A 57671-nucleotide genomic window follows, 5' to 3' on the forward strand; every position below is an offset into this window, starting at 1 on the left:
CTCTTTAAAAGGCACACTCGCGGTGCTATATGCTTCTTCCAATGTTATTTCCTCTTCAAATAGTGGCTGCAATGCTTGCTCGTTTACTTCTTGAAAAGTCGGTGCCATAATAAAGAATGACATAAACAACGCTAGGCCAATTAACACTTGGTTAGGAGGCATCTGCTGTGTAGCCAGCGATGTTCGCACAAATGACAGTACGATTAAAATTCTGGTAAAACAGGTCATTAAAATCAAAATGCTGGGAGCTAAAGACAGAACGGTTAACAGCAATAATAATCGTACGGAAGTTGAAATACTTTCGGAGTCCGCACCGGAAAAAACATCAATCAGCTGAATCGTCATTATTCTTTTTTCCTTCTTTTAGTTTGTGCAGTAATTTCTGTCTGCCTTCTTTCATCGTGTTTAGCTCCTTATTAAACAGAGAAGAAAAGGTTTGATCTTTTGTCGTTTCCTTCTTTGTCTCTGGTGATTTGTTTCGCAATTTTAACGCCATGTTTTTCAAAGAATCAGTCATCTCGTCTTGCTGCCTTTCTAATTGTGCAATCGTATCGTCATCGGTAATTTCCATCAATAACTCTATATTATCTGCTACCCCTATTACATAATAGCGATTGCCTATTTTAACTGTCTGGATCGATTTATTGGCACCCACTGTAATGCCGCCATAATTTTCTATTACATTGTGCTTCTTTAGGAATCCTTTTTTCTTCTGTATAAATTTGGAAACAAAGATAATTAGGCCGATAACTACAGCTAGAGCTAACAACAACTGTATAAAACTTCCTAACAAACTTGGCGCCTCTACCTCAGGACTTCCGCTTCCTTCTTCATTTTCACTACTGATATCTTGCTGCTCTTGAGATTGATCTTTCTGCTGTTCTAACGATTCATCTACCGTTATATCCGCTTCTACCGATACTGGTACACTAAGTACGACGATGCATGCACAAAAGATGCTAACGAGCCATTTAAGGTTAATGCTAATCACCCCATTAACCTAATACTTTAGAAATTGCTTCAATTACACGGTCAGCTTGAAAAGGTTTAACGATAAAATCTTTCGCTCCTGCCTGAATAGCATCAATAACCATTGCTTGTTGGCCCATAGCGGAACACATAATAATCTTTGCATCTTCATTACTTGATTTAATTTCCTTAAGCGCTGCAATACCATCCATTTCCGGCATCGTAATATCCATTGTTACCAGATCAGGCTTTAATTCTTTATATTTCTCGACAGCTTCCTGACCATCCTGCGCTTCTCCTACAACGTCATATCCATTTTTCGTTAAAATATCTTTAATCATCATTCGCATAAATGCTGCATCATCTACTATTAAAACTGAGTGAGCCATTATGTTCATCCTTCCAATCGTCTATTTTAGTTGTTTTAATCTATCTTTCTTGCTTACAATATCTGTGACACGTACACCAAAGTTTTCATCTATGACAACTACTTCGCCTTTGGCAATCAATTTCTGGTTGACTAGAATATCTACTGGTTCACCTGCCAATTTATCTAGTTCGACAATAGAACCTGAAGATAGTTCAAGGATTTCTTTCACGGTTCGTTTCGTTCTGCCTAATTCCACCGTTACTTGTAATGGGATATCCATTAATAAATCCAAATTTCGTTGTTCTGTATGCTGAAGTGGTGCTTCATCAAAATTAGAGAACGATGCGGATTGCACTTCACTATTATTGCTAGTTGTCTGTCCACCTAATTGTCGAGGCTGATGCTGTTGAGCTTCATGCCGGCTATGCATCTCACGTTGACTTGGTGTTGCTTGATGCTGCTCTTGCTGATGTTGATTGGTTTCATATTCAACTTTCGGTTCTGGTTGAGCTGAAGCCACAGTCTCTATCTCATTCGGTGTATTAAATAATTGATCAACCAAATCTTTCGCGAAAGTAACTGGTAGTAATTGCATAATTTGGGAATCTATTAAATTTCCTATTTTTAGCTGAAAAGAAACTTTTATCAGAGTATCATCATCAGGTGTTAATGATTTCGTTTCTTCTGCCGTTACATCCATGATAGATGTAGTTGGTGGAGAAATATCAATTTTTTTATTAAAAACCGTAGACATACTCGTGGCCGCTGTTCCCATCATTTGATTCATCGCTTCCTGTACAGCACTTAAATGAATCTCATTTAGTTCTGTCGTATCCGGATTTCCTGAACCGCCTAACATAAGGTCAGCAATCACTGCTGCATCCTTAGATTCTAAAACAAATAAATTGGCACCAGTGAATCCTTCAGTATATTTCACTTCAACCCCTACGTACGGTTTAGGAAATTCCTCTCTCATGTCTCCTTTATCAATTACACTGATTGTTGGCGTAGTAATTTCTACTTTTTGACTTAGTATCGTTGATAATGTGGTAGCAGAACTGCCAAACGAAATATTTCCGATTTCGCCTAAGGCATCTTCTTCAATTGATGATAAATATTCACCAGTGGAAGAACTTGTTACTTGTCCATCTTCCTCTGCACTGTTTGATCCATTGAGTAAAGCATCAATCTCATCTTGTGATAACATGCCATCATTCATCATCCGAATCCCCTCCCTTAATGTCGTCTAATACTTGTACAGCTAATTTATGCTTTCTTTTACCGGGCTGGACATGAAATTTCGGTTCTTGATCAACATGTAACTGCAGTGGCTGATCAATCGTGTTGTTGAGCACAATGGTATCATCATGATCAAGGAACAGAAATTCTTCCAATGTAATGGATGTCTCACCTAAAACGACCGATAAATCCAAGCTGGTTTGTTTAATATTATGTGAAATAGATTCATATTCTTCCGGCTTACGTTCCTTGGACGTTTCATTTTGCATCCAGTAATGAACCGATAATTTCGGAATGATTGGCTCAAGAACGACATGAGGGATACAAATGTTGATCATACCACTGCTATCACCAATTGTCGTATCTAATGAAACGACAACGACGGTTTCATTAGGCGAGACCAATTGTAGAAATTGCGGATTCACCTCAAAGTCTTCTAGAATCGGATCAATGTCCGCTACACTCCCCCATGCTTCTTGCAAATTGTCTAATGCTTTCTCAAACAGTTGTGACATGAGTGTTGTCTCTATTTCTGTTAAACTATCAATTTTGTTAATACTTCTTCCTCTTCCACCTAGCATTCGATCAAGCATCGCATATGCAATATTAGGGTTAAATTCAAAAATAATTCTGCCATCCAACGGCTCAACACTGTACACATTTAAAATTGTCTTGGTTGGAATCGAACGGATGAATTCTTCATACGGAATCTGATCAACAGATGCCACTGCAATATGTACATATGTCCTTAACTGAGCTGAAAAATAAGTGGATAACAACCGCGCAAAATTATCATGAATTCTTGATATACTTCGTATCTGATCTTTTGAAAAGCGCAAAGCTCGTTTAAAATCATACACTTTTACTTTTTTGTCTTTTTCTTCTTCTTTTAGTTGATTTGCATCCATTTCACCCGATGACAAAGCGGATAATAAGGCGTCAATTTCATTTTGTGAAAGAACTTCATCTGCCATAACTTCACCTCCATTTCGGAGTTATGATTACTGAATGACTTTACTTACAATCAATACATCAATGATTTGACCTTGTGTCATTTGATCATTCATCGCATGCTTCATATTATCTTCTAACTCCGTCAAGTTCTCTTTAAAATCATTTGCCGTCAGGTCTACTGACAATTTAATAAACTGATTTTTGATCTGAAATTCTCTTTTCTGGATTTCTTCTAGTGCATCAGAGCTGTTGGTGATAAATTGGAATTGAATAAGAACAAAATTTCCATCATTCAGATCGGTACGAATCTCTTCAGTTGTATAAGAATATTTCACCATGTCATCGATCGACATTTCTTCTCCTTCTGCAGTAGTCTGATTCATCAGAAAATAAAGAACACCTGCGCCGGCAATGGTAATAAATACTAATATGATGACAAGGATTCTTATTAATTTAGGATTCATTTTGTTGTTCACCTACTTCTCGTTGCAGTTGATATAAACCAATATGCTTATAAAATTCTGTGATTTTTTGTTTCACCACTACTTCCTGTTCTTTCACAAATAATTTCTTCTGATTAATTAAGGTGATCGTTGTATCAGGAAGTGATTCCACTCGCTCTACAAACACCGCGTTGATTGTTAACCGATCACCGTTTAGTTTTGTTAATGTAATCATAGCTGAAGAGAGTCAAGGATATAGAGCTGCCTTAACTCTCAGCCTCCCTTTTTATCGTTTTAGATTTACTAATTCTTGCAAAATTTCATCAGAAGTCGTAATAATTCGAGTATTTGCCTGAAAACCACGTTGTGCGGTAATCATTTCGGTGAATTCTTCTGACAAATCCACATTGGACATTTCTAACGCACCAGATACGACCGATGCTGTACCATCTGATTCAGGTTCAAAGAGGAAGTTACCTTCATCGTCCTCCATCCTTCCAGCGTTCACCGAATTTTGGAACATGTTTGAACCAGTTTTATTTAAACCACCTGGGTTTGAAAACTTAGCGACAAGAATTTGACCAGCTTCTTGTGTTTCTCCATCCTGAATGTAGTTAACAATACCGTTACTTTGAATACTGAAACTCTCCGCTGTATCAGGGATTTTGATTCTGGATGTACCATCAATTGGATTACCATCCGCATCTGTTCCATTTTGACCTAATAAATATTGACCATTAGCATTAACGATATAACCTTCATTATCAAGATAAAGATTACCAGCTCGTGAATAACTGATATCCATTTCCTCTGTTGTTGCGCCATCAATGTTCTCACCAGTAGCAAAAACAAACATTCCGTCCCCTTCAAGCTGCAAATCTAACGGCCGGCCAGTCGTCTGACGGTTACCTTGTGTATGCACATTGTCAATCGACCCAAGCTGAACCCCTGTTCCTACTTGAGAGGGGTTAATACCACCTCTGATATTTGTCGGGCCGCTTGCACCTGATACCGATTGACTCATCATATCCTGAAAGGTAACACGACCTTTCTTATAACCCGTTGTGTTCACATTGGCGATGTTATTTCCGATAACATCCAGCTTTGTTTGGAAACCTTTTAAACCTGAAATACCAGCATACATTGATCTTAACATTGTAAAACTCCTTTTCTATTGATTAATCGGCGTCGCATCTGTCGGTCCGCGACGGTTAAGCCTCTCCTTAATGAGTCCAGCTTATTCCATAATAATTGTGCCTGTAATATTCGTAAAAATCTTACTTTTCAGCTCTGCTATTTCCATAGCAGTAATCACTGTTTTATTGTTCGCATTGACTACAAAGGCTGCCTGATCCGTAATAACAAGTGATTCTTTCACACCTTTTTGGCTTGCTTCTTGCAGCTTACTTTCTATTTTGGTCCACTGTTCATTTGTGACTTCAATGTTTCTTGACTGCATACGTTGCTGAGCATGCTTGCTAATTTGTATCGAGTGCTGCTGGGATAAAACATCTTTAAACGGAACCGCTGAAGATGTACTTGGTGTATTTTTTTTAGTTCCAGGAAGGATAGTGGGATGAAAAGCGTGAATCCTGTTGACCATCGAATCCCTCCCTATACTTCAGTCTCGTCAGTTTTTGTTTCGGAATCTATTTCAGTATCACTGTCTTCTTTTGTTCCAGCCTGTGAGATACGCAGAATTTCATCCGTATAAATCTTCTGACCATTTTCTAGTTCAATCACAGCATAACCTTGTTGTTCCGAAATCGCCACGACATTACTAGTTACGATTTCTTTCGGCTCTGCTATCTCTCCCGTTTCTTCATCAAGTCTGTAATACTCCACTTCTTCTCCTATTAAATGGCTATATTGAATGACAGGTGAAACGGATTGATTAACGACCAAAGACTCGATTGCACTAGACATATTCATCATTTGTTCCAATGAAGAGAAAGTCGCCATCTGCGAAATAAATTCTTTATCTTCCATCGGATTTAATGGATCTTGATTTTGCAACTGTGTCATCAAAATTCTTAAGAATTCATCTTTTCCCAAACTAGAACTCGTGGTTCTTGTCTGTGTCTGATTAGATAAATAATAACTGGAATCAATATTTGTCATTTTTTCACCTACACTTTCGCATCCATTAAAAGATCCTTGAAATTCAACGGATCTTGTTCATCACCTTCTTGGGATTGCTGATCCTGACTATTCGCCTCTTGCTCTTGACCATTTTCATCTGACTGTTCCTGTTCTTGAGACCAGGAAGACTCGTTGCTTGATGTCACCGTATCTTGTCGTTCAATGGCAACCTGATTTGGTGAAAACATGTGGCGCAATTGGTGTAGATTACCCTCTAACAGGTCTTTTGCGCTTTGAGATGCCACCATCATTTTGACCACCATCTCGCCATTTACTTGTGTGAGTCGAACGGTAACATCACCCAATGACTCAGGTTGCAGCCTCAACATCAATTGATTTGTACCATTTGGCAACTTCATAAAGTTACTTTTCTGGATGGCTAGATTAAATTGGTCCAGTAATTGCTTCTGTGCTAATTGCTGATCATCACCTGTATGCTGCACGTGAATAACATATTGCTGCACCTTGGAAGTAACCATTTGTGAAGAAGCTTGCATATCCACTCTGGTTTGCGTCACTTCTTGCTTCGTGGTCCCCCCATACTGCTCGATTGCATTTTGTATCCACTTCGCTATATCTTGCTGTGTTACCTGCTGAGCTTGACCGTAATGTTTGTTCATCACCTGACGATTTTGGAAATTTTTCAACAGCTTGTTCCATACTTGAATTGTAGCGCTCGATTCGTCTTTTTTCAGCATAGCTGTCAGGTTGTTTTGAGTTGATTGATCCTGATTCGACCATTGTCTCAACAGATCGATTAGCTGTTTGTAATCCTGGCTTGTTAATGATTGTTTTTGCAATTGACCCAACATTCTTTCGGTAGATTTTATGATGTTCTCTAATCGTGTTTGATTATCTTCGCCTTGAAACCATTGACTACCCGAAAATTGTAACGACATTGATGTATCAGGATTTCTTGTCAATTTTCCATCAGAAACCACCGATTGGTTCAGTTGATCAATAGTTTGCAAGAGTACTAGATTATCCGGTGCGACTTCACCTTTTTCCATTTGTTGCATGACCTTATCCAAGATATCCTTCAACTCACCCTGATCGAATGTCGACTGTTTTTTTACATCTTTCAAAAATTCTTCTGGCAGTACTTCTTGATCGACTAATTGCTGTAATAATTCTAGAAATGGTTGCTTCAGATCTTGTTCCGCATCGGGCTGAACACGGGCCAAAAATTTTCGAAAACTTCCAGATTCCTGCAGCGTGTTAGTTGCACTCTGTTGTATAGTTGTTTGATTTAATTGAGCCATTATATTTTGCGTGATGTACAATTTTTCACCTCCTTTCAAATCAAATCCCAAAAAATTACTGTGCAAGAAGTTCCGCTGAGTACGTTGCTGCCATTTCGGCTTCCATTTCAGAAAGTATTTCCGCTCGAACTTCCGCATCTAACTGCTCCAATACCGGAATTACAGTAGCTTGCTCCATATTGGCTAGAATGTCAGCGGCATTCTTCGGTTTCATTTCTTCAAACGTGACAGACATTTCCTGAAAGGCTTGATTGTCATCTTCACTTGCTTCTTCTTCGTTACTTGTTTGATTCAGCTGTTCATTTAAGGAGCTAACGGTTGTTTCTAACTCTTCTATCGTATCCGTCTTCGTCTGCACTTCTGCTTCTAGCTCTTCCATTTGTCCCTCTAATTGTGTAATGGTATCCTCTTTTGCTAAGAGTTGATTTTCGTGTAACTCTTCCTTATCTGTTGTTACAGTGTCTTCCAGGAAAGGTATTTTATTAATCGTTTCTTTCGTAAACTTTGTGACATTGACATCCGTCGCAAAGAGAATGATGAATGTCATGATTAAGGCAAAAAGTAAAGATACCACAATGACAACTAACCATTGAAACAAGCCTGGTTTTTTTTCTTTACTCTTCATTGAATTGGTGGCCATTTTTTCACCTGCCCCTACTGTCTGTATACTGACGAATGGAAATCTCATCCATCATCATTGCTTCCTTATGCTGTTCTAATTGCAGAAATTCCAGTTGCTTATGCTGGAGCAAATGATCAATTTTTTTCACTTCCACATATTGCACAGTTACTTGCTCTTGTTGTTGATTCATTTGCTTTCTCGCCTGATCCACTTTACGTTGTACCGATAAAATGGTAGGGGCTAGAAAATCCAAGTATTGCTGATAGGATTGTAACTGATCAATTTGAGTTCGATCTGAGAGCGACGCCACGTATTGTGCTTCGATTCTTTCTTTCTTTTGTAATAATTCATATAAGAGCTCTGCTTGCTTTTCGAAAGTGGCGACAACCTCCTGTAATTTCATCTGGGCTTCCTGTTTCTCGTTTTCTCTCAACATTTTTATCTTTTCGTAACCGACAAGTTGTTTCATTAGGATTGGCTCCTTCTGGCAATTTCCTCTAATTGCGTAATCGCAGTCTTATCATCACATTTGTCATCCATATCCTGTTTTAAGATGTTTAAAATGCTTGGCTGCAACTGAATCGCTTGATCGACAACAGGGTTAGAGCCTCTTTTATAAGCACCAATCTGTATTAGCTCTTCATTGTCTTCATACCTCGCAAGGAGAGTACGGATTTTTTGGATTACGTCAAGCCGTTCTTTGGAAATAATTTGCGGCATCACTCTGCTGACGGACTTCAGTACATTAATCGCAGGGAATTGACCTTTTTCTGCAAGACTGCGATCTAGTATAAAGTGGCCGTCTAAAATCCCTCTCGTCGTATCTGCAATTGGTTCATTAAAATCATCGCCGTCTACCAGTACAGTATAAAAAGCGGTGATAGATCCATTCATACTCGTCCCTGTGCGTTCCAATAATGAAGGTAACATCGCAAAAACTGATGGCGTATATCCTTTTGTTGTCGGCGGCTCACCGATTGCCAGTCCAATTTCCCGCTGAGCCATGGCTACCCTTGTTACCGAATCCATCATTAAGTTCACTTCATAGCCTAAATCGCGAAAATACTCACTAATGGCTGTTGCAGTATACGCCCCTTTAATTCTCATTAGTGCTGATTGATCAGAGGTGGCCACTACTACTATCGATTTTTTTAAGCCTTCAGGACCTAAATCTCGTTCGATAAATTCTTTCACTTCTCGTCCACGTTCTCCGATAAGCGCAATCACATTTATATCGGCACTACTGTTACGGGCGATCATGCCGAGCAATGTACTCTTGCCAACACCGCTTCCTGCGAATATCCCGACACGTTGCCCTTTGCCGACAGTTAACATAGCATCAATTGCCTTGACACCTATTTGCAAAGGAGCTTGAATTCTTGGTCGTTGTAATGGATTAGGTGGTGCTTGCTCCGTTGGAAATAATTTCAATCCTTTAGGCAGATGTGAACCATCTAGCATTTTCCCGGTAGAATCTAGTACTTTTCCAATCAGCCCTCTGCCTATTTTAATTTGCAATGCATTTTTCGTGGCTTCTACTAAACAGCCTGAACCGATATTATGAAGTGATGAATAAGGCATTAGTAAAACTTTCTCATTATAAAACCCAATGACCTCTGCCATGATTTTTTCATCTTTTTTCTTCGTATGGATATAACACACTTCTCCGATTCTTGCTTCTGGACCTTTCGATTCGATGAGCAGTCCAATCACACGATCGACTTTTCCATATCTCTTATACGGATCCAAATGTTGAATTTCATCCAATATCATTTGTGTATTCACGTGTGATCTCCTCCACAACATACGAAAGCTGGTTTCTTATTTCTTCCAGTTGAGTATCTACCGAAGCGTCTATTTTGCCAAAAGGCGTCTCAATCATGATTTGTTCTCCATCCAAGATAGAAGATGGATAAATCATGAACTCGATATCTTTGATCAAAATCGCGCTTAATTCTTCTTTGTATTCCTGAATAACAGGGTAATATTGAGCAGAAACAAACAATGTCACAGAAGGATGTTCTTTGACCTGATTCATTAACGATTTTGCTAGTCCGACGAATTTTGAATGATCTTCATCCAGTGATTGCTGAATGATTTTCTCTGCTACCGCTAAAGATAAATTCAAAATTGTCTCATCACTTTCTGCAACAATTTTATGATATTCCTTGTTGGCGGTCTGCAACACATCCTGCGCCTCCGTTATTAATGACTGAAATTGCGTCGTACTATCCTGTTTCCCCTGTTGAAACCCTTGTTGATAACCCTCTTGTTGAGCCTGTTCTATGTACTGTTGGCGTTCTGCTTCCCAGTTGGTTCGGAGTTTGTCAATTTCTTGTTGAGCTTCGAACTTGAGTTGTTCTGTTTGCTGTAATGTGTTATTCAACTGCTGTTTTGCATTTGCTATTTGTTTACTGATATCTTCTTTTTCTGTCGAAAACCCTTCATATTCTGAGCGAGAAGATGGGGTTTCGACTTTTCGTAATTGAATCTGTCTGGGCGGCAAAGAATGATGATTAGACAATAATATCATCTCCTCCGCCTCTGGCGATGACAATTTCGCCAACTTCCTCCAGACGTCTGATCACGGCAACAATTCGCGATTGTGATTCTTCTACATCACGTAATCGTACTGGTCCCATGAATTCCATCTCTTCTTTAAACGTTTCAACCATACGAGTAGACATGTTACTGAAGACAACTTCCTTCACTTCATCACTTGCCACTTTAAGCGATAAGCGCAGGTCATCGTTTTCGACTTCACGTATTACTCGCTGGATTGCTCTATTATCCAATGTTACGATATCTTCAAATACAAACATCCTTTTCTTAATCTCATCCGCTAACTCAGGATCATCAATTTCCAATGTATCCAAAATGGTCCGTTCCGTACTACGATCGACACCATTTAACACTTCCACTACGGATTGAATACCACCAGTCTGTGTATAATCCTGTGATACAGTAGTAGACAATTTACGCTCCAAAATTTGTTCGACTTCTGCAATAATTTCTGGAGAAGTTGAGTCCATTACCGCAATTCGTTTCGCAATATCTGCTTGCATCTCTTGTGGTAACTCTGACAAAATTTGGGCAGACTGTTCCGCATCCAAATACGATAGAACAAGTGCGATCGTTTGTGGATGCTCGTTTTGAATAAAATTAATAATTTGTCCCGGCTCTGCTTTTCTGGCAAAATCAAATGGTTTCACTTGCAAAGAGGAGGTTAAACGTTTGATGATATCATCCGCTTTATCCTCTCCTAACGCTTTTTCTAAAACAGTCTTTGCGTAACTAATACCACCTTGGGAAATATAGTCCTGCGCCATCGCTATTTCGTGAAATTGTTCGAGTATTTCTTCCTTTTGATTCCCATCCACTTTCTTTACAGACGAAATTTCCAACGTTAGCTTTTCGATTTCTTCTGGCGTTAGATGTTTATAGACTTGAGCAGAAACATCAGGACCTAAAGAGATTAATAAAATAGCTGCTTTTTGTTTGCCTGTTAATGTTTGTCTTTTTGCCATCTTAACTAACCTCCTTTAATCCTCGGAAATCCAGCTTCGCAACAGTTTGGCAAAATCTTCAGGTTTATCTGCTGCATATTTCTCTAACTGTTTCCGTCTGATAGTATTGTCGGAATCCTCAGCTTGCGTAATTGGCGGGATCTCCTGATCCTCATAAGTCGTCGTTTCCATTTCTTCTACAATATCATTTTCTGCTCGATTTCTCCGAAGCATCCAAATAAGGACGATAATCGCTAAGATTAACAAACCTCCTACAATATAAACCCACATCGGTATCGCTGTCGTAACAGTAGGAGTCGATAACGTATCCGTTCCCTCAAATGGTTGAAAAACGATCGAGACCTTTTCATTTGGCGTCACTTCACCATAAGATTTATCAATCGATGTGGCGATAATAGAATCCAATATAGAAGCGACACTCTCTTCAACATTTGCCTGCTCTTGAGCAGAAAGTAGTTCTGTTTCACCGTTTTCATTCAACCTTGAGTTATCGATCGCAACCTGAATACCTAAATCCCTGACTTTATAAGGGCTTTCGACGATATCTTTTTTGATCCGGTTAAATTCATTGTTAACGGATTCCTTCACCAATTCGTAATCGCCGACATTCCCTTCAGTATCAGCTGGATAATTGGCAATCTCACCATCTTCTACCCCAGCAGCACTGTCTTCAGGCTGGGCACCAGTGAATGACTCCGTTATCGTTTCGACACTGACAGGTAACGTATCATTCTCTTCGTCAACTGGTTCAACTATCTCTTCTACTCTTTGCTCTTGTGTAAAATCAATATCCGTAGAAACAGATATAGCTACTTTGTTCATCCCAATCATAGATCCTAGCATTTTCTTAACATTACGCTCGATGTCTGATTCAATGTCTGACTTAATTTGCTGTTGCGATGTATATGTATTGCTATTATCAAATGAATTTTCATTATTCAAATCAAAATACTCAAAATGTTGGTTCATAATGACGATATTATCATTAGAAAGGTTCGGTACTGATTTTGATACTAAATTATATAATGCATTAATCTCACTTGGTTCGAATTGATAGCCAGCAGCTGTCTGGATTACAATCGATGCAGAGGAAGCTTCCTGCTGATCGCTGATAAACACCGGATCTTCAGGAATATTTAATTTGACTTCCGCACCATCTATCCCTTCTATCTGCATGATTAAATTAGCTAATTCCGTTTGCATAGCGTCGAGTTTCATTACTTCAAATTCATTATCCGTAACACCAAACGAACTATTCTCTGCAAAAAAAGAATAGTCTATGCTGCCGCTATCCGGTATCCCTTGTGCAGCAAGTTCTACTAGCAGTGAATCTGCCATTGCCTCTGGAACTTGCACACCTGTTCCGGATTCAGTAATCTCATAGCTTACATTACGAGCATCCAATTCTTCGGTAATTTGACCGACTTCCTGCAGTGACAAATCACTGTATAACGGTACCATGCCGTTTTGAGAAGAAGTCCAGAACGCAGCTATAATAATAGCCGCTAACAACAAACCGATTACACCAAAAAGTAGCCCTTTTTGTTTTTTGGATATGGAACTGTAAAAGCTAGCCGCTTTTTCCTTGTATTGCTTCAATTTCTCGTTCATTTTTTGCCCCCAAAAATCATTACTTGCATACTACTATTTGTTAGACTTGCATTCTCATCACTTCGTTGTATGCATCGACTACTTTTTTCTGAACTTGTACGCCTGTTTGCAACATAATACTCGCTTTTTGTGCGGTAATCATTACATCATGCAAATCGTCAATTTCACCATTTGCCAGTGCTTGTGTCTTTTTGTCAGATTCGACCTGCGCTTGATTAATACTCTCTACTGCTTGTTTTAAATTATCCGCAAAATTTTGTTGTGACTGACCAACTGTTTGGGTTGGTAGTGCTGTTGTTTGAATGTTGTTAGATTGGATATTTTCTAATGAATAGATATTCATTCTTTTCACTCCCACCCATTATTATTTACCTATTTCCAGCGCCTTCATCAGCATGGTTTTGGATGCGTTAAGCGCTGTGACATTTGCCTCATAAGATCTAGTAGCACTCATCATGTCAACCATTTCTTGCAAAGGATCAACATTAGGTATTTCGACATACCCTTCTTCATTCGCATCAGGATGATTCGGATTATATACTAGCTGAAAAGGCTCATCGTCTTCTACAATATCTGATACCTTCACTCCGTTCCCAGCACTGCTTGATCCCGTAGTCGCCTGGTTGAGTACAGAAGAAAAGCTTTGTCCCTTTGAACCGAAAACCGTCATTTTTCTTCGATATGGTTCATATTCACCATTTTCATTCATGGTAGCCCTTGTCGTATCTGCATTAGCAATATTGGAGGAGATCGTGTCCATACGAAGACGTTGAGCAGTTAAACCACTCCCACTTGTATTAATTGCATTAAAAATTGACATTGTTAATTTCCTCCCCTAATGACGCTCTGCAGACTGGAAAACTTCCCATTAATCCGATCGACTAGTGCCTGATAATAAATTTGATTTTTTGCCAAGTCTGTCATCTCTTTATCCACATCAACATTATTGCCGTTGTGGTTATATGTAGAACTCGTATTTGTTGTGACTCGAACAGCAGATGATTCTGTCGAAAAATCAAGATGTCTTGCATCCGTTCTGGACGTTTTAAACCCTTTAGACAACTCGTCGTTAAGAATATTATTGAATTGCACACTTTTTGCTTTGTAGTTTGGAGTATCGACATTAGCGATATTATTGGCTATGGTCTGGTTTTTTACTGAAGCATACTGCAACGAATTTTCTAATGATTGGATCGTTCCTCCAAATAAAGACATAAAAAATCCTCCACTTTTTTTAATATAAACCGTCATAAAATTGAATTTCCTATCGAATATTGTAAAATAATTTCGATGAAGTGTCTATGACTTATCGTCATATTCTGACTAAAGTAGTGCAAGTTTTTTAAAAAAATAGGTCAAAAGAATTATTAATGTTTTTGTAGTTTTAGCGAAAACCTAATTCATTGTGACCTTTGAATCATTCATGATTAGTAATAAAATAACAAAAAATTCACAAAAAAAGTTCCTCACAACAAAATGTGAGGAACTTTTTCCTTATATTGATCCTTAAAAAGATTACAAATTAACCATGCACACTTACATTTATCACCAGTACAACTAACAACTTATATATGATAATGCTTTAACTCTCGTAAGAACTTATCATTCAACACTTTAATATAAGTACCTTTCATCCCTAACGATCTTGATTCAATAACACCTGCACTCTCTAACTTACGCAGTGCATTAACAATAACTGAACGTGTAATACCGACTCTGTCCGCTATTTTACTAGCAACCAGTAGTCCTTCAATACCATTTAACTCTTCAAAGATGTGCTCAATTGCTTCTAATTCACTATATGAAAGTGAGCTGATTGCCATTTGTACGACAGCTTTACTACGAGCTTCTTCTTCAATTTCTTCTGTTTTTTCGTGAAGGATTTCCATTCCGACTACCGTTGCACCATATTCTGCTAAAATCAAATCATCATCATTAAAACTATCTGACAAACGACTTAAAATCAATGTACCTAAGCGTTGTCCACCACCAATAATTGGTACAATAGTTGTTAAACCATTCTGAAACAAATCACGGTTCTCTACAGGGAATGCCGTATATTCACTTTCGATATCCAAATTTGTAGTGGTAGCTGTGATATTAAATAAATTATCGGTATACGTTTCTGGAAATTGTCGTTCCTCCAGCATTTTCTTCATTCGTTCATTTTCTATTTGCTGGTTGATCGCAAATCCTAATAATTTTCCTTTTCGACTGACAATAAAAATATTCGCTCCAATTACATCACGTAATGTTTTGGACATGTCTGAAAAGTCAACGGATTTCCCCTTTGTCTTTTGAAGCATGGCATTAATTTTCCTCGTTTTATCTAATAGTTCCATATTATTTCACCATCCATTTTTTATAAAATAAATTGACTTAAATCTTTGTTCGTTGCGATTGTTTTTAATTTCTCATTTACATAGTTTTCTGTAATTTCTACATTTCCTATACCAATGTCAGATGCTTCATAGGATAATTCCTCTAATAACTTCTCTAAAATAGTGTGTAATCTTCTTGCACCGATATTATCCGTTTCCTGATTCACCTGATAAGCTATCTCTGCCAAGCGATTGATGGCTTCCTCTGTAAAGGTAATCGTAATGCCTTCTGTCTCCAGCAATGCTTTATATTGCTTTATTAACGCATTTGAAGGTTCTTCCAGTATTCGTTTGAAATCAGCTACAGTCAATTTCTCGAATTCAACCCGAATCGGAAAACGCCCCTGTAACTCCGGTATCAAATCAGAAGGCTTTGCCATATGAAAGGCACCTGCTGCAATGAAAAGCATGTGATCTGTTTTAACCGGTCCATACTTCGTAACAATGGATGAACCTTCTACGATCGGCAGAATGTCACGTTGTACCCCTTCCCGAGAGACATTGGCTGATTGCTCTTGCTTCACTGCAATCTTGTCCATTTCGTCAATGAAAATGATACCGGTTTGTTCGGCTCGTTCAACCGCTTGCTGTGTCACGTAATCCATATCAATTAACTTCTGAGCTTCCTGTTGTGTTAATACTTTTCTAGCATCCTTTACTGCTAATGTACGTTTCTTTTTCTTTTTAGGAAATAGCTGGCCAAAAGCATCTTGCATGTTCATGCCCATTTGTTCCATCCCTGATCCTTGCAGCATATCAAACATATTAGCTGACTGTTCCTCGACTTCAATGGTTACCATGCGATCTTCTAATTCACCTAATTCCAACATTTTTTTCGTCTGCTGCCGTTGTTGTCTAATACTGTTGTCGGCTTCCAAGGAGTTACCATTATCTTCTTGCTGTTCCTCATCTTGATTCGCATTCATAAAGAAGTCAAAAGGATTTTTTGAATTATTTGATTTCTTTTTCGACGGAACGAGCAATTCTACAATTCGTTTATTAGCTTGCTTCTCCGCTTTATCCTGTACTTCAGCCATTGCTTCTTCCTTTACCATTCGAACAGCCGTCTCGACAAGATCCCGTACCATTGATTCCACGTCACGGCCAACATAACCGACCTCTGTATATTTGGTTGCTTCAATTTTAATAAATGGGGCTCCAACTAATCTTGCTAATCTTCTTGCTACTTCTGTTTTTCCGACTCCCGTTGGACCAATCATTAAAATATTTTTCGGTACTATTTCATGACGTAATTCCTCAGGCAGCTGCATTCGTCGATATCGATTCCGCAAAGCAACCGCTACTGCTTTTTTGGCATCTGTCTGGCCAATTATGTATTCATTTAATTTTTCCACAATTTGTTTTGGTGTAAAGTCGATGGACATATCCTTCACCCTTTCTTATTCCAGTTCTTCGAGAATTAACTGATCATTTGTAAACACACAAATCTCGCCTGCAATTTCCAGTGACGCACGAGCGATATCTTTCGCTTCCATATTAGATGCATGTTGTTTCAAAGCTCTTCCGGCACTAAGTGCATAATGTCCGCCAGAACCGATCGCCAGAATTCCATCATCTGGTTCAATAACTTCGCCTGTACCCGATACAAGTAATAATTCATCTTTGTTCATTACAATCAGCATCGCTTCAAGCTTTCTTAAGTATTTATCATTGCGCCAGTCTTTCGCCAATTCTACTGCTGCTCGTGATAGATTACCATCGTGTGTTTCTAATTTGGTCTCGAAGCTTTCAAAAAGCGTAAATGCATCAGCTACTGAACCAGCAAAACCCGCCAAAACTTGGTCACGATACAACCGTCTTACTTTTTTTGCTGTGTGCTTCATCACAACCTGGTTGCCAAATGTAACCTGACCATCGCCACACATCGCGGACTTGCCATTGTGCTGGATAGCAAATATGGTTGTTGCATGAAAAGTACCCATCTCCATTCCTCCTATCGTTTAGCTCGTGGATGAGCATCCCTGTATACGTTATTTAAGCGGTCCTTTGAGACGTGTGTATAGATTTGTGTAGAAGATAAGTGAGCATGTCCTAAAAGCTCTTGTACCGCCCTTAAATCCGCTCCATTATCAAGCAGATGAGTAGCAAAGCTGTGTCTCAACTTATGTGGATGAATATGTAATGTCATAGCGGACTCCTCCACCAACCTATTCATAATCATACGGATACCTCTTGTTGTTAACGGATTACCACGTGCATTTAGAAAAAGATAATTACCTGGCTGACTTTTTTGTGATATCAGTTGATCACGACTTTCTAATATATAGGTTTGAATCGCTCGCTGTGCAAAACCTCCTAAAGGGACATATCTTTCCTTGTTCCCTTTTCCTTGCACAAAAATCGTCTGTAATTCGAAATCAATATCTTCTATCCGAATCTTTACACATTCACTAACTCGGATACCTGTTCCGTACAACAATTCCAATATCGCCATATTTCGTTGTCCTAACGCAGTCGTTGTATCAATCGACTCAAACAAAACATCGATCTCTTCCAGATACATAAACTCAGGAATAGTATAGTCACGTTTAGGCAATTGCAAATGTACAAACGGATTTTCTTTAACGATTTGCTCTCTGACTAAAAATTTATAAAAGGAACGTAAGGAAGAAATATATCTGTTAACCGACCTTTTGGACAAATCGCGTGCATATAATGTGGTTAAAAAAGTACGAATCACACCATAATCTACTTCATGTAAAGAGATCAGACCCTGCTCTTTTAAAAATGTAAAAAAGACGGATATATCCTGTTCATAAGCTTCTATCGTTAATTTGGTTGCATTTTTTTCGATTTTTAAATAATCAACATATAATAACCAGCTTTTATAAAAATTCATAGATCACCTCTAAATGCGTTAAAATATTAACACAATAGCATAGAGTCTGCAATTATGTTTGCAAAATTGTCACTACTTTCTTCATTATTACATGGTTTCCCTTGTTGACAGTGCTTTAAACCATTACATAGTGACCCTTTCTTTCATCTTAACATTAAATGGTTCCTTATAGAAAAGAAAAAGTGAAGCTTACTATATTTCAAGCAAGCTCCACTCTTGTCAGCCTTGTTCTTCCTCTTTATAATCACATGAGGAACATTGAACCTGTACTTTTTTCTTCGATCTCTTCTCAACTAACATTTGATCACATTTTGGACAACTTCTGCCTACTGGCTTATCCCAGGAGAGGAAATCACAATCCGGATAGTTATCACAGCCGTAGAAGATTCTTCTTTTCTTCGATTTTCTCTCTACGATGTTTCCATCTTTACATTTCGGGCAATCCACACCGATTTCTTTTAAGATAGGCTTGGTGTTACGACAGTCCGGGAAGTTCGAGCAAGCAAGGAACTTTCCGTATCTTCCCATTTTATAAACCATCTCATGCCCACATTTCTCGCAATCAATGCCAGCTGGTTCATCACGAATTTCAACTTTTTCCATTTCTTCATCCGCTGTTTCCAGCCGCTTCTTGAAACCTTGATAGAATTGATCGATGATGTTAACCCATTTTGTTTTTCCTTCTTCGATAGCATCCAAATCGCCTTCCATTTTGACAGTGAATGCAACATCGATAATTTCCGGGAAGAATTCTTCCATAATCGTATTGACCATTTCACCAAGTTCTGTCGGAACGAAACGTCGGCTATCCAATGCTACATAACCGCGACGTTGTATGGTATCCAATGTCGGAGCATAAGTCGAAGGACGACCAATGCCTTCCTCTTCCATTGTTTTGACCAATCTTGCTTCCGTATAGCGAGGAGGCGGCTGTGTGAAATGCTGTTGCGGCTTCATTTCATCAGAATTAACTGTTTCGCCCTCTATTAAATCAGGCAGCCATTTATCTTTTTGTTTATTAGGATCATCAGAGCTCTCCGTGTATACCTTCATGAACCCTTTAAATTTAACTTTAGAACCATTCGCTCTGAACTCTACTCCCTGGTTAGTTAAATGGACAGTCATTGTATCCATTACAGCAGGTGCCATTTGGCTGGCGATAAATCGTTCCCAGATTAATTTATAAAGCTTAAATTGATCCCTCGAAAGAATTGTTTTCAATGAATCCGGATCACGTAAAGCATTGGTTGGACGGATTGCCTCATGGGCATCCTGTGCACCTTCTGCATTTTTAGACTTGTTGCTGTAACCATTAAATTCCTTCCCATAGTTACTCGTAATAAAATCCTTAGCCTGTGCTTTCGCCGTATCCGAAACCCGCGTCGAATCTGTACGCATATAGGTAATTAAGCCGGTAATGCCACCTTCACGTTTACCTAAGTCAATTCCTTCATATAATTGCTGAGCAACCATCATCGTCTTCCGAGCTCTGAAATTTAACTTTCTCGCGGCTTCCTGTTGTAAACTGGAAGTAGTAAAAGAAGGAGATGGATTTCGTTTTCTTTCTCTTTTGTTTACTTTTTCAACAAGAAAATCTTTACCTTTAATGGTCTGTAAAATCGCATCCACATCTTCCCTCGAATGCAGTGCTTGTTTTTTACCACCTTGACCGTAAAAGCTTCCTTCGAACTTTTGGCGACCTTTTTTAAAGTTAGACTCTATGCTCCAATACTCTTCAGGCTTAAAGTTTTTAATTTCATTTTCGCGGTCAATAATCATTTTCACAGCAACTGACTGCACACGTCCTGCACTTAGACCTTTTTTAACTTTTTGCCATAATAACGGACTGATATTATAACCAACTAATCTATCTAAAATTCTTCTAGCCTGTTGCGCATCTACTAAATCCATGTTAATGGTTCTAGGATGCTTAAATGATTCTTTTACTGCATCTTTTGTTATTTCATTAAACACTACGCGGCATTTAGAATCCAATTCAATATTTAAACTGTGGGCTAAATGCCAGGCAATAGCTTCCCCTTCACGATCCGGATCGGCTGCCAGAAACACTTGATCTGCTTTTTTAGCAGCTGTTTTTAATTCTTTTAAGACGGGACCTTTCCCTCTAATCGTAATATATTTTGGTTCAAAGTTATCTTCTTCATGTACACCCATTTGACTTTTAGGTAAGTCACGAACATGGCCCATAGATGCTCTTACTTTATATTTTTTCCCTAGATATCTTTCAATTGTTTTGGCTTTTGCCGGTGATTCAACGATTACTAGATATTGTGCCATTATTGTTACACCCTCCCGAGAGGCAAAATCAACTCAGATTGTTTCATTAATTATTTTTTCTTTGTAGAACGAGTTCAAAAAGTTATGATCATGAACTGCAAGTATACTTGTTAATGAAGAAACAAGCCTGTCTAGAAGTTCATAGACATGATTCCCGTTTTTTGAACTTCGTCTTTCAGATATGATAAATCTTCCCTATTATTAAATACTTTGTTAGGGTTTGTCAATCAAAGCAGTAGAAAAAATGTATAAATTTAGTTTATTTATGACTGTATAGCAAGTTGTTTAGCATGCCATTCTTCTAAAATATCCTCACTTTTTTGGACTAATTTAGCGCCGTCTTTGATCAGTTGGTGGCAGCCTGCACTGGTATCAGCAAGAATGTTTCCTGGGACGGCAAACACTTCTTTCCCTTGTTCTAATGCCTGGTCAACTGTTATCAGACTGCCACTCTTTTCTTTTGCTTCGATAACTAGCGTTCCGAAACTAAGACCACTAATGATTCGGTTCCGTTCAGGAAAATAATATTTTTTTGGCGGGTGGTCTGGTGGATATTCTGTCATTACCAGATTCTCTTGAATAAGTTGTTGATATAAATACTGATGTTGCGTTGGATAAATGTGATAAAAACCACTTCCTAATACCGCAATCGTGCGGGAACAATTCGCCAAAGCAGTTTCATGAGCATAGCCATCGATTCCTAGTGCCATGCCGCTCGTAAATAGGAAATTTTCTTGTAACAGAGGGGGCAAAATGATGTTCATTACCGATCGGGCTGTTTGAGAAGGATAACGTGTACCTATTACGCTGAGATTAGGAGAATGACTTAAGATCTCGAGATTTCCTTGTAAGTACAAGACAAATGGTGGATCGGGAATTTCTAATAAATTAGTGGGATAACGTATGTTAAAAATGGTAATGATATGATACTGCTCTGCGAATTGGACAATCTTTTGCTTTATTGCTTGAAGATGTAATTGACTGACAATGGCAGAAGCTTTTTTATCTGGCAGATTGAATATGGTTTTCCAATTTTGCTTGTCCCAATCGTAGAGATGTGTTAATTCGGGGTCTTGCTGGATCACACGTGCTAGAAGTCTTCGATTTGATCCGACAATGTAGTGCAAATGAACTAGCCGCCATTCTTTTTTCTCCATTTACATCCATCCTTTTGGATAGTGAAATAAGCTGAGACATAAATCTCAGCTTATTTTCACTTATTTAGTGTGTTTTACATTTGTCATAGAGACCTTTGTCTTTTAAAACATTGATTAACGTTTCACCCATTACAGATGGTGTTTCGGCCACTTCAATGCCACACGCATTCATTGTTTTGATTTTTTCTTCTGCTGTACCTTTTCCACCAGAAATAATCGCACCGGCATGGCCCATACGTTTTCCAGGAGGCGCAGTTGCACCACCGATAAAGCCTACAACAGGTTTCGTCATATTTGTTTTTACCCATTCAGCTGCTTCTTCTTCCGCAGTACCACCAATTTCACCGATCATCATAACTGCTTCTGTATCCGGGTCTTCGTTAAACGCTTTTAATGAATCAATGAAATTTGTACCGTTAACAGGGTCACCACCAATACCTACAGCCGTAGATTGGCCAAAGCCTTTTTCAGACAACTGATGAACAGCTTCATATGTTAGGGTACCAGAACGGGAAACGACACCAATATGACCTTTTTTATGAATGTAACCTGGCATAATACCAATCTTACATTCTTCAGGAGTAATGACACCCGGACAGTTTGGTCCTACTAATCTTGTTTTCTTACCTTCCATATAACGTTTTACTTTTACCATATCCATGACAGGAATGTGTTCGGTAATACAGATGACAAGATCTAACTCTGCATCCACTGCTTCGATGATCGCATCTGCAGCAAATGGAGCTGGTACATATATTACGGATGCATTCGCACCTGTCTGATCTACAGCTTCTGCAACTGTATTAAATACAGGAACGCCTTCCACTTCTGTACCACCTTTTTTCGGTGTTACCCCACCAACAATTTTTGTTCCATATTCTATCATTTGTTTCGTATGGAAAAGTGCTGTTGAACCTGTAATACCTTGAACAAGCACTTTTGTATCTTTATTGATAAAAACACTCATGTGAATGGATCCTCCCTTTTCCTTTAGATTTAAAGTTATCCTTTATTAACGAGTGCAACAATTTTTTCGGCACCATCAGCCATTGATTCAGCTGGTGTAATATTTAATCCTGAATCCGCTAAGATTTGCTTACCAGCATCAACATTCGTACCTTCTAATCGTACAACTAAAGGAATCGTTAAACCAACTTCCTTCGTAGCTGTCACGACACCTTCTGCAATAACATCACATTTCATAATTCCACCGAAAATGTTAACAAAAATACCTTTTACATTTTGATCGGATAAAATAATTTTAAATGCTTCTGTTACTTTTTCGGCTGTTGCACCGCCCCCAACATCAAGGAAGTTAGCGGGATCACCATTGTAATGTTTAATAATATCCATTGTTGCCATTGCAAGACCTGCACCATTAACCATACAGCCAATGTTACCGTCTAAGGCAATATAACTTAAATCATATTTAGATGCTTCAATTTCTTTCTCATCTTCTTCATCTAAATCACGAAATTCGACAATATCTTTTTGACGGAACAGCGCATTATCATCGAAGTTCAGCTTCGCATCTAGTGCTAATACGTCTCCATCTCCAGTTGTTACTAATGGATTAATTTCAGCAATTGAACAATCTTTTTCGACAAATACTTGATATAATCCCATCATAAATTTAACCGCTTTCGACAAATATTCTGCTGGAATATTAATGTTAAAAGCAAGTCTTCTTGCCTGATAAGGTAATAAGCCTGTTACAGGGTCGATAACTTCTTTAAAGATTTTTTCAGGTGTTTCAGCGGCTACTTCTTCAATCTCTGTACCGCCTTCTTCAGAAGCCATCATTGTTACGCGGGATGTTGCTCTGTCCAATACAAGCCCGATATAATATTCTTTTTTAATATCGCAACCTTCTTCAATCAGTAAACGCTTTACTTCTTTACCTTCTGGACCTGTTTGGTGTGTTACTAACGTCTTACCTAAAATTTCATCAGCATATGTACGGACTTCTTCGATATTCTTCGCTACTTTCACGCCGCCTGCTTTTCCTCTTCCCCCAGCGTGAATTTGCGCTTTCACTACCGAAACTGCTGAACCAAGTTCTTCCGCAGCTTTCACAGCTTCATCTACTGAATATGCTACTTTACCATTAGGTACAGCAACACCGTAACTACGCAAAATCTCTTTGCCTTGATACTCGTGAATATTCATCTTTCATCCTCCCATCAATTAATAACTGCATTCTCATTGTATAAAACATTGCCTTTGATTGTCTAGAAAATACTATGAATTCGTCTATCTTTTTTCTATGAATCTATAAAAATGGTAAGTATGCAGTAATTGCCTACCTTTTTGCGATATGGGAATAACCCTCAGTTGATGGATGATGCTTAGGTGGTAATTTTGAAATGATTCATGTGCTAGGATATCGCTCCGGCCAATCACTTGGCGTCTTGTGTGGCACGGGAGTCTACGTGATTGGACTGCGCTAGAGTGTAGACTCTACAACTGATGTCACAGGTAGTATTTAGGCTGTAACATATGTCATACTAATAATACATAGTGCATAGAAATACTGCTTTTATCTGTCCCATGTGTTGTAGCACTTTCCTTAAGCGCAGGAAATATGCGGAGACTCCCGCGGGATCAGTCGAGTCCGAAAATCCTACAGGAAAGCGGGCTTTGCTCATCACGAGGAAGTTGAGGCCGACCCCGCAGGATTTGGAGCAAATTTCCAGAGCCTTGCTAAAGCATATAAAACATTTCAAAATTATAACATTGACATACAGTTCCACTTTACATAACCCGTTTTATGAGCAGTCAGACTTTTGATTTATTCCATTCCTATTCATTGTTTTGTGATATGTTGGTTAAATGTTATTTTCTGACTGCCTTTTTATCCACCTGGTATATGTAAGCGAAAACTTCTGCTACGACGTGATATAATTCTTCGGGGATTTGTTCGTTGATGTTTAACTCTGATAGCAGTGTGACTAGCGACGGATCTGATTGTATCGGAATGTTATTCGCTTTTGCTCGTTCAATAATCTCTTCTGCTACATAACCTTTTCCTGACGCCGTTAACTTTGGTGCATGATCACTGTCACTGTCATATTGCAGAGCAGCTGCTCTTTTGCGATAGTTTTCATTGGGAGTCATATGCGAAAATCAATCCCTTCTGATACTGTACGTGCTGCATCAGTGATGGCATGCAGGCTGCTTTTTTCTTGTACCTGTTCCTCTGTCAGGCTTTTTTGGCTCACAGAGGATAGATGATAATCTAAGTCCGCTAACTTCTGTTTCAGAGCAGGCTTCATTCCTTCTAGCAATGGCTTAACCGTATCCTTATCATTATATACCGTCAGATTAATTACCCTTTTTTGAATTGACAAGGTTATTAATGTTTCGCCTAACGTCTGTAAATCAAGGTGAAATAAGATCCGACAATAATCAGGATCAATTTCGTCACTATTTTTCTTCTTTTTCCCTTCAAATTGCATACGGATATCTTCTGCTAAACCAAATCGTTCTCCTGGAATCTGAAAACTTTGCTGAAGTATGGAAGGGTCCTGTTGTACCATATTGAGCTGCATACCCGTCAATGTCTGTATAAATCGTTGAATTCGCTCTCCTCCACCAGTTAGATCAACTTGATGACTGGCAAGCAGCAGATTCTGTTTGATAGACAAATCACTATCCTTTGGTTGTTGGTTGTGAGAGCTTGTTAATTCCTGTGACTGGATTGCTTCATCTTGAATTCCGCTAGTTAAAATAAAATGTTTCAACAGATGAACAAAATGCTCTTTAACCGATAACGCCGATTGATCTGCATTAGCAAGCTGTAAAAGGAGAGCACGTGCAATGTTCTGCTCCGGCTGCGTCAACTGCTGTGCATATGCCTGTTGATATACCTCCGTCACCTGTTGCTTTAACGAAGTTGATGGCATAGGACCCTGTAACCAGCTTTGAACAACTTGTTGTGCTTGATTTGGTACAGTCTGGATCATTTTCTGCAAGACAGGCTGTTGCTCGACGATTTTTTTGACATTACCGGATGAATCTTGAACAGTACTATTTTGCGATAAACGTTGCAGAAACGCCTCGATCAGCTGGTGTTCATTTGGTTTTATCATCACCTGCTCATTCATCAATCTTTGCAATCCGCTCACAAATGATTCCAATACTGCTACAGGCGGTGTTTTTCCATTTGCCATCTGAGAAAGAAGCCCGTAGAAATTAGTTGATGTGGACGGTTGTGCTTGGCCAGGAGTCGTCCTAGCAATTTTACTTAAAAGCTGATGAATGGTAGATTCATTGCTTGTTAATAATTGCGATAGCGAACGGGTTCCTGCTTCCAAAGTAAAGGAACGTAGCTGTTGCTGTAAATCTTGTACTACCTTGTGATCACCTTTCGTCGTCAGAACTTGAAGCAGGGGTCTGATTTGTTCCCCTAACGATGTTGTTCGAAATGCCTGCACGCTGGAAAATACCTGTTCTGTCAAAGGTAAATTTTGTTGCATGATCGAAAGCAGCACGTTGCGATTGGCTTGATTCACTCCAAATTGATCCATTAATTGGACAAGTGATTGTGTATGTTTCGCTGTAAACGGAATTTGTTGCTGGATCAGTTCAGCAAGCAGGGCTTTTAGCCCCTTCTGATTTGACACACCTAACTGTTGCAGCAGTTGTTCACTAACGATATTATTTTGTTGTGGTGGTGTTTCAGCTATTTTCTTCAGTTGAATCATCTGCCCCACAGCTGTTACTTGAAATAGGTAACTGTGTTTCGAAGATAGTGAAGTCTCTAATTGTGCAATTATTTGTGCTCCACCTAACTGGATAGCTGCCCTTTGGCCGGGATATAAATCAAGTACTTTACCATTCAGAATTTGACCTGGTCTTAATGGGTTCTGTGTTACACTCGTCCTGTTTGCTACCATATTTTCCATTAGCCCAGCCGAAATATTCACCATCTTCCAAACCTCCTGTTATCTTGATTTTAAGAAACTTCTGCGATGAATGGGGGTCATACCAAATTGATTCAACGCATGCAGATGGTCTTTCGTGCCATAACCGCTATTTCGGTTAAATGCATATGCCGGAAACGTCTTATGTATTTCTTCCATCAACTGATCTCGAGTAACCTTAGCAATGATACTGGCAGCTGCAATCGAAATACTTTTCTGATCCCCTTTAATAATAGCTTCTTGAGGAATAGATAGCTTCTCCAGCTTCACTGCATCAATTAGAGCATAATCTACTTGTTCTAATTTCTCAATCGCATGATACATCGCTTTTTTGGATGCCTGCAGTATATTAATGCGGTCAATTTCATCCGCTTCCACAATTCCAATCTTGTAATCAACCGCATGTTTTGTAATATATTGATAAAATAATTCTCTTTGTTTTTTCGACAGCTTTTTTGAATCATTAATGCCGAGTAATTGAAAATCTTCCGGTAATACAACAGCTGCAGCAACAACTGGACCAGCCAACGGACCACGTCCGACTTCGTCCACCCCTGCGATGAAACGATATTGATTATGCCATAACGATTGTTCAAACTGACTCATCTTAACAAATTGATCCTGCTTCTGTTGCCTTTTCGCTTGTTTATTCTCGTACTGCTTCAAAAGTGTCCGAACTCCTTTACGTTCATCTTGATAGAATGATTGCAACACTTCTTCAGAAGGCGTCTCGCTCATTAAATATTCTTTAACCTGTCGAATCGTCCATTTTTCATTCATTTCAAAAATTACCTCATTTCTTACCATATCGGTTGTTTCTCAAAAAAGTAAAGGAGCTGGCCTCAAAAGTCAGCTCCTTTACTACAATTATTATTCTTACAGTTCTGGCTGTTCCAACGTGATAGGACCAAGCCTTGCTGAACGGAGATCCTGCAAAATGATATCTGCCGTCTTCTCGAAATTGACCCTGCCGCCAGATTCTAAACAACCACGCTGTCTGCCGATATGTTCAAATATTTCTCCCATGTCGTCCTGGTCCTGTTCAAGGCGGAATCTTTCTTCTAGTACTGCTGGATAATATTGTTTTAAATAGTCGATCACAAATGCTGCAACATCTTCAATTGGTAACAGTTGATCTTTAATCGTACCTACTGCAGCCAGGCGATAGCCGATAATCTCTTCTTCAAATTTCGGCCAAAGTATACCAGGCGTATCAAGCAGTTCAAATTCTTTCTTCACTTTGATCCATTGTTGACTTTTGGTCACACCTGGCTTGTCCCCTGTTTTCGCAATTTTCTTATTGACTAACCGGTTTATCAAGGTTGATTTCCCGACATTTGGAATACCGACTATCATCGCTCTTGACGGTCTTGGCCGGACACCTTTCTTCCGTAACCGTTCCATCTTGTCACTAGCCATATCATTCGCTGTTTGTACGACATGCTGAATATCTTTACGTTCATTGACATCTACAGCAATTGCGACATGATCCAGTGCCTTAAAGTAATCGATCCATTTAGCTGTAATGGCTGGATCTGCCAAGTCTTTTTTCATTAACACTATCATTTTTTGTTTTTGATTCAAAACTTCATGTAAAAGTGGATTTTGAGACGAGAGAGGGGCTCTTGCATCTACCAGTTCAATTACAAAGTCAACTAATTTCAGCTTCTCCTGTACCTCTCTTTTTGCTTTTGCCATATGTCCCGGAAACCATTGTATTGTCATGTTTGCATACCTCTTTCTTTAACACTAGTTGACCTTACTAAATTCATTTAACGGCCAGTATGTCCAACTCGCAATGCCAACTATATCATCAATCGGAATGACGCCTAAATGTCTGCTGTCGGTAGAATTGGGACGATTATCTCCTAATACAAACACATGTCCCTCTGGTACTGTTTCAATATTTCCCGGAATATCTTCTAAGGAGAAATTGGTCGTGTACTTCGATTCATCCTTAGCGATTTGTTCATCGATAAACGGTTCTTCAACAGCATTTCCATTTACGTATAATTGATCATCTTTATAAGTAATCTTATCACCTGGCAAACCGATCACTCTTTTTATGTAATCCCTTTTTGCGGTGGCATGAAAAACAACGACATCAAAACGGTCTGGTTCGCCAATTAATAAACTGAATTTATTGACAATCAAACGATCATTATTCTCTAGTGTTGGAAGCATGGACGGACCATCTACGACGATCGGCACCGCAATAAATATACGGATGAAGATAACGATCAAGACAGTAATAATTATTGTTTTTAGCCAATCCACCCAGTCCTTCTTTTTTTCTTTCATGTAAAAGATCCCTTCCCTACAACATCACGAGTCCTTCATCTATTATTATATAGAAGAAAAAGGAGCCTGACAACGCAAGCTCCTTTTTTTACATTATTACATTCATTAGCGAATTTCTTTAATACGAGCTGCTTTACCACGTAGGTTACGTAAGTAATATAGCTTCGCACGACGAACTTTACCACGACGAGTTACTTCGATCTTATCAACTCGTGGTGAATGCACAGGGAATGTACGTTCAACCCCTACACCGTAAGAAATTTTACGAACTGTAAATGTTTCACTGATTCCACCGTTTTGGCGTTTAATAACAACACCTTCGAATACCTGAATACGTTCACGGTTACCCTCGACAACCTTCACGTGTACCTTTACTGTATCACCAGCACGGAACTCAGGTAAATCAGTACGCAATTGATCCTTTGTAATTTCTTCGATTAATTTCTGCATTCTGTTACACTCCTTCCAAACCAATGCTCATATCGTTATACGCAGCGGAACATCGTTTATTAACCTTAAGCGCGTTCACTTAAGCACAACTATCAATATAGCATACCATCACTAGGATTTCAACTATTTTCTTCATGGGATTGCCATTCTTTTATCCATTGCTGTTCTTCTTCTGTTAAATCCATTTCCTCCAATAAATCTCGTCTACGTAAAAATGTCCGTTTTAACGCTTCTTTTCTACGCCATTGATCAATATGGGCATGGTTACCAGACAATAAAACGTCCGGTACAGTTAAGCCCCGAAAATCAGCAGGTCGTGTATAATGAGGATGTTCTAACAATCCTGTCGAAAACGAATCCTGTACTGCCGAGTCATCATTCCCCAATACATTCGGTAATAGGCGAACTACACTATCAATAACAACCATCGCTCCAAGTTCTCCACCTGTTAGCACATAGTCGCCGATCGAAATTTCATCGGTCACTAGCTCTGTTCGTATGCGTTCATCATACCCTTCATAGTGTCCGCAAATAAAGATCAAATGGTCTTCCTTAGCTAATTCTTCTGCTTTCTTTTGGGTATAGGGCTGGCCTTGAGGACACATCAATATAACGCGCGGTGCAGACGCAGTATCCTGTTGTACAGCTTCTACCGCATCAAAAATTGGCTGAGGTTTCAGTACCATTCCGGCACCGCCTCCATAGGGATAGTCGTCTACTTTGTTATGTTTATTGTCCGTATAATCCCGAAAGTTAACAAAATTGTATTGAAAAGCACCTGCTTCATGTGCTTTATGCAATATGGATGATTGAAACACTCCTTGAAACATCTCCGGAAATAAGGATAATACATCGATTTTCATCAGTCTAATAACCCTTCCATTGGTTCTATTATAATTCGTTGTGTATCGATATCTACTTCTTTCACGATATCCTCAATATAAGGAATTAAGTATTCTTTCCCTTTTTGTTTCACTACCCAGACATCATTTGCACCTGGTGATAAGATTTCACTAACTTTTCCTAGTATATTTCCACTGCTGGTTTGTACCTCACAGCCAATTATTTCATGGTAATAATATTCGTTCTCTTCGAGCTCTGTCAGCTGATCAGCTCGGATGAGAAGGATCGTATCCTTGAATTGTTCCACGTCATTAATATTCTCATAGCCTTGAAAATGTAATAAATCGAAATTTTTATGAACACGATGACCATCAATCGTTACAGGTGTCAGTGTATCGGTTGTTTTTGTTTTTACGTATAAGGTTGTCCCTGTCTCAAATCGATTCTCAAAATCCGTGATTCGAATGACACGAACTTCTCCTTTAATGCCATGCGTATTTACTATTTTGCCTACTTTCAAATGATCCATGTTTCGTAAAACCACCTATTATGTAATTTTTGTAATCATTCCATCTTGAATGACGATTGAGCGTTGACTCGTTATGTCATCCCATCTCATACCTTCTTCAATATCAATGATTGCATCCACTTCTCCTTCGTTCATTTCACTTCCAACCGGGAGAATTTCTAACTGCTCCAATTTGTATTTATACCATTTAATTTGATCTTTACGATTCGAGATTTCCTTTTTGAAACGTGTTGCTATATCAGCTTTTTTATTAGCGGAGCGCTGTTCCAATTTTTTCTGTTCAAATTTTAATTGCTCACATTCCTGCTCTAACTTAAAAATCTTAAATTGATATTCTTCTCTTAAATTAGCTTTGCTTTGATCGGTTACAATTTTTTTGATGGCAACTTTTTTTATTATTTTCATTATTTCATCCTCTTTCAATCCTATTCAAGAGTACGATCAGTTAATTAAAGAATAGCATGCACAGAAACGAAAGCGCAAGTCTCTGTTTACAGAACAAAATTAATAAAGCATGAACAGCCAATACCTATCAGCACATGTAAACCAGCCTTGCGCTTATTTATAAAAATACTAATGTGTAAATTAAAAAAACGCGCATAAAACCGCCTCGTTCTAAAGTACTAAAAATATATAGCTACCTATAATATGGATTATGTAAACTAGATTGTACTACAATGTGGTAATTTTGACATATTTATGTGCGTAGCAAAGCTCCGGAAATATACTCTGCGTTCTGCGGGGCACGGATTCAGCTAGGCTACTACATGCACTGCTTCTTTGCTGCCTTGTACCGAGGAAGCTACTTCGAAGCAATACTTGTAGACACAGGCACAGACAAAGTCGATCTTTAGCTCGCGCTGACGCATGCGGAGTCTCCGTACATTTCCTATGCTTAAGGAAGTGTTACATCGTATGTAACTGCTAAAAACAGTGGTTTTAGGCATATAGAATTCGAATAGCATCATGGCAATGATAATCAGCTCAATGTAATAGCTCTTGTTTACGTTGTAGAGTCTGTACCATAGCGCAGGCCAACCACGTAGACTACCGCGGGACGTGCAGGTGCTGAAGATCCACTTTGTGAAGCGATCATCTTCGCAAAGTGAGCTTCAGCCGTGCCCCGTAGGACGCGAAGTAGTTGGCCGGAGCGGTTATCCTAGCACACTATCTATTTCAAAATTACCACTAAGCTTGTAGTTTACATAATCCGTATTCTAAAAACCCACACTTTCACTTTTGCAACTTAAGCTGAAATTTTTGTGATTCGGTTATATACATACTTTTGTTTATGAAAAAGAGGGGGGCTTTGGAAGCCTCCCTCTTTACATGATATCTAAATAAATTCTTTTATTAGATTTCATCCCAGCTGCATAGACAACTGTTCGGATTGATTTGGCAATGCGACCATTTTTGCCGATCACTTTCCCGACATCATTCTCATGAACATGAAGATGATAAATATGTTTGTTATCCTCTTCTTTCTCCGTGACAACAATTTCTTCTGGGTGATCTACTAATGGTTCTACAATTGTTTCAATCAATGATTTCATCGAATCACATCACTTTATTATTGATTTTTTGATTCGTGGAATTTAGTCATAACGCCTTCTTTAGAGAACAAGTTGCGTACCGTATCACTCGGCTTCGCACCTTTAGTCATCCAATCAAGCGCTTTGTTTTCATCTAATGACACTTCAACCGGATTAGCTACCGGATTATATGTTCCAATTTGTTCGATGATACGTCCGTCACGTGGTGAACGAGAATCTGCCACTACGATACGGTAAAATGGATTTCTTTTAGAACCCATACGTTTTAAACGAATTTTTACTGCCATTTTGTTACACCTCCAAATAAATATCTCACAAGAAAGAATTGTATCAGATTTATTTTAGTCTGTAAAGTGTTTTTACCTTACATGAACGGAAAATTTAAACCTTTTTGTTTTTTACGCTTTTTGCCTTTCTTTCCTTGCTGCATGTTGGTCATTTGTTTCATCATTTTTTTCATTTCTTCAAATTGCTTTAACAAACGGTTCACTTCCGATACAGAACGGCCGGAACCTTTCGCAATACGCTTACGGCGACCTGCATTTATCACACTGGGATCTTGACGTTCCTGTGCTGTCATCGATTGAATAATTGCTTCAACATGTGTAATCTGCTTCTCATCAAAATCAACGTTCTTAAGACCTTTCATCTTATTCGCGCCAGGAATCATGTCGATCAGTTCATCAAGTGGTCCCATATTTTTCACCTGACCCATTTGTTCAAGGAAATCATCAAACGTAAACGAAGCGGATCGCATTTTTTCTTCTAATTCTTTTGCTCGTTTCTCGTCAACATTTTCCTGGGCTTTTTCGATTAAGGACAGTACATCACCCATCCCCAGAATACGCGACGCCATACGTTCAGGATGGAACACTTCCAATTGATCGAGTTTTTCTCCCATACCAGCAAATTTAATCGGCTTATCCGTAACAGCTTTAATCGATAGCGCTGCCCCGCCACGGGTATCACCGTCAAGTTTTGTTAATACGACACCAGTGACATCCAATTGTTCATTAAAGCTTTCTGCTACGGTTACAGCATCCTGACCTGTCATAGAATCTACGACTAAGAATACTTCATCAGGATTGACGTTTCCTTTAATTTGGATTAACTCATCCATTAATTCGTTATCGACATGCAGACGACCTGCAGTATCAATAAGAACATAATCAAGATGCTCTTCCTTCGCTTTCTCCATCGCATTGTTAACGATGTCTACCGGATTAGCTTCTGTACCTTCTGCATATACCGGAATATTTAACTGCTTCCCTAGTGTCTCCAGTTGATCAATTGCTGCCGGGCGATAAACGTCACCTGCTACCAGTAACGGTTTTCGATTATATTTCTTTCGTAATAAATTTGCTAATTTACCTGTTGTGGTTGTTTTACCTGCACCTTGTAGACCGACCATCATAATCACTGTCGGCGGACGATCAGCTACAGCAATTTTGCTCTCATCGCCACCCATCAAGGCTGTTAATTCTTCCTTCACCACTTTAATAACCTGCTGTCCAGGTGTAAGACTTTCCATTACTTCCTGGCCTACTGCACGTTCTTTCACTTTCTTTACAAAATCTTTTACTACTTTAAAGTTAACGTCTGCCTCTAATAAAGCTAATCGGACCTCACGGGTCATTTCTTTTACGTCTTGCTCACTTACTTTACCTTTTCCTTTAATCTTTTGAATGGTATTCTGCAGGCGGTCGGCTAAACCTTCAAATGCCATACTATTCGCCCCCTATTCGATTTCAATAATTGCTTCTATCTTCGTCTTTAATTGCTCATCATTTCTTTCATCAGCGATGTCACTTATTTCCTTAAGGAGTGACTGCCGTGCGAGAAATTTCTGATATAAGCCAAGCTTTTGCTCATATTCTTCTAGCATTTGTTCCGTTCTTCGAATATTATCATAAATTGCCTGTCTTGATACATTCGATGTCTCGGAAATTTCACCTAATGAAAAATCTTCCAAATAATACATTTCCATATAACTGCGCTGTTTCTCCGTTAAGAGTTCCTGGTAAAAATCATACAGTGCATTAATCCTAGTCGTTTTATCTAACATAAAAAAGACTCCTCGTTAAGTAAAATGCCTTTACATTTTAGTCTACTCATCCTGAAGAACAACTGTCAAGTTTTTCAGGATGACTCTTCTTCAATCATATCCGCAAACAGCCCATAGACAAATGCATGTGGATCAAAGGTTTGCAGATCAGTCACTTTCTCTCCTAACCCGACGAGTTTAACCGGAATACCTAATTCATTACGAATAGCAAGTACAATACCGCCTTTCGCAGTACCGTCGAGTTTCGTTAATACAATTCCCGACACTTCGGTTGATTGAGAGAAAGTTTTTGCTTGGCTTAACGCATTTTGTCCTGTTGTTGCATCTAGCACTAATAGTACTTCATGGGGTGCGTTTGGCACTTCTCGTTCGATGACACGTTTTACTTTGGCCAATTCATTCATCAGATTGACTTTATTTTGGAGACGCCCTGCTGTATCGCATAATAATACATCTGCATTCCTTGATTTAGCAGCCTGAATCCCGTCATAGATTACCGCGGCAGGATCACTGCCTTCACTATGCTTGATAACATCAACACCGACACGTTTACCCCATTCATTTAATTGCTGAATCGCACCAGCACGGAAGGTATCACCAGCGGTAAGCAGGACTTCTTTTCCTTCTGTTTTTAATTGGTGTGCCAGTTTTCCGATGGTTGTAGTTTTACCAACACCGTTAACACCAACAAACAAAATAACTGTTAACTCGCCTTCCTGGATATTTAAAGAGGTATCTTCTATTTCTGTATCTTTTCCTTGGTAAATCTCTACAAGCTTTTCAGAAATTACTTCTTTTACTTCTTTCGTGTCTTTAATGTTACGACGTTTCACTTCCATTTCCAGCTCTTCAATCAATTCCATAACGGTCGTAACACCGACATCTGCAGAAATCAATACTTCTTCTAAGTCCTCAAAAAATTCTTCATCTACTTTTCGATAGCGTGCAACAAGGTCGTTAATTTTTTCTGAAAAAGATTTTCTCGTTTTACTCAAACCATCTTTGTATTTGTCCGTTACTTCTTCTTGATCTTGACTATTGGATTGGAATTTTTCTTTTAATTTCTTCAGGAAACTCACATTAATACCTCCTCTTCTTATGCTTCTAACAATTCAGGGGCTTCTTCGAGCTTCACAGATACTAATCTGGAAACACCTGATTCTTGCATAGTCACCCCATATAAAACATCGGCTTCTTCCATTGTACCTTTACGGTGTGTAATAACAATAAATTGAGTATGTTTACTATAATATTTTAAATATTGAGCAAATCTTGCCACATTTGCTTCATCGAGTGCTGCTTCTACTTCATCAAGCACACAGAATGGGACCGGACGGACACGAAGGATCGCAAACAGTAATGCAATGGCTGTTAAGGCGCGTTCACCACCTGAAAGCAAGCCCAATTGCTGTAACTTCTTACCGGGAGGCTGGGCGATAATATCAACACCAGTCTCTAATAACTGATTCGGATCAGTTAATTTCAGTTCTGCATGTCCTCCACCAAATAATCGTTGGAAAACGACCGTGAATTCTTCTTTAATTTGTGAGAAGGTCTCATCAAATCGTCTCGTCATCTCTTCATCCATTTCCGCAATGATTTCATATAGGGTCCGTTTGGCTTCGACCAGATCCGTTTGCTGGCTTGTCAAAAATTCATGCCGTTCTTTAATCCGGTCATATTCCTCGATTGCCCCAATATTTACAGTACCAAGTTCTTCAATTGATTTTTTGATCAGTTTTACCTGCTCTTTGGCATTTTCTAAATGATCTGGTGCAGGGTAATCTGCTTTTGCTTTTTCGAACGTCATGCTGTACTCATTTTCTAGCAGTTGCAACCTGTTATCCAAATCAAGATCTAAACGATTTCGACTGATTTCAATCGCTTGAATGTTTTGTTGCAAATCGTATTCTTCTTTTTGTGCAAGTCTGATTGATTCATCTAACGTGGTCACGTTTTGCTGACTCGCAGAACGAGCATCTCTTAGTTGTTGCAACGCTTCTTGGTTACTCTGTTTCTGCTGCCTTTTATCCTCAATCTGTTGCTCAATCTCTTCTTCCGTCTGTTGACTATTTTTTACATCAATCAGCTGTTGTAATTGTTGTTCTTTCGTGCTTTGTATTTCCTTGTATTCTGCCATTTCCGATTCTGTTTTTGCAACTTTTTCTTTCTGATTGGTTAACTGACTTTTCAATTCGGCTTGCTGTACTTGTAGTCGTTGAAGGTTGTCCTTCAATCCCTCTTCTTTAGCCTCAAAATTTTGAAGCTGGTCTGTTAAGGTTTCAATCTTCTGATCAAGCGTTGTTAAGCGCTCGTGAAGAGATTCTAAATCACCATCAATCTGTGTACGTTGCTCTTCTAATAACTTCCTGTCCTGTTCCTGTTGCATCTTATCCTGATCATAAATGGATAGTTGATCATTCAAATGTTCAAGTGATAGTTTAGACTCTTTATACTCGCTATGATGCTTTTGATAATTCATGCGCAATCCATCTAATTTTTGATACAAAGTGTCTTTTTGCACACGTAATTCAGCCAATGAATCTTTTTGTGTTTGCAATTGTTTTTCATAGTCAGTCACGCGCACCTGGTATTCTTTGTATTTTTTCGTTAATGTCTTCAGTTCACGATCTCTCGTAAATAATGACTGGTTATTCTTTTTCTTGGCACCACCAGACATGGAACCACCAGGATTCACGACATCGCCATCTAATGTGACGATTCGGTACCTTCTGCCAGTCTGTTGGGCAAAACGGTTGGCACCTTCTAATGTTTTTGAAATGATAACATTCCCTAATAGTGCCCCCATCACCGATTGATATGTAGAATCAAATTGAATTAAATCTACGGCAACCCCAACAAACTCGTCATCCTGTTTAAGCATTTCAACAAAATTAGCCGGTATTTGTTTCGGTTTCATCGCATTAATAGGTAAAAAGGTAGCCCGCCCCTTGTTTGTTCTTTTAAGCCACTGGATTGCCTCACGCGCTGATTTTTCATTGTCGACAACGACATGTTGAGCTTGTGCACCCAATGCAGTTTCCATCGCATCCACCAGCTGATCACCAAACTCAATAAGCTCAGGTATCGCACCATGGATGCCTGATAGTTTATGTTGTTCACGAGCTTTCAACACTTCTTTGACGCCAAAATAAAAACCTTGGAAATCTTCTTTCAAATCTTCGAGCATTTCTTTCTTAGATTTTAAATTCTCTAGCATTTGATAGCCTTTATACAGTTTCTGTTGCATATCATCGAGCATCTTATCTTCTGCTGATACCTTTCGCTCGGTTTGCTGGTAAGATTCTTGCACTTCTTGTAACTCTTTACTTTCACGATCAACTACGGCTTCTGCTTGCTCCACCGCCCGAACAAGTTCACTCCGCTCCTCATATAAATGTTGCCACTTAGTGGATTGAACATTCTTTTTGCCTTCCATTTTTTCTAATTGCTGCTGTATAGAATTCTTTTCATTACGTTTCGCTGCCTGCTCATTCAGCAGTTCAATATAATCACTCTTCAGCGTTTCAAGATCTTCTTCGATTGTATTTTTTCCTGTTTTTAATTGCTCATTAATAGTATTAATTTGCTTCGTTAAAGATTGATTCTCTTGTTTATACCGGTCTAAAATCTGTTGTTCCTGTTGCAATTGCTCCAAAAGAGCTTCTTTTTTTTCTAGCGTATCGGCAATATCTCGTTCTAAATTCGTTTTATTTTCATGAAAATGCTGAAGCCTTTCATGAAAGATTTTCTTGTTACCTTCAAGATTCTCTAATTCCTGTGTTGCAACTAATAATGTTTCCTGTAATTTTGTAATTTGTTCATCTGCCTGCTGGACTTCCTGTTTTAACTGCGTACTTTTTTGTTCATGTGTTTCAATCCATTGTTGCTTACCTTTTAAATCAGTACGCATCTTAGTTAATTCCTGTTCAGAAGCTTGCCATTGATCATTCAGCTGCTCAATTTCTTTTGCTAGCAAGCCGACTTCTACATTTGTCAGCCGTTCTTTTTGGGACAGATATTCTTTTGCAATCGACGCTTGCTTTGCCAATGGTTCCAATTGTCCGTCGATTTCATAAATAATATCTTCCACACGGTTTAAATTTTCTTGTGTTTCAGCTAATTTATATTCTGCTTGTTTCTTTCTGTTTTTATATTTCAAAACACCTGCAGCTTCTTCAAAAATCACTCGTCGTTCTTCCGATTTAGAGCTTAGGATTTCTTCCACTTTCCCCTGACTGATAATAGAAAAAGCTTCTCTTCCTAATCCTGAGTCCATAAAAAGTTCAGTAATATCTTTTAAGCGGCATGGCTGTTTATTCATTAAAAATTCACTTTCACCTGAACGGTACACTCTTCTTGTGACACTGACTTCCTGATAATCTACGGGAAGACGGTTATCTGAGTTATCCAGTACCAACGTTACTTCGGCAACATTTAAGGCCCTGCGCGATTCACTTCCCTGGAATATAATATCTTCCATTTTGGCACCACGAAGGGATCTAGCTGATTGCTCCCCCAGTACCCAGCGAATCGCATCGGTAATATTACTCTTTCCACTTCCGTTCGGTCCTACTACGGCCGTAACCCCTGGTACAAATTCGACTTTAATTCGCTCAGCGAAAGATTTAAAACCAATTGTATCTAATTGTTTTAAATACATTTATAAAACTCCTATTTATATCATTTCATCGCGAAAAATCAAGATTGGATTATATTTAATCCTTTGCTTTTCAACTTATTTATTTTATCATAAAGACTAGAGTAAGAGAAGGAAGATCCTATAAAATACATATTAGGAGTGAATAGAATTGCATTTAGAAGAAAAAACAGAAGCTAATTTGACTTATATCATTCAGGAAATGGGTAAAATGCTGCAAGTTGTGAATGAATCGATTATGAATCCTGATGACTATGATATGGAGCATTATGATGAACTAAAAGAGCTGTATGATTTACTTAAAATGAAAGGTAGCTTAACCGTAGCAGAAACCCAAGCCTTCATTGCCGAATTACGACAATATCGTAAATAAAACCTATCAAAAAAGCTCGGATGCCTCAATAATAGCAGCCGAGTTTTTTTGAACTTTTCATAATACGGATTATGTCAAAAAGCGTTGTGGTAAATTTTGAAATGATTCATGTGCTGGAATACCGCTCCGGCCAACCACTTCACGTCCTGCGGGCACGGCTGAAGATCCACTTAGTCTGTGCCTGTGTCTGCAAGTATCGCTTTGAAGCGTGCTACCTTGGCACAAGGCAGAAGCTGTGCAAGTAGCAGCCTAGCTGAAGCTGTACCCCTATAGCCGTCAAGTTAAGGTAAGGCTTTTAAAAAGCAAGGTGGATACGTACCGTAATGGGTACAAGTTATGTATGGGGAGGGGATTTTTTATGAGTTTTGTGAATGATATGAAACCATTTAAAAAGCTATTCCTGAGGTATTGTCGGTTTCGAAACTACAAAATTGGCCCAAGAAACTGGATTTGTGAAACGCCAGAAGAAACTAAAACCTGATCAAAATCTATATTGGCACGGACAAAGAGAGCATCGGTATTGACACAAGAGTCCTTTTGATATCCTTGAGTGGTTCTAAATTTGATTCTTTTGGACAGCTTTTGACGTTTACTCTTTCAAACAGTCATAGGGTTGATTCTTATGGACGAAAATCGGAAAAAACCTATTAAACTGTCCATAAGAATCGATCCTATGATATGAGCAAACATGTAAGGCGGTTTAAGCACTTTTTAACTTTTTCTTAGCTTGACGGTTATGAGCCATGCCCACAGGACGCGGAGCATATTTCTGGAGTTTTGCTAAGCAAATACAATATATCAAAATTACCATCTTGTAATACAGTCCACTTTACATAATCCGTATTATTTCCTTCTTGGCATAAAAAAATTCTACTATCAATTAGCCCGCAGGCATTTCATTGATAATAGAATTTATGTACTGACGACCGTGGTGCTTATTGTGGAAGTGCATCGAGTGCCTGTTTGGCCGCACGTTGTTCTGCTTCCTTTTTTGTTCTGCCGACACCTTTTCCAGCAGTCTGTCCGTTGATAGTGACAACAGCGAAAAATTCTCGATCATGTGCAGGTCCTTTTTCATCAATAATGCAATACTCCACTAATCTATTTTTATGCTGCTGTACGGTTTCTTGCAACTGACTTTTGTAATCCATCGTATGAGAAAAAACACCGGTTGTAATTTCAGGGTAGACATATTTCTTTAAAAAATTAATTACTTGATCGTACCCTTGATCTAAGTATAAAGCACCTATAAATGCTTCAAAAACATCTGCCAAAAGGGCTGGACGGTTACGACCACCTGTCATTTCTTCCCCTTTACCTAAGAGTATGTATTTACTAAAATCTAATGTTTCCGCAAATGTGACGAGCGCTGGCTCACAAACAATGGATGCCCGAAGCTTCGTCAAATCCCCTTCAGCAAAATGGTCGAATTCTCGGTAAAGGTATTGAGAAACACCTAACTCTAATACCGCATCTCCCAAAAATTCTAATCTTTCATTATCTAGCAGATTCTTTTTCCGGTGCTCATTCACATAAGATGAATGAGTAAAAGCTTGTCTTAATAGTTTTTCATCTTTAAACCAAATATTCAGTTCTTTCTGAAGCAATTTCAAATCTGACACTTTCTTCACCTACCAACATGATTTCAATCATTGACACTATTATAAAGGAAATATGGCGATACGCCAACCTTTTCTGTAAAGGTTTCCCACTAACGTAAACCCGGCGATTGCCAATCTTTGAGTCGACAGCAGAAGTGTATGTTCTCTTTCTCGTGATTTTCTGTGTCGAGTTACTCCGCTGTTGATTACTTATATTCCTGGTAAATAAATACTAAGAAAGTCTTACATGGGTAAGACTTTCTTAGAGGTTACAAATTATTGGTTGCTGTCTATGTATTTTACAGCATCACCTACTGTAGCGATTTTTTCTGCATCTTCATCAGCAATTTCCATGTCAAACTCGTCTTCTAATTCCATCACTAGTTCCACTACATCTAAAGAATCTGCTTCTAAATCATCTTTAAAAGACGCTTCTAGTGTTACTTTCTCTTCGTCGACGTCAAGACGGTCAACAACGATTTGCTTTACTTTTTCAAAAGTCTCGGACATTCTCGTCACCTCCTTTCAAAGGTCAAGTTCATTTTATTACATGATCATACCACCATCAACCTGAATGGTTTGACCTGTAATATAGCTGGATTGTTCAGAAGCCAAAAACAGGGCTACTTTAGCTACGTCTTCCGCTTTACCTAATTTGTTTAGAGGAATTAGAGAAAGCATTTGTTCTTTCTGTTCTTCCGTTAATTTGTCCGTCATGTCTGTTGCAATAAAACCAGGAGCAATGGCATTGACTAATATATTACGAGCAGCAAATTCTTTCGCTGTCGACTTAGTTAGTCCAATGACACCAGCTTTTGCCGAAACATAATTGGCCTGTCCTGGATTACCGCTGATTCCAACTACAGAAGATACATTGATAATCCGACCTTGTCGCTGCCTCATCATTTGACGAGATACCGCCTTAGTAGTTAAGAAGACACCTTTGAGATTAATATCAATAACATCTTCAAAATCCGCTTCACTCATCCGCATTAACAAATTATCTTTGGTAATGCCTGCATTATTCACAAGAATATCAAGACTTCCAAAGGTTTGAATCGTCTCTTTCACCATGGCCTTCACATCAGCTTCATCACTGACATTAGCTTGAAGCTTGATCGCTTCTCCGCCATTCGCGACGATCTCGTCAACCACTGCCTGCGCTCTTTCTTCACTTCCAGAGTAGTTTACCACGACTTTTGCACCGTTACTAGCAAAAGTTAAGGCGATCTCGCGCCCAATTCCACGAGAAGCACCTGTAACAAGTGCAACTTGATCAGTTAACATCATTTATTAGTCCTCCTTCATCCACTCGATAAATGTTTGCAAGGAAGCATCATCCTGTACAGCAAAGGTAGTCATTCTCCGATTCACTTTCTTTACCAGTCCCGTTAGTACTTTACCACTACCTACCTCAACAATTGCATCAAGTGATTCATCCAGCAACTGTTCAATTATTTCTTCAAATCTTACAGGTGAATATAACTGTTCTACCAGCAGCTGCTTGATTTGTTCTTGATTGGTTACTTTGTCTGCTGTCACATTTGCGTAGACAGGAATTCTCGTATCTGACCAATTCACGTTCTGAACAAGATCACTAAACTGCTTTGCTGCAGGTTTCATTAGACTGGAATGGAACGGACCACTCACAGCAAGTGGTAATACTCGCTTGGCCCCTGCTTCTTTCACCTGATCCACCGCAACATCAACAGCCTTCTGTGAGCCGGAAACTACAATTTGTCCCGGACAATTGATGTTTGCTATTTCTATCACTTCATCTGTTTCTTCATGAATGTGATCTAATGCTTCTTGCAGAGTTGACTTATCGAGGCCCAGTACTGCTGCCATCGCACCTTTTCCTGCTGGATAAGCATTCTCCATTAATTTTCCACGTTGATGTACTAATTCGACCGCATCTGTTACTGGCAAGGCATTTGCTGCTACAAGTGCACTGTATTCACCTAAACTATGACCACCAGTTACAGCAGGGACAATACCGTGTTCGTTTAATAATTGAGTTAGCGCAGCACTTACTAGTAATAGCGCTGGCTGCGTATTTTCAGTTTTCGTTAAGTTTTCCTTTGGACCATTAAACATAATGTTGGTCAGATCATAACCTAATACTTCATTTGCCTGATCAAACAATTCTCTAACCTGTTCATAGTTGTCGTATAAGTCCTGTCCCATGCCTACTGCTTGAGACCCTTGACCTGGATAAATAAATGCTACTTTTTTCACGACCTATTCCTCCTCATTATTCGCCTGAAGCTGTTGAACTTCAGCTTCGATTTTCGTGATGACTTCTTTCTCCACTATCTGGACAGTCTGTTGAATCGCACTAAAAATCGCTTGTTGGTTGGAAGAACCGTGCGCTTTTACAACTGGTGCTGCTAGACCGAACAACGCAGCTCCACCGTATTCGGAATAATCAAGTTTGCTCTTTATCCCCTTCATATCATTCTTAGCAAGAAGTGCTGCAAGTTTGGTTTTAGTATTTGTCGTAAAAACTTCTTTGATCATAGAAAACATCGTCAAAGCAGTTCCCTCAACAGTTTTCAACGCGATATTACCACTAAAACCATCAGTGACCACGACATCTGCAACACCATTCAATAAATCACGAGCTTCCACATTTCCGACAAACTGAATAGGCAAATCCTGCATTAAATCAAATGCTTTCTTTGTCAGGTCATTTCCTTTGCCTTTTTCTGTCCCGACATTTAGAAGTCCTACACGAGGTTTTTCAACTTGTCGTACTTTCTCCATATAGATGGATCCCATTAACGCATATTGCTGAAGATGCTGTGGCTTGGCATCGACATTCGCGCCGACATCAAGCAGTAAAAAGCCGTCTCCATCTACTGTCGGAAGCGTTGGACTTAATGCAGGTCGATCAATCCCTTTAATACGACCAACTATAAACAATCCGGCACTCATTAGTGCACCAGTGTTACCGGCTGATATACAAGCGTCAGCTCGACCAGTTTTGACTTCGTTTGCCATTAACACCATGGAGGCATTTTTTTTGCGACGAACTGCTTTTACTGGTTCATCTTCACTTGTTATTTTTTCTGTGGTATGTATGATGTCAACTCGGTTGTTACTTTTCAGATAGGGTTTCATTGCATTTTCATCACCTATTAGTGTTAAATGAAGCTGATCAAAATGTTCGATGGCTTTCATCGCACCAAGAACGATTTCCTTCGGTGCATGGTCACCACCCATCGCATCTATTGCAATTCTCATGATTGTTCCCCTTCCTTATTGTCATTCGAACGAAACATTTCAAAGAGTCCCGTAAAGACTGTTTCATTATCAACATAACTTTGGATTTCAACAGCAGTACGGTTGGAAGACGTTACTTCTATCACTCTTGCTTTTGCGATCACTCTCTCACCTTGCACCACTTGTCGGGTGAATTTAATATCAGCATTTGCTGTCAATGCTAATTCATCATTGATGACAGCAACCGCAAGTGAATTAGCCTGAGCAAACAAATGGTGGCCTCGGGCAATTTTATTTCGTGAAAAAACATGTTCTGCTGTTATATCCAGAATAGAAATAGCTCGGTTATCTAACTCCAGATCTATAATTTCACCGATCACTTCATCAATCGGCAAAGCTTTCACTGTTTCATTCCAATTATTCGTTGCGACTGATTTAATTCGTTCTCTCAGCTCAGGTATATTTAGTTCCATTCGATCCAGCCGTATGGTCTGGATACTGACCTCAAACATTTTCGCTAACGCTTCATCGGTAATAAACGGTTTTTCTTCAATCGTATCCTTTAGCAATAATTGCCGTTCTTTTTTGTTCCGTTTCATGTACTCCACCGTCCATTTACATGTCATCCGCTTTTTTACAAAGATTTATGACTAGGTACTAATAGTAATATATAATACCATCGTCATTTATGCAAGTGTCTGCTTATCTAAATCTAATTCTTTCTGCAAATAATTGAATAAATCCTGATAATCAGGATCCTTCCAAAATTGATGTTCTACCAGCTCGATTGCATCTGTACGAGCTGTTTCCAATGCACGGTAATCGTGAACAAGATCCGCTAATTTAAACTCAGGAAGACCACTCTGTTTCACACCAAAAAGATCACCGGGACCTCTTAACTCAAGATCTCGTTCAGCCAATTCGAACCCATCTGTTGTTTCCGTCATGATCCTCATCCGTTCTTTTCCTGTTTCACCTTTAGGATCAGCTACTAATATACAGTAACTCTGTTTATCCCCTCTACCAACACGCCCCCTCAGCTGATGGAGCTGTGACAGACCGAAACGATCGGCATCCTGAATCATCATGACCGTGGCATTTGGCACATTAACACCTACTTCTACGACAGTAGTAGAAACTAAAATTTGTACATTGTTAGAAGCGAAATCAAGCATTACTTGTTCTTTTTCTTCTGTAGATAATCTACCGTGCATTAATCCAACTGTTGCCTTTCCTTGAAGCACTTCCTGTAATTGAGCAAAAAGGTCTAAAGCATTTTGGATATCTAATTTATCCGACTCCTCAATTAATGGACAAATAATATAAGCTTGCGAACCTTTTTTTATTTCTTTATAGATAAAATTCACGGTTCGTTCAAACATATTTTGTTTTACCCAATATGTTTCAACTGGTTTTCTCCCCTTGGGCATTTCATCAATTTTGGATACATCCATATCACCGAATGCAGTAATGGATAACGTTCGGGGAATCGGTGTAGCGGTCATATACAGCATATCAGCGAGAATACCTTTTTCCCTTAACGTATTGCGCTGATGAACACCAAATCGATGCTGTTCATCTATGATGACATAAGCCAAATCACGAAAATGCACATCATCTTGAATCAGAGCATGAGTACCGATCACCACCTGACAACTTCCATCCTCTACCTCAGACAGAATCTGTTGTCTTTTCTTACCTTTGATTGATCCGGTCAATCGATGGATCGTCACTTCCTTCGGTAATAATTCTTTCAGTGATGCTTCATGCTGTTCAGCAAGAATTTCTGTTGGTACCATAAAGGCGACTTGCTTACCGGCAGTCACTGTCCCATACAGACTGATTACTGCTACGGCTGTCTTCCCTGAACCTACATCTCCTTGCAGCAACCGATTCATGCGGTATGGGGAATGCAAATCCTGAAAAATATCAGTAAGTGATTTTTTTTGAGCTTCCGTAAGGGTAAAGGGAAACTGCTGTATTAATTGTTTTACTTGCTCCATGTTAATGACTTGCGCATTTCCTTCTGTGGCTTCGCGATTCCGTTTTCGATAAAGTTGCATTTTGATTTGAAATAACAATAATTCTTCATAGATAAAACGTCGTTTCGCATGCTTAAGCTGCTGAAATGAACTTGGAAAATGCATTTCTGAAAAGCCGGTGACTCGATCTGGCAGCTTGTACTTTGTTAAAAATGGGGCTGGCATAAACTCGCTGATTTCTTCTTGATAATCTTGTATTGTTTGCTTGATTATTTTTTGAAATTGCGCATTTTTTATGTCACCTTTTGAAGAATATATCGGAGAGATCGGATTATCGGCATTCATACTGCCTTTCTTATACTGATCAATGGTTATTTGCAACCGGTGCTGATCCCATTTTCCATTGACAGAGATCGTATCGCCAGCTACAAAGTGTTTTTTGGCAAATGGCCTATTGAACATAACACCTTTGACGACCGCGCCATCGACCCGAATATTGACTGTCAGACGAGATTTTTTTCGACCATAAAACGTGACCATTGGCTCCTGCAATACTTCTCCTACTATCGTCACTTTTTCATTATGGATCAATTCATGGAGCGGTTTCTGTTCATAATGGTCATAACGGTTAGGGAAATAATACAAAAGGTCTTCTACTGTATGAATATTTATCTGTTCCAATGTTTCGGCCAATTTTGGTCCAACACCTTTTATTTGTTCCACGGATAGTTGATTCATGGTATTCACTCTCACTTACTTCAACATAATTTAGATAGATATCTTTCATCTTTAAATAAATAAAAATGGCTGTCCAAAAGGTTCCATGCTGTACTGTCAACACTGCTTGCTCCTACAATGGAGCATGTCTACTAACTTTTCCTCAAAAAAGCAAGTGTTCAGTAGCTTCTCTGCTTATGGAGAAAGAAGCGACTGACAATCGATTTGTGTTTATGCCAGCATTCAATTGCCTAAAACCTTCTAAGACAGCCTGAATTCTATTTACTCTACCGAAAAAATATAAGAATAAATTGGTTGGTCCCCTTGATGTACCTCAATCTCTACATCTTCAAATTCAGCTTCAATAAATGCGATGATTGCTTGTGCTTCTTCTTCAGATGACTCTTGGCCACGTATAACGGTAACAATTTCGTCCTCATCAGGATCAATCAGGTCTGTTAATAATGACTTAATAACGGTTAGCTGATCGGCATTGGTTACTTTAATTTTACCATCTGCAAGTCCCATATAGTGTCCGTTCTCAATGGTCATTCCGTCGATTTGCGTATCCCTGACTGCATAAGTAATTTGACCTGTCTTCACATGTTTGCTTGCTTCAGCCATCGCCTCTTTATTATCTGTTAGAGAGTTCTCCGGGTTATAAGAAAGCATCGCAGCCATACCTTGAGGGATCGTTTTAGTCGGCACCACAGCAACATTTACTTCTGCTAATTCTGCTGCTTGTTCCGCTGCCATCACAATATTTTTATTATTAGGTAAAACAATTACATTCTCAGCATTAGCTTCCGTAATTGCATTAGCTATATCTTGTGTGCTCGGATTCATAGTTTGTCCACCTTGAATGACAACTGTTGCTCCTAAGCTCTTTAATAAATCAGCTAATCCCGTTCCCATCGCAACGGTTACAACACCAAACGGTTGCTTCACTTTTGGTTTTTCCTGTTGTGGTTCTACTATTTTTGAATGCTGTTCACGCATATTTTCCACTTTTAAACTAATGAAGCTACCGAAACGTTGCCCCAAATTAAACACATCACCTGGATATTCAGCATGGATATGCACTTTTACGATTTCATCATCTGAAACCACTAATAAGGAATCGCCATGTTCGCTAAGCTCTTCTCTAAACTTCGCTTCATCATAAGGCTGTTCTTTTAACTTGTCTTCTTCAAAACGCACCATAAATTCCGTGCAATAACCAAATTCTATGTCATCCGTACTCATGTAATCCTGTGCCAGCTTATGGTGCTCAGCATTGACAAGGTCATCTAAATCCATCGTTTCATCTTGTGACTGCGGGACTTCTTCCCCTTTCAATCCAGCCAAAAACCCTTCATAGATAACGACTAAACCCTGTCCTCCACTATCAACTACGCCAACCTCTTTCAGAACGGGTAATAAGTCAGGAGTTCGTTTCAATGATTTCTTGGCAGCTTGGACTACTTTCTCCAAGAATATTTCGATGTCTTTTTCTTGTTTTGCAATTTCTTTTGCATCATGAGCTGTATCTTTGGCAACCGTGAGAATTGTACCTTCGACCGGTTTCATTACAGCTTTATAAGCCGTATTTACACCGCTATCAAGAGCCGTCACAAAACTGTCTATATCTAATTCTTCTTTGCCCTCCAACCCTTTGGCAAAACCTCTGAAAATCTGTGACAAAATTACACCTGAGTTACCTCTAGCTCCCATAAGCAGACCTTTAGCAAAAGCATTGGCCACCTCTGATACACTATCCTTATTCGCCTTCTTTACTTCAGTCGCTCCAGAAGTTATCGATAAATTCATATTTGTTCCAGTATCACCATCAGGTACTGGAAAAACATTCAATGCATCAATCTTATCTGCATTATTTGACAGGTGTGTAGCCCCTGTTATGACCATATTAGCAAATAATGCTGCGTCAATATTTTTATGCGTCACTTGCATGTTCCTCCCTCTGCTCCATTTCCAATATATAATCTACTTAGCAGGAATTGTTCTCACAAAACTTCCTTAATCCTGAATCACACGTACACCCTGAATATAAATATTAATAGAATTTATTTTTAGACCAAGCGTTTTTTCAAGGTTATATTTTACCTGTGATTGAACATTATGTGCAACTTCCGAAATTTTCGTGCCATAACTGACTATGATATACATGTCAATGTGCACGGCCTCCCCTTCTTGCCGAACAATCACACCTCTTGAAAAATTCTCTTTTCTTAATATTTCTGCTATCCCGTCACGCAATTGCTTCTTCGATGCCATTCCAACAATTCCATAGCATTCAATAGCAGCGCCTCCTGCTATCGTTGCAATTACCTCATTTGTAATGGTCACATGACCATCTGCAGTAGTTAATTCAATAGACATCCTTCATCCTCCTTTATGTATAGATAAAAGAAAAGTGCTTTTGAGATTTTCAAGCTTTATATAGTTAACGGCTTAGTTAACGGCTGTTTTCAATTACATGAGAAATAAGGGTATTCCATTATAGAATGTATGAAAATCACCTTCATGTCAAGCAATCTCATTATATTTTCCTATAGTTGTTTGTTCCTGCTACAGTTTAGGGCGATGTCTTTAAATTTATATTATATTTGATAAATCAAATTGCAAAAAGAACCAATATATGATAAATTAGATAAGTATGAATTGAGTTAGTGTAGTAGGAGGGAACAAATTATGGGACGTAAATGTGTCGTAACTGGTCGTAAAACGACTTCAGGAAATAAACGTTCACACGCTATGAATGCAAATAAGCGTAATTGGAAAGCAAACGTACAGAAAGTTAGAATCATGGTTGACGGTAAACCTCAACGTGTATATGTTTCTGCTCGTGCGCTTAAATCTGGCAAAGTAGAACGCGTATAATTTATGAATAACTTGTGAAATGGCTCCTGTTCAGCAGGGGCCTTTTTCATAGGTGAAAAAGCAGACAATTACAGCCACAAAAGCGAAATTCAGAAGCAATCATGCTCATTAAGAAATGAAAATTGGGTGCTTATAATACGGGTTATGTCAACTAGCTCTGGGCCATTTTAATATTTATTTGTGTGCTGGGATATCGCTCCGGCCAACCACTTCGCATCCTGTGGGGCACGGCTTCAGCTAGGCTACTACTCGAACAACTCCTTTTCTGCCTTAGCTTACTTCGAAGTGATACTAGCAGCCACAGGCACATACAAAGTGGTCTCCGTGTCCGAAAATCCCGCAGGAAAGTGTTTTTCTTTCCGAGGAAGTTGAGGCCGACCCCACAGGACGCGGAGCATATTTCCGGATTACCACATTGTCATATAGTTCAATTTACATAATCCGTATTATAGGTAGTAGTTGTTGAGAAATGGGTTTAAATAATGAATCCAGTGAACATGTTTCCGAAGCTTCGCCGGACTCACTGTCTACCAATATAAATCTGTTTCATAGTTAAGGAAAAGACCGGGCGATTGCCCGGTCTTTTCTTATCTAGCTACGTAAACAAACACTTTGATAAATATACAATAATAGCATGCAACTTCCACTGGCTGGCAACAGTCAACAAGTCGGACATCTGTAATTGTGCGCCTGCTCGAAAGCTGGCAATACAGATGTCATTCCCTACTGTCAATCAGAGCTTGCTTATTTTTTGCCAGATCCCAACAATGCTCGGATGAATCCTCCAAGAAAACGTGGGAGTTTAATCGTATAGAATTTCATCATACCCCTCCTCTTCACTCCAGAAGACATAAACACTTTTTGTTCAGTTGTAAATCTGTTCTTATACAGCTTATGAGGAGACACGCCTAAATTTGCATAGGTTTCAATATTTATTGAATAATTTACGTCGGTTCCTCCTCCGTACTCTTTATCATTATTAATATGCCATCATTAAATAAAAAAGTACCTTGAGAACCAATTATTTTATTAGAGATACATCGAGTACTCCCCCACGTTAACGTGTAATCTTCCAAAGGGTATGCGAAATCACGCAATGTCAATCCTTCGACATGCTGGGATAGAGTGACAAAAGAAATCAGTTCGGAAGCTTTTGCCTCGACTCTGTAAGTACCAGGTTTATAAATAGAAATAGCATTATGCCGATCAAACAGTATAGCCTTAATATTTTTTTCTAATAACAAGTATAGCAACTGTAAATTGGCCATTTCATGATCCAATCGTTTGCCTGTAGCACCAAAAAGCGAAATGGATTCGGGCTCAAGAAGAAGTGCATGAGAAACAGCCAATTCTAAATCAGTTTCATCTTTTGCTGATGGATATTCTTGATACCTAGCAGCATGTTGCTGTACCAGTTTCTTTTCGTCCAAGGTAATAGAATCAAAATCACCAATTGCCATATCAAGCGGAAGTTCGCTTCTCACTATATATAAGGCACCTTTATCAGCCCCTATCCAATAATCAACAGCAGATTGATGTGTGGTTAATAGGCTTAACGTTTGTTCAGGACCACCTGCGACAATACCAATGTGCATAATGAACAGCCTTTCTACACGAATTACTCATGATTTCGTATTTTTTCGATAGCACCCTGACGATCTTGTTCATTAAAAATGGCGCTGCCGGCAACTAATACATCTACTCCGGCATCAATACATTGCTTAGCTGTCATTTCGTTTACGCCACCATCAACCTCGATTTCGAAAGCTAATCCTAATTCTTCTCTCCATTGAACAGCTTGCTGTACCTTTTCTAAGACTTCCGGAATAAAAACTTGCCCACCGAATCCAGGGTTGACAGTCATAAACAGAACAAGGTCGATATTTTTTAAAATTGGTTTAATCATTTCCACTGGTGTGGCAGGGTTAACAACGACACCTGGCTTCACACCAGCTTCCTTAATCAAATGGATAGTACGATGTAAATGCCTGCATGCTTCCACATGTACCGTTATAATATCTGCACCAGCATCGGCAAAATCATGAATATAGCGATCCGGCTCCTCAATCATAAGGTGAACGTCTAGTGTGGCATCCGTTAATGGACGAATGGATGATAGAACAACTGGTCCAAACGTAATATTAGGAACAAAATGTCCATCCATGACATCTACATGGATGTAGTCTGCTCCTCCTTGTATAACGTCTTCGATTTCCTCTTTCAAAATAGAAAAATTCGCAGATAATATCGATGGTGCGATTTTCGTGCTCATATTAATACCTCGGCTTTCTATTTTTTATTTCTTCGACGAATTGCAAATAATTTTGGTAGCGATCATCTAAGATTTCACCTTTATCCAATGCTGCTTTCACAGCACATTTAGGTTCTTTAATATGCATACAACCTCTGAATTTGCATTGATTTTGCAGTTCAACAAATTCAGGGAAGCATTCTGGCAAGACTTCTAACTTAATTTCTTTAAAGTCTAGCGCACTGAACCCTGGGGTATCTGCTATTAATCCTTCTTCAAAAGTAATTAACTCGACATGTCTAGTCGTATGCTTACCTCTTCCTAAACTTTCCGAGATATCATCTGTTTCCAATTGCAAATCTGGAATAATCTTGTTTAATAAAGATGTTTTGCCGACTCCAGATTGGCCAGCAAATACAGAAACCTTATGATTTAAATGGACCGAAAGCTGATGATTCAGCTCTCTATCTTTCGTGGAAAGAAATTCAACCTCATAACCAATTGTTTGATAATAGGCAAGTTTTTGTCTGACATTACTCTCTTCCTCTTCTTCCAGCAAGTCCATTTTTGTAAAAAATAATAGCGGTTGAATGGATTTAGATTCGACCAAAACTAAAAATTTATCTAATAGATTAAGGCTGAGGTCAGGCTCTTTCACTGAAGTTACAATAATAGCCTGATCCACATTGGCAATCGGTGGTCTGGTTAATTGGTTTTCTCGTTCCGCGATTGCCAAAATGTAGCCTTCTTTTTTATTATGGTATTCAAACTCAACATAATCACCTACAAGCGGTGTTATCTTTTTTTGACGAAAGTTCCCTCTACCACGGCATTGAACAAGACCACCTTCATATTGTACATAATAAAATCCGCTAAGTGCCTTGACAATTTTACCTTTCGGCATTTACTCACCCTCTACATCTTCATATTGTATTGTTTTCTCCATAATCAGTTCATCATCTCTTAGTACTTTGTAGGTTGCATCGTCATCTGGAGCAATAGTCAGATCGATGTCAAAAGACATATCTTCCGTAATCATTTTCACTTCCTGATATAATTCGGTAATATCATTATTCATATCTTCCACATAAATACTGATTTCCTGTGGTGTTTTCTCACCGGATTCTTCATCGTTTTGCCCTGTATATGGTATCGTAAACGATTCAGTATGTGTTACTTGTTGCTTCGGTTCAGGTCCTTTGGAGACGGTAAGTGCTACCGTGTCCCCTTTTTCAAGTTTTTCGTTTGCTGCTGGGTTCTGCTCCAGTACAATACCTACTTCTGCGTCTTCACTATGGACTTCCTTTATTTCGGCATTTAATTCATTATCATCGATATAGGAAGTTGCTTCATCAACATGTAACCCGACAAGCCTGTTTAAGGTAATTTGTTCAGGTCCTTTACTCACCTCAAAAATGACATTCGTTTCACGAGGGACTACTTCACTTCCTGCAGATGGTTGATATTGGGCAATAATTTCCCCAGCAGGACGATCTGAAAATTCTTCATAGAATTTCACATCTTTAAAGCCTGCATCCATCAATATGGATTCAATCCGATCGTAATCATTTCCGACATAATCATCCATCTCAAACGTTTCCGGACCAGTACTTACATAAATCGTCACTTCTTCGCCTTCTTTAATTTGTTTGTTAGCAGCTGGTGAAGTTTCGATAACGTGATTGTTTTCCACATCTTCATCAGAAGTCTCTTCTTTGACTACCGTTAGCTTCATTTCTGTTAATTGTTGCTCGGCATCTTCATAACTTAGACCAGCCACATCCGGAACTTGTACATCTTTCGGCTGAAATAATCCAGGCAGCACAAACAAAGCAATTAAAATAGCTCCAAAAAGAACGACAAACAAGCTTGTAACCCAAACAAAAGTCTTTTTCCGTTTGTTTTTTTTCTTTTCTTTCGGAGCTCCTGTCTGCTCCACGTTGTCCGTTGGAGTACTGACAAGTGTAGCCTCATCGTCCGTCTTCTGACCAACAAGCTGATCTCCTTCTTTAATGATTGGAACTGCCTTTGTAATCGTATCATCAGATTCAGGTGGTTGAAATTTCGTTTCATTTATTTTATCAGGATCTAATGAATGGATTAGTTGTTCTTCCATTTCATACACCGTTTGATAGCGATGGAACGGATCTTTCGTAGTTGATTTTAGAACAATATTTTCGACAGACTGCGGTACACGTGGATTGAACTCACGAATAGATGGTGTCTCAGACTGTAAATGTTTTAGAGCAATCGAGACCGCAGATTGACCAGAAAAAGGAAGTTGTCCTGTCAATAATTCGAATAATAGTATACCAAGTGAATAAATATCTGATTTTCGGTTTGCTTTTCCACCTCGAGCTTGTTCCGGTGATAAATAATGTACAGATCCTAGTACGGAATTGGTTTGCGTTAACGCAGTAGCGCTTAAAGCTACAGCAATTCCAAAGTCCGTTACTTTTACCTGACCGTATGGATTGATCAAGATGTTCTGTGGCTTAATGTCACGGTGGATTAAACCATTCTCATGTGCTTGGGCGATCGCAGATGTGATTTGTGTCATTATATCGATGACTTCTTCCACTTCAATTGGTGCATGCAACTGTATGTATTGTTTCAATGTCATTCCATCAACATATTCCATAACCATATAATAGATCTGGTCTTCTTCCCCGACGTCATAAATACTAACGATATTCGGATGAGACAAGCTGGTAGCCGCCTGTGCTTCACGATGGAATCTCGTAATAAATTCCTGGTCGTTCGCATATTCAAGACGAAGTACTTTAATGGCTACTTCCCGCTCAAGGATGGTATCATTCCCTAAATAAACATTGGCCATCCCGCCTCCACCGATCAGTTTAATGATCTCATATCGTTCATTTAATACTTTACCTTCTAGCATCAGACGTCACCAACTTCTTCTTGTTGATCAACAATAGCCAATGTAATATTATCTTCGCCACCGCGTTCATTTGCTAAATCGACTAACGTTTGCCCAAGGTTATCCAAGGAAGTGTCACAGATGACATCATGTAACTCTTGATCGGAAACTTTATTCGTTAAACCGTCTGAACAAATAAGAAGACGATCAAATCCTTCCCAATCAGAATGGAAAATATCTGGTTCTAAATCTGGTTCTGTTCCCAATGCTTTTAATATAACATTTCTTTTTGGATGGAGCTGTGCATCTTCTTTGGAAAGTTGCCCACTTCGTACCAGCTCACCCACTAAAGAATGGTCTTCCGTAACCTGCTTCCATTCTGCTTTACTAATCAAATAAGCACGACTATCTCCAATGTGACCAATAATTAAATCTTTTTCTGTACAAACAGCTGCCACAACCGTCGTTCCCATTCCTTGATAAGACGAATCGGATTGTGCTTTTTGATACACCAGATTATTTACTTCTTTAATAGAAGAAGCTAGCCATTTTTTAAAATCTAGCTCATGCACATCAGCATTGGTCCATAATTTCTCTAACTGTTCAATCGTTAATTTACTGGCAATATCTCCAGCCTGATGACCTCCCATGCCATCTGCCACAACTGCAAGCAATGCTTCTTTCCTGGGAATAACTGTCACAGCATCCTCATTCAATTGTCTGATCTTACCTTTGTCCGATTGATACACATATTTCATTCTTTCCACCTCTAATCCCCATCAACTATTTCGCAATAGTCTCGTAATAAAAAAGCCATCACTGTTTAAATCTTGAGGAAATATTTGCACACCAAACTCACAAAATCCACTGGTATGCTGCAATGCATCAGGTATATCATTGAAGAAACCCTGGTCAACTTGATATTCCGGGTGTTGCTGAAGAAATGATTGTATGACGTAGTCGTTCTCTTCTTTGTCTACTGTACAAGTACTATATGTCAATTTACCGTTCACCCGTAGTAAAGGTGCTACGTGATCTAATATTTGATGTTGTATTTGAGATAGTTGGAAGATGTCTTCTTCTCTTTTATTATATTTTATATCAGGCTTGCTGCGCAATACACCTAAACCTGTACACGGTGCATCAATTAATATTCGGTCAAATGTGGAGGCCGGGTGCTTCTCTTGTAATTTCCGTGCATCTGCCTGACCAGTCTGTATTGACGTCAAATCTAGAGAAGCTGCTTTATCAGCTACTAACTTTGCTTTCTTTCCATGTAAATCATAAGCATACACAGTACCATTATCCTGCATTTTCTCTGCAATGTGCGTCGTTTTACCACCAGGTGCACTACAAGCATCCAATACGGTCATGCCAGCTTCTAAATCCATCAACTCCGCCACTAACATCGAGCTTTCATCCTGTACAGTAAACATCGCGTTAGCAAAGGTATCATGTTTCAAAACATTACCTTTTTCGATGATAATACCTTGATCTGAAACATCAGAAGGTCTTGCCTTAATACCATCCGATTCCAGTTGATTCATTAACTGAGGCCTTGACGTTTTCAATGGCTGAATTCGAATGGTCATTTGTTTATGAAACAGGTTCGTTTCGCACATCGTTTCCGATACGCCCAATCCATATTGCTCGATCCATCGTTTCACAAGCCACTCTGGATGACTCGTCTTCACACCGATTCGCTTCACTTCATCGTCGATATCATCATAGTCTGAGAAACCTTCTCGTTGTGCAGCCCGCAAAATGCCATTCACAAAGCTTGCTATCCCTTTATGACCTCTGCTCTTGGCAATTTCGACGGCAACATGGATGATAGCGTGATCAGGAACTTTATCCAAATATTTCATTTGATAAATCGACAGATATAACAGCCACTTTACCCAATTATTCATTTTTTTCTTTTTGTTAATAAAACGGTCAAGGTCATATGCTAACGTCATTTTTCTTTGCAATGTTCCGTATACAATTTCTGTAAGCAATGCTCCATCTCTTGTGTCCAACTGATGCTTATTTAACGCCTGGTCAATTACCAGGTGACTGTATCCACCTTGATCTCCAATTCGGACCAATATATCCAGGGCAATTTCGCGTATGTTATTGTTTGCTGTTGTCATTCGCCTAATTTCTCTCCTACTTTCAGATTACTGCCAACGCCGCGAAGAAATTCTGCAGCTGTCATTTTCTTTTTTCCGGCAGGTTGCACCGTTGTTAACCGAACTGCCTTTTCGTCACCGGTTGCCACTGTAATTCCTTCTTCACTAGCATCTATAATGGTTCCAGCTGGTTGATTGCTAAATTGTGTTGCTTTATCGGCGTGATAAACTTTAAAGATTTTTCCTTGCCATAATGTAAAAGCAACAGGCCATGGATGAAGTCCTCTTATCTTATTAAAAACGACTTGTTGTGTCTGATTCCAATCGATTTTTTCTTGTTCACGTGTAATATTTGGAGCAAAAGTCGCCAACGATTCATCTTGTTCCTCACGATTCGCCTCTCCAGAAAAAATGGAAGGAATCGTGTCGGCTAATAGATCTGCCCCGATTGTGGCTAATTTGTCATGTAATGAACCTACATCATCA

Annotated in this window: 62 protein-coding genes (2 of these 62 running past the window's edge); 2 read left to right on the plus strand and 60 right to left on the minus strand. The window is 39.0% G+C overall.

Annotated features, from left to right (window positions below):
- The 43 genes from fliP to smc all read right to left on the minus strand — a co-directional run.
- Positions 1-345, minus strand: partial view of a flagellar type III secretion system pore protein FliP gene (gene fliP, locus MUN88_RS17685; RefSeq protein WP_244717489.1) — the 5' portion only. 333 nt of this gene lie to the left of the window's left edge; 345 of the gene's 678 nt are visible here — the first part of the coding sequence; it begins with the start codon at positions 343-345; its stop codon lies off the left edge, out of view.
- A complete protein-coding gene (locus MUN88_RS17690; RefSeq protein WP_244717491.1) occupies positions 326-991 on the minus strand; it encodes a flagellar biosynthetic protein FliO in 666 nt (221 codons plus the stop codon). Before MUN88_RS17690 ends, fliP begins: the two co-directional genes overlap by 20 nt.
- A gap of 4 nt (positions 992-995) precedes the next feature.
- The gene (locus MUN88_RS17695) at positions 996-1358 is read right to left on the minus strand and encodes a response regulator (protein ID WP_244717493.1); all 363 of its coding nucleotides are present in this window, start codon (positions 1356-1358) and stop codon (positions 996-998) included.
- 21 nt (positions 1359-1379) lie between these two features.
- Positions 1380-2561, minus strand: coding sequence for a flagellar motor switch phosphatase FliY (fliY, locus tag MUN88_RS17700; protein WP_244717495.1), 1182 nt, complete (start codon positions 2559-2561; stop codon positions 1380-1382).
- Positions 2551-3552 (minus strand): flagellar motor switch protein FliM, encoded by a 1002-nt coding sequence (gene fliM, locus MUN88_RS17705; protein WP_244717497.1) that lies wholly within the window; start codon positions 3550-3552, stop codon positions 2551-2553. The genes fliY and fliM overlap by 11 nt, the downstream gene beginning before the upstream one ends.
- 27 nt (positions 3553-3579) lie before the next feature.
- Complete coding sequence (locus MUN88_RS17710) at positions 3580-3996, minus strand: flagellar basal body-associated FliL family protein (RefSeq protein ID WP_244717499.1); 417 nt, start codon at positions 3994-3996, stop codon at positions 3580-3582.
- A complete protein-coding gene (locus MUN88_RS17715; protein WP_244717502.1) occupies positions 3986-4210 on the minus strand; it encodes a flagellar FlbD family protein in 225 nt (74 codons plus the stop codon). The genes MUN88_RS17710 and MUN88_RS17715 overlap by 11 nt, the downstream gene beginning before the upstream one ends.
- 51 nt (positions 4211-4261) lie before the next feature.
- The gene (gene flgG / locus MUN88_RS17720) at positions 4262-5131 is read right to left on the minus strand and encodes a flagellar basal body rod protein FlgG (RefSeq protein WP_244717505.1); all 870 of its coding nucleotides are present in this window, start codon (positions 5129-5131) and stop codon (positions 4262-4264) included.
- 81 nt (positions 5132-5212) lie between these two features.
- On the minus strand, positions 5213-5578 hold the full coding sequence (locus MUN88_RS17725) for a TIGR02530 family flagellar biosynthesis protein (protein ID WP_244717508.1): 366 nt from the start codon (positions 5576-5578) through the stop codon (positions 5213-5215).
- An 11-nt stretch (positions 5579-5589) separates the two neighbouring features.
- Positions 5590-6096: a flagellar hook assembly protein FlgD gene (gene flgD / locus MUN88_RS17730; protein ID WP_244717511.1), complete on the minus strand. Its 507-nt coding sequence runs from the start codon at positions 6094-6096 to the stop codon at positions 5590-5592.
- Positions 6097-6104: 8 nt separating this feature from the next.
- Positions 6105-7400 (minus strand): flagellar hook-length control protein FliK, encoded by a 1296-nt coding sequence (locus MUN88_RS17735; protein WP_244717514.1) that lies wholly within the window; start codon positions 7398-7400, stop codon positions 6105-6107.
- 34 nt (positions 7401-7434) lie between these two features.
- On the minus strand, positions 7435-8019 hold the full coding sequence (locus tag MUN88_RS17740; protein ID WP_244717517.1) for a MotE family protein: 585 nt from the start codon (positions 8017-8019) through the stop codon (positions 7435-7437).
- A gap of 4 nt (positions 8020-8023) precedes the next feature.
- Positions 8024-8470 (minus strand): flagellar export protein FliJ, encoded by a 447-nt coding sequence (gene fliJ / locus MUN88_RS17745; protein WP_244717520.1) that lies wholly within the window; start codon positions 8468-8470, stop codon positions 8024-8026.
- Positions 8470-9786, minus strand: coding sequence for a flagellar protein export ATPase FliI (gene fliI, locus MUN88_RS17750; protein WP_244717523.1), 1317 nt, complete (start codon positions 9784-9786; stop codon positions 8470-8472). The genes fliJ and fliI overlap by 1 nt, the downstream gene beginning before the upstream one ends.
- Positions 9761-10525, minus strand: coding sequence for a flagellar assembly protein FliH (fliH, locus tag MUN88_RS17755; RefSeq protein WP_244717526.1), 765 nt, complete (start codon positions 10523-10525; stop codon positions 9761-9763). The genes fliI and fliH overlap by 26 nt, the downstream gene beginning before the upstream one ends.
- On the minus strand, positions 10518-11528 hold the full coding sequence (fliG, locus tag MUN88_RS17760; RefSeq protein ID WP_244717529.1) for a flagellar motor switch protein FliG: 1011 nt from the start codon (positions 11526-11528) through the stop codon (positions 10518-10520). Before fliG ends, fliH begins: the two co-directional genes overlap by 8 nt.
- Positions 11529-11543: 15 nt before the next feature.
- Entirely contained in the window at positions 11544-13139 is a 1596-nt protein-coding gene (fliF, locus tag MUN88_RS17765) for a flagellar basal-body MS-ring/collar protein FliF (RefSeq protein WP_244717532.1), read from the minus strand.
- 40 nt (positions 13140-13179) lie between these two features.
- Positions 13180-13482 carry a flagellar hook-basal body complex protein FliE gene (gene fliE, locus MUN88_RS17770; protein WP_244717536.1) on the minus strand — a complete coding sequence of 101 codons (303 nt, stop codon included), beginning with the start codon at positions 13480-13482 and terminating at the stop codon, positions 13180-13182.
- A 21-nt stretch (positions 13483-13503) separates the two neighbouring features.
- Positions 13504-13959 carry a flagellar basal body rod protein FlgC gene (gene flgC / locus MUN88_RS17775; RefSeq protein WP_244717539.1) on the minus strand — a complete coding sequence of 152 codons (456 nt, stop codon included), beginning with the start codon at positions 13957-13959 and terminating at the stop codon, positions 13504-13506.
- Between the two features lie 2 nt (positions 13960-13961).
- Positions 13962-14354 carry a flagellar basal body rod protein FlgB gene (gene flgB / locus MUN88_RS17780; protein ID WP_244717542.1) on the minus strand — a complete coding sequence of 131 codons (393 nt, stop codon included), beginning with the start codon at positions 14352-14354 and terminating at the stop codon, positions 13962-13964.
- 350 nt (positions 14355-14704) lie between these two features.
- On the minus strand, positions 14705-15481 hold the full coding sequence (gene codY, locus MUN88_RS17785; RefSeq protein ID WP_244717545.1) for a GTP-sensing pleiotropic transcriptional regulator CodY: 777 nt from the start codon (positions 15479-15481) through the stop codon (positions 14705-14707).
- Positions 15482-15501: 20 nt separating this feature from the next.
- Positions 15502-16905, minus strand: a complete 1404-nt coding sequence (gene hslU, locus MUN88_RS17790) for an ATP-dependent protease ATPase subunit HslU (RefSeq protein ID WP_244717548.1) — start codon at positions 16903-16905, stop codon at positions 15502-15504.
- Positions 16906-16920: 15 nt separating this feature from the next.
- Positions 16921-17463: an ATP-dependent protease subunit HslV gene (gene hslV, locus MUN88_RS17795; protein WP_244717551.1), complete on the minus strand. Its 543-nt coding sequence runs from the start codon at positions 17461-17463 to the stop codon at positions 16921-16923.
- An 11-nt stretch (positions 17464-17474) separates the two neighbouring features.
- A complete protein-coding gene (gene xerC, locus MUN88_RS17800; protein WP_244717554.1) occupies positions 17475-18380 on the minus strand; it encodes a tyrosine recombinase XerC in 906 nt (301 codons plus the stop codon).
- A 219-nt stretch (positions 18381-18599) separates the two neighbouring features.
- Positions 18600-20678, minus strand: coding sequence for a type I DNA topoisomerase (gene topA, locus MUN88_RS17805; RefSeq protein WP_244717557.1), 2079 nt, complete (start codon positions 20676-20678; stop codon positions 18600-18602).
- Between the two features lie 263 nt (positions 20679-20941).
- Positions 20942-21835 carry a DNA-processing protein DprA gene (dprA, locus tag MUN88_RS17810; RefSeq protein ID WP_244717560.1) on the minus strand — a complete coding sequence of 298 codons (894 nt, stop codon included), beginning with the start codon at positions 21833-21835 and terminating at the stop codon, positions 20942-20944.
- A 64-nt stretch (positions 21836-21899) separates the two neighbouring features.
- Positions 21900-22802 (minus strand): succinate--CoA ligase subunit alpha, encoded by a 903-nt coding sequence (gene sucD, locus MUN88_RS17815; RefSeq protein WP_244717563.1) that lies wholly within the window; start codon positions 22800-22802, stop codon positions 21900-21902.
- A gap of 35 nt (positions 22803-22837) precedes the next feature.
- On the minus strand, positions 22838-24004 hold the full coding sequence (sucC, locus tag MUN88_RS17820; RefSeq protein WP_244717566.1) for an ADP-forming succinate--CoA ligase subunit beta: 1167 nt from the start codon (positions 24002-24004) through the stop codon (positions 22838-22840).
- A gap of 666 nt (positions 24005-24670) precedes the next feature.
- Positions 24671-24952, minus strand: coding sequence for an EscU/YscU/HrcU family type III secretion system export apparatus switch protein (locus tag MUN88_RS17825; RefSeq protein ID WP_244717569.1), 282 nt, complete (start codon positions 24950-24952; stop codon positions 24671-24673).
- Positions 24949-26766 carry a TP0910 N-terminal domain-containing protein gene (locus MUN88_RS17830; protein WP_244717572.1) on the minus strand — a complete coding sequence of 606 codons (1818 nt, stop codon included), beginning with the start codon at positions 26764-26766 and terminating at the stop codon, positions 24949-24951. Before MUN88_RS17830 ends, MUN88_RS17825 begins: the two co-directional genes overlap by 4 nt.
- 15 nt (positions 26767-26781) lie before the next feature.
- Positions 26782-27540, minus strand: coding sequence for a ribonuclease HII (rnhB, locus tag MUN88_RS17835; protein WP_244717575.1), 759 nt, complete (start codon positions 27538-27540; stop codon positions 26782-26784).
- A 96-nt stretch (positions 27541-27636) separates the two neighbouring features.
- Positions 27637-28485: a ribosome biogenesis GTPase YlqF gene (gene ylqF / locus MUN88_RS17840; protein ID WP_244717577.1), complete on the minus strand. Its 849-nt coding sequence runs from the start codon at positions 28483-28485 to the stop codon at positions 27637-27639.
- Positions 28486-28509: 24 nt separating this feature from the next.
- Positions 28510-29061 (minus strand): signal peptidase I, encoded by a 552-nt coding sequence (gene lepB, locus MUN88_RS17845; protein ID WP_244717580.1) that lies wholly within the window; start codon positions 29059-29061, stop codon positions 28510-28512.
- A gap of 105 nt (positions 29062-29166) precedes the next feature.
- Entirely contained in the window at positions 29167-29511 is a 345-nt protein-coding gene (rplS, locus tag MUN88_RS17850; protein ID WP_244717584.1) for a 50S ribosomal protein L19, read from the minus strand.
- 119 nt (positions 29512-29630) lie between these two features.
- Positions 29631-30374 carry a tRNA (guanosine(37)-N1)-methyltransferase TrmD gene (gene trmD / locus MUN88_RS17855; protein WP_244717587.1) on the minus strand — a complete coding sequence of 248 codons (744 nt, stop codon included), beginning with the start codon at positions 30372-30374 and terminating at the stop codon, positions 29631-29633.
- Positions 30374-30883: a ribosome maturation factor RimM gene (rimM, locus tag MUN88_RS17860; protein ID WP_244717590.1), complete on the minus strand. Its 510-nt coding sequence runs from the start codon at positions 30881-30883 to the stop codon at positions 30374-30376. The genes trmD and rimM overlap by 1 nt, the downstream gene beginning before the upstream one ends.
- A gap of 18 nt (positions 30884-30901) precedes the next feature.
- Positions 30902-31288, minus strand: a complete 387-nt coding sequence (locus MUN88_RS17865; protein ID WP_244717592.1) for a YlqD family protein — start codon at positions 31286-31288, stop codon at positions 30902-30904.
- A 920-nt stretch (positions 31289-32208) separates the two neighbouring features.
- Positions 32209-32436, minus strand: a complete 228-nt coding sequence (locus tag MUN88_RS17870; protein WP_244717595.1) for a KH domain-containing protein — start codon at positions 32434-32436, stop codon at positions 32209-32211.
- Between the two features lie 17 nt (positions 32437-32453).
- Positions 32454-32723, minus strand: coding sequence for a 30S ribosomal protein S16 (gene rpsP / locus MUN88_RS17875; RefSeq protein ID WP_244717598.1), 270 nt, complete (start codon positions 32721-32723; stop codon positions 32454-32456).
- A gap of 77 nt (positions 32724-32800) precedes the next feature.
- Positions 32801-34162 (minus strand): signal recognition particle protein, encoded by a 1362-nt coding sequence (gene ffh, locus MUN88_RS17880; RefSeq protein WP_244717601.1) that lies wholly within the window; start codon positions 34160-34162, stop codon positions 32801-32803.
- Positions 34163-34174: 12 nt separating this feature from the next.
- Positions 34175-34501 (minus strand): putative DNA-binding protein, encoded by a 327-nt coding sequence (locus tag MUN88_RS17885; protein ID WP_244717604.1) that lies wholly within the window; start codon positions 34499-34501, stop codon positions 34175-34177.
- Positions 34502-34575: 74 nt separating this feature from the next.
- Positions 34576-35580 carry a signal recognition particle-docking protein FtsY gene (gene ftsY / locus MUN88_RS17890; protein WP_244717607.1) on the minus strand — a complete coding sequence of 335 codons (1005 nt, stop codon included), beginning with the start codon at positions 35578-35580 and terminating at the stop codon, positions 34576-34578.
- A gap of 17 nt (positions 35581-35597) precedes the next feature.
- Positions 35598-39164, minus strand: coding sequence for a chromosome segregation protein SMC (gene smc / locus MUN88_RS17895; protein ID WP_244717610.1), 3567 nt, complete (start codon positions 39162-39164; stop codon positions 35598-35600).
- 148 nt (positions 39165-39312) lie between these two features.
- Here smc and MUN88_RS17900 point away from each other — a divergent pair, with 148 nt between their 5' ends.
- Positions 39313-39534 (plus strand): DUF1128 domain-containing protein, encoded by a 222-nt coding sequence (locus MUN88_RS17900; protein ID WP_244717613.1) that lies wholly within the window; start codon positions 39313-39315, stop codon positions 39532-39534.
- A 935-nt stretch (positions 39535-40469) separates the two neighbouring features.
- Here MUN88_RS17900 and rnc read toward each other — a convergent pair.
- The 9 genes from rnc to MUN88_RS17945 all read right to left on the minus strand — a co-directional run bounded on the left by rnc (position 40470) and on the right by MUN88_RS17945 (position 49438).
- The gene (gene rnc, locus MUN88_RS17905; RefSeq protein ID WP_244717616.1) at positions 40470-41156 is read right to left on the minus strand and encodes a ribonuclease III; all 687 of its coding nucleotides are present in this window, start codon (positions 41154-41156) and stop codon (positions 40470-40472) included.
- A 255-nt stretch (positions 41157-41411) separates the two neighbouring features.
- Positions 41412-41645 (minus strand): acyl carrier protein, encoded by a 234-nt coding sequence (gene acpP / locus MUN88_RS17910; protein WP_244717619.1) that lies wholly within the window; start codon positions 41643-41645, stop codon positions 41412-41414.
- A gap of 36 nt (positions 41646-41681) precedes the next feature.
- The gene (gene fabG / locus MUN88_RS17915; protein ID WP_244724600.1) at positions 41682-42422 is read right to left on the minus strand and encodes a 3-oxoacyl-[acyl-carrier-protein] reductase; all 741 of its coding nucleotides are present in this window, start codon (positions 42420-42422) and stop codon (positions 41682-41684) included.
- Between the two features lie 6 nt (positions 42423-42428).
- A complete protein-coding gene (gene fabD / locus MUN88_RS17920) occupies positions 42429-43373 on the minus strand; it encodes an ACP S-malonyltransferase (RefSeq protein ID WP_244717623.1) in 945 nt (314 codons plus the stop codon).
- 3 nt (positions 43374-43376) lie between these two features.
- The gene (plsX, locus tag MUN88_RS17925) at positions 43377-44381 is read right to left on the minus strand and encodes a phosphate acyltransferase PlsX (protein ID WP_244717626.1); all 1005 of its coding nucleotides are present in this window, start codon (positions 44379-44381) and stop codon (positions 43377-43379) included.
- Entirely contained in the window at positions 44378-44959 is a 582-nt protein-coding gene (gene fapR, locus MUN88_RS17930) for a transcription factor FapR (RefSeq protein WP_244717629.1), read from the minus strand. Before fapR ends, plsX begins: the two co-directional genes overlap by 4 nt.
- 87 nt (positions 44960-45046) lie before the next feature.
- Positions 45047-47080 carry an ATP-dependent DNA helicase RecG gene (gene recG / locus MUN88_RS17935; RefSeq protein ID WP_244717632.1) on the minus strand — a complete coding sequence of 678 codons (2034 nt, stop codon included), beginning with the start codon at positions 47078-47080 and terminating at the stop codon, positions 45047-45049.
- A gap of 261 nt (positions 47081-47341) precedes the next feature.
- Positions 47342-49003 (minus strand): DAK2 domain-containing protein, encoded by a 1662-nt coding sequence (locus MUN88_RS17940; protein WP_369809898.1) that lies wholly within the window; start codon positions 49001-49003, stop codon positions 47342-47344.
- A gap of 72 nt (positions 49004-49075) precedes the next feature.
- Positions 49076-49438 carry an Asp23/Gls24 family envelope stress response protein gene (locus MUN88_RS17945; protein ID WP_244717637.1) on the minus strand — a complete coding sequence of 121 codons (363 nt, stop codon included), beginning with the start codon at positions 49436-49438 and terminating at the stop codon, positions 49076-49078.
- 312 nt (positions 49439-49750) lie between these two features.
- Between MUN88_RS17945 and rpmB the strand changes: the two genes are divergently transcribed.
- Entirely contained in the window at positions 49751-49939 is a 189-nt protein-coding gene (gene rpmB, locus MUN88_RS17950) for a 50S ribosomal protein L28 (protein WP_244717640.1), read from the plus strand.
- A 744-nt stretch (positions 49940-50683) separates the two neighbouring features.
- Here the strand turns inward: rpmB and spoVM are convergent.
- The 8 genes from spoVM to fmt form a co-directional block, all read right to left on the minus strand.
- A complete protein-coding gene (gene spoVM / locus MUN88_RS21910; RefSeq protein WP_139251824.1) occupies positions 50684-50761 on the minus strand; it encodes a stage V sporulation protein SpoVM in 78 nt (25 codons plus the stop codon).
- A gap of 122 nt (positions 50762-50883) precedes the next feature.
- A complete protein-coding gene (locus MUN88_RS17955; protein ID WP_244717642.1) occupies positions 50884-51534 on the minus strand; it encodes a thiamine diphosphokinase in 651 nt (216 codons plus the stop codon).
- A gap of 23 nt (positions 51535-51557) precedes the next feature.
- Positions 51558-52211 (minus strand): ribulose-phosphate 3-epimerase, encoded by a 654-nt coding sequence (gene rpe, locus MUN88_RS17960; protein ID WP_244717645.1) that lies wholly within the window; start codon positions 52209-52211, stop codon positions 51558-51560.
- A 1-nt stretch (position 52212) separates the two neighbouring features.
- Positions 52213-53094: a ribosome small subunit-dependent GTPase A gene (gene rsgA, locus MUN88_RS17965; protein ID WP_244717648.1), complete on the minus strand. Its 882-nt coding sequence runs from the start codon at positions 53092-53094 to the stop codon at positions 52213-52215.
- Complete coding sequence (gene pknB, locus MUN88_RS17970) at positions 53095-55092, minus strand: Stk1 family PASTA domain-containing Ser/Thr kinase (protein ID WP_244717651.1); 1998 nt, start codon at positions 55090-55092, stop codon at positions 53095-53097. It lies immediately after the preceding gene.
- Positions 55092-55829, minus strand: a complete 738-nt coding sequence (locus MUN88_RS17975) for a Stp1/IreP family PP2C-type Ser/Thr phosphatase (protein WP_244717655.1) — start codon at positions 55827-55829, stop codon at positions 55092-55094. Before MUN88_RS17975 ends, pknB begins: the two co-directional genes overlap by 1 nt.
- 21 nt (positions 55830-55850) lie before the next feature.
- Positions 55851-57206 carry a 16S rRNA (cytosine(967)-C(5))-methyltransferase RsmB gene (gene rsmB / locus MUN88_RS17980; RefSeq protein WP_244717658.1) on the minus strand — a complete coding sequence of 452 codons (1356 nt, stop codon included), beginning with the start codon at positions 57204-57206 and terminating at the stop codon, positions 55851-55853.
- A protein-coding gene (gene fmt, locus MUN88_RS17985) for a methionyl-tRNA formyltransferase (protein WP_244717661.1) crosses the window boundary here: on the minus strand, positions 57203-57671 show its final stretch. It continues 470 nt past the right edge of the window; only the last 469 of its 939 coding nucleotides appear in the window; its start codon lies beyond the right edge, outside the window — the gene reads right to left on this strand; it ends in the stop codon at positions 57203-57205. The genes rsmB and fmt overlap by 4 nt, the downstream gene beginning before the upstream one ends.

This window comes from Gracilibacillus caseinilyticus, assembly GCF_022919115.1.
Lineage (GTDB): Bacteria > Bacillota > Bacilli > Bacillales > Amphibacillaceae > Gracilibacillus > Gracilibacillus caseinilyticus.

What these genes read in the sequence shown, in the direction of transcription:
- MUN88_RS17695 (WP_244717493.1), bottom strand. Translation starts at nt 1,358, where the DNA reads ATGGCTCACTCAGTTTTAATAGTAGATGATGCAGCATTTATGCGAATG.
- fliY (WP_244717495.1), bottom strand. Translation starts at nt 2,561, where the DNA reads ATGATGAATGATGGCATGTTATCACAAGATGAGATTGATGCTTTACTC.
- fliM (WP_244717497.1), bottom strand. Translation starts at nt 3,552, where the DNA reads ATGGCAGATGAAGTTCTTTCACAAAATGAAATTGACGCCTTATTATCC.
- MUN88_RS17710 (WP_244717499.1), bottom strand. Translation starts at nt 3,996, where the DNA reads ATGAATCCTAAATTAATAAGAATCCTTGTCATCATATTAGTATTTATT.
- MUN88_RS17715 (WP_244717502.1), bottom strand. Translation starts at nt 4,210, where the DNA reads ATGATTACATTAACAAAACTAAACGGTGATCGGTTAACAATCAACGCG.
- flgG (WP_244717505.1), bottom strand. Translation starts at nt 5,131, where the DNA reads ATGTTAAGATCAATGTATGCTGGTATTTCAGGTTTAAAAGGTTTCCAA.
- MUN88_RS17725 (WP_244717508.1), bottom strand. Translation starts at nt 5,578, where the DNA reads ATGGTCAACAGGATTCACGCTTTTCATCCCACTATCCTTCCTGGAACT.
- flgD (WP_244717511.1), bottom strand. Translation starts at nt 6,096, where the DNA reads ATGACAAATATTGATTCCAGTTATTATTTATCTAATCAGACACAGACA.
- MUN88_RS17740 (WP_244717517.1), bottom strand. Translation starts at nt 8,019, where the DNA reads ATGGCCACCAATTCAATGAAGAGTAAAGAAAAAAAACCAGGCTTGTTT.
- fliJ (WP_244717520.1), bottom strand. Translation starts at nt 8,470, where the DNA reads ATGAAACAACTTGTCGGTTACGAAAAGATAAAAATGTTGAGAGAAAAC.
- fliG (WP_244717529.1), bottom strand. Translation starts at nt 11,528, where the DNA reads ATGGCAAAAAGACAAACATTAACAGGCAAACAAAAAGCAGCTATTTTA.
- fliF (WP_244717532.1), bottom strand. Translation starts at nt 13,139, where the DNA reads ATGAACGAGAAATTGAAGCAATACAAGGAAAAAGCGGCTAGCTTTTAC.
- fliE (WP_244717536.1), bottom strand. Translation starts at nt 13,482, where the DNA reads ATGAATATCTATTCATTAGAAAATATCCAATCTAACAACATTCAAACA.
- flgC (WP_244717539.1), bottom strand. Translation starts at nt 13,959, where the DNA reads ATGTCAATTTTTAATGCAATTAATACAAGTGGGAGTGGTTTAACTGCT.
- flgB (WP_244717542.1), bottom strand. Translation starts at nt 14,354, where the DNA reads ATGTCTTTATTTGGAGGAACGATCCAATCATTAGAAAATTCGTTGCAG.
- codY (WP_244717545.1), bottom strand. Translation starts at nt 15,481, where the DNA reads ATGGAACTATTAGATAAAACGAGGAAAATTAATGCCATGCTTCAAAAG.
- hslU (WP_244717548.1), bottom strand. Translation starts at nt 16,905, where the DNA reads ATGTCCATCGACTTTACACCAAAACAAATTGTGGAAAAATTAAATGAA.
- hslV (WP_244717551.1), bottom strand. Translation starts at nt 17,463, where the DNA reads ATGGGTACTTTTCATGCAACAACCATATTTGCTATCCAGCACAATGGC.
- xerC (WP_244717554.1), bottom strand. Translation starts at nt 18,380, where the DNA reads ATGAATTTTTATAAAAGCTGGTTATTATATGTTGATTATTTAAAAATC.
- topA (WP_244717557.1), bottom strand. Translation starts at nt 20,678, where the DNA reads ATGGCACAATATCTAGTAATCGTTGAATCACCGGCAAAAGCCAAAACA.
- dprA (WP_244717560.1), bottom strand. Translation starts at nt 21,835, where the DNA reads ATGGAGAAAAAAGAATGGCGGCTAGTTCATTTGCACTACATTGTCGGA.
- sucD (WP_244717563.1), bottom strand. Translation starts at nt 22,802, where the DNA reads ATGAGTGTTTTTATCAATAAAGATACAAAAGTGCTTGTTCAAGGTATT.
- sucC (WP_244717566.1), bottom strand. Translation starts at nt 24,004, where the DNA reads ATGAATATTCACGAGTATCAAGGCAAAGAGATTTTGCGTAGTTACGGT.
- MUN88_RS17825 (WP_244717569.1), bottom strand. Translation starts at nt 24,952, where the DNA reads ATGACTCCCAATGAAAACTATCGCAAAAGAGCAGCTGCTCTGCAATAT.
- MUN88_RS17830 (WP_244717572.1), bottom strand. Translation starts at nt 26,766, where the DNA reads ATGGTGAATATTTCGGCTGGGCTAATGGAAAATATGGTAGCAAACAGG.
- rnhB (WP_244717575.1), bottom strand. Translation starts at nt 27,540, where the DNA reads ATGAATGAAAAATGGACGATTCGACAGGTTAAAGAATATTTAATGAGC.
- ylqF (WP_244717577.1), bottom strand. Translation starts at nt 28,485, where the DNA reads ATGACAATACAATGGTTTCCGGGACATATGGCAAAAGCAAAAAGAGAG.
- lepB (WP_244717580.1), bottom strand. Translation starts at nt 29,061, where the DNA reads ATGAAAGAAAAAAAGAAGGACTGGGTGGATTGGCTAAAAACAATAATT.
- rplS (WP_244717584.1), bottom strand. Translation starts at nt 29,511, where the DNA reads ATGCAGAAATTAATCGAAGAAATTACAAAGGATCAATTGCGTACTGAT.
- trmD (WP_244717587.1), bottom strand. Translation starts at nt 30,374, where the DNA reads ATGAAAATCGATGTATTATCCTTATTTCCGGAGATGTTTCAAGGAGTG.
- rimM (WP_244717590.1), bottom strand. Translation starts at nt 30,883, where the DNA reads ATGGATCATTTGAAAGTAGGCAAAATAGTAAATACGCATGGCATTAAA.
- MUN88_RS17865 (WP_244717592.1), bottom strand. Translation starts at nt 31,288, where the DNA reads ATGAAAATAATAAAAAAAGTTGCCATCAAAAAAATTGTAACCGATCAA.
- MUN88_RS17870 (WP_244717595.1), bottom strand. Translation starts at nt 32,436, where the DNA reads ATGAAATCATTGATTGAAACAATTGTAGAACCATTAGTAGATCACCCA.
- rpsP (WP_244717598.1), bottom strand. Translation starts at nt 32,723, where the DNA reads ATGGCAGTAAAAATTCGTTTAAAACGTATGGGTTCTAAAAGAAATCCA.
- ffh (WP_244717601.1), bottom strand. Translation starts at nt 34,162, where the DNA reads ATGGCATTTGAAGGTTTAGCCGACCGCCTGCAGAATACCATTCAAAAG.
- MUN88_RS17885 (WP_244717604.1), bottom strand. Translation starts at nt 34,501, where the DNA reads ATGTTAGATAAAACGACTAGGATTAATGCACTGTATGATTTTTACCAG.
- smc (WP_244717610.1), bottom strand. Translation starts at nt 39,164, where the DNA reads ATGTATTTAAAACAATTAGATACAATTGGTTTTAAATCTTTCGCTGAG.
- acpP (WP_244717619.1), bottom strand. Translation starts at nt 41,645, where the DNA reads ATGTCCGAGACTTTTGAAAAAGTAAAGCAAATCGTTGTTGACCGTCTT.
- fabG (WP_244724600.1), bottom strand. Translation starts at nt 42,422, where the DNA reads ATGTTAACTGATCAAGTTGCACTTGTTACAGGTGCTTCTCGTGGAATT.
- plsX (WP_244717626.1), bottom strand. Translation starts at nt 44,381, where the DNA reads ATGAGAATTGCAATAGATGCGATGGGTGGTGACCATGCACCGAAGGAA.
- fapR (WP_244717629.1), bottom strand. Translation starts at nt 44,959, where the DNA reads ATGAAACGGAACAAAAAAGAACGGCAATTATTGCTAAAGGATACGATT.
- recG (WP_244717632.1), bottom strand. Translation starts at nt 47,080, where the DNA reads ATGAATCAACTATCCGTGGAACAAATAAAAGGTGTTGGACCAAAATTG.
- MUN88_RS17945 (WP_244717637.1), bottom strand. Translation starts at nt 49,438, where the DNA reads ATGTCTATTGAATTAACTACTGCAGATGGTCATGTGACCATTACAAAT.
- rpmB (WP_244717640.1), top strand. Translation starts at nt 49,751, where the DNA reads ATGGGACGTAAATGTGTCGTAACTGGTCGTAAAACGACTTCAGGAAAT.
- spoVM (WP_139251824.1), bottom strand. Translation starts at nt 50,761, where the DNA reads ATGAAATTCTATACGATTAAACTCCCACGTTTTCTTGGAGGATTCATC.
- MUN88_RS17955 (WP_244717642.1), bottom strand. Translation starts at nt 51,534, where the DNA reads ATGCACATTGGTATTGTCGCAGGTGGTCCTGAACAAACGTTAAGCCTA.
- rpe (WP_244717645.1), bottom strand. Translation starts at nt 52,211, where the DNA reads ATGAGCACGAAAATCGCACCATCGATATTATCTGCGAATTTTTCTATT.
- rsgA (WP_244717648.1), bottom strand. Translation starts at nt 53,094, where the DNA reads ATGCCGAAAGGTAAAATTGTCAAGGCACTTAGCGGATTTTATTATGTA.
- pknB (WP_244717651.1), bottom strand. Translation starts at nt 55,092, where the DNA reads ATGCTAGAAGGTAAAGTATTAAATGAACGATATGAGATCATTAAACTG.
- MUN88_RS17975 (WP_244717655.1), bottom strand. Translation starts at nt 55,829, where the DNA reads ATGAAATATGTGTATCAATCGGACAAAGGTAAGATCAGACAATTGAAT.
- rsmB (WP_244717658.1), bottom strand. Translation starts at nt 57,206, where the DNA reads ATGACAACAGCAAACAATAACATACGCGAAATTGCCCTGGATATATTG.